Consider the following 56769-nt stretch of genomic DNA (forward strand, 5'->3'; position numbering starts at 1 on the left):
ATGTCGCTGTGGGACGAGCGGCACCCGTCGACGGTCGCCGACTGGGACGACGAACGGCGCAGGGCTCGGTTGCGGGAGACCCGCCTCGGGCATCGCTGGACGAGACTGCGCCGCACCAGGCTGGCGCTGGTGCGGGTCGCCGCCTTACTGACACTCCTGCTCACCCTGTTCGTGCAGTACTGGGTGCACGACGTGGCGCCGGAGCGGGCCAGGCTCGCACGCACCGAACCCGCGCTGCTTCCGGTCGCCACTCCGGTGGACGACCGGAACTGGGACACCGCGGTGGTGGACATGGTCGGTCTGGGCGGGCTCAACGCCACCGACACCGCGGCCGCCCTGCCCGCGCTGCGCCGCCTCGGGGTGGTGTGGGCGATCAGATACGACAACCAGGGCATCGACAGCAAGGTGATCGCGGATCTGGTGGTGCGCGCCGCGCAGATGTCCGGGGTGCGCAACATCGTGCTCGTCGGGCACAGCATGGGCGGGGTGATCGCGCTGGAGGTGGGCGAGCACATCCATCGCGGCAGCGACCGCAGGCTGGCCGGGGTGCTGCTGGACTGCACCCCGATGGACCTCGGCGCGGTGCGGCCGGAGAGCCGTGGCCGCGGCGAGGACATGCTGCGCTGGATGGGCTGGCTGCCCGGTGCGCGGGAGAGCCGCACGCTGCGCATGGCGGTGGAAACCTATGCCCGCCGGGACCGCTTCCTCGATCCGGCCGGTCGGCCGGTGCCCGGCATCCGGCTCGCCGCGCTGCGTGCGGTGCTGACCGAGGTGACCACCGAGAAGGTGCTCTCGCACAACGCCGCCAGCAACGGGTTGATCGAATCGCAGTTCCTGGCGATCGTCGGTGGCGGCGCGATCGACAACCTGCGGGCTCTGGCGCGGCCCGCCGAGGGCAAACCGCGTCCGGCGATCGTGTTCATCCGTCCCCGCGACGCCGCCCGCGACCGGGTGGTCGACGTCGAGTACTCCCACCGGGTGCTGGTCGAGCGGGTCGGCGGGGTGGACGGCAGCCTGCTGGTGGTGCTGCCGCGCGAGATCGGCCACGCCAACCCGCGGCAGGCGCCGGTGGCCTACAACACCGTCATCGAGCAGCAGGTGCTGCCGTTCGTGCAGCGCTATCTGGACCGGGCGCGCGGCGTGCGGACCGCCGCGGCGCCGTCGTGACACCTTTCGAATCAGGCTGCCGACAAAGGTGTTCGGGGACGCGGCCGGGTTGTTTCAATTCCCCGCATGTCTGGAACCCGAACCGTGCTCGCCGGCCGTCGTGGCCGTCGCCTGACCGCCGTTCTGCTCGCCGCGGCGACCGCCGCGACCCTCGGGCTGACCGGTTGCGCGAAGGACGACGACGCGACGGTGGCCGCCGCGAACACCCCGCTGCCCACCGAGGTGCCGCCCGGCACCAAGCTCGTGATCGCCGACCAGCAGGAGCGGTTGCAGACGGCGCTGCGGCTCTCCGGTGAGCTCGACACGCTGCCGTTCACCGTCGAATTCGCCAACTTCGTCGGCGGCCCGGCCATTCTGGAGGCGTTCCGCGCCGGCGCGGCCGACGTGGCGCCGGTGGGGGACGTGCCGCCGATCCACGCGCTGGCCGCCGGGCAGGACGTGCCGATCGTGGCCGCGTACCGCACCAGCGTGGACGCGCTGAAACTGGCGGTGGCGCCGGGTGTTCCGGTGACGACGCTGGCGGATCTGAAGGGCAGGAAGATCGCCTACGCCGAGGGCACCGCCCAGCAGGCGGCCGTGCTGCGCGCGCTGGACAAGGCGGGACTGGACACCGGCGACGTGGAACTGGTCCGGTTGCAGCTGGCGGAGTTTCTCGACGCGGTGCGCACCGGCCAGGTGGACGTGGCCCCGCTGATCGAACCGAACGTCACGCGGCTGCTGCGCACGCCCGGCGCCACCGTGCTGCCCGACAGCGAAACGCACGGCATCTACAGCGGATTGGCCTACCTCTACGCGCGCCGGGAGGTGACCAACGACCCGGCCCGGTCGGCGGCGGTGGCCGCGCTGGTGCGGGCGTATGTGCGCGCCTACCAGTGGACCAACACCCACCGCGCCGAGTGGGAGCAACGGTATTACGTGGAGAACCAGAAGGTCTCGCCGGAGGACGCGCGCCGGATCGTGGATTCGCTGGGCAGCTACGTCTTCCCGCATCTGGACCAGGACCTGATCGATCGGCAGCAGGCGACTATCGACCTCATCGATGCCGCCGGTGAGCTGCCGAGAAAGGTCGAGGCCGCCGACGGTTTCGACCTGCGGTACGACGCCGTGGTGACCGCGGCGGTCACCGAATCCGGCGCGGCGTTCGAGCCGAAGGAGCGATGATGGCGACAGTGGAAGCGGGCGTGCTGCGCCGGTTCGGCGCGGCGGGCACGTCGCAGGCCCGGCAGGCGCGCGGCGGGTTGTCGCGGCGCAGGCTCGGCCCGGGCACACCGATCCCGTTCGGGATCGCGCTCGGCCCGGCGCTGCTGGTCGGCGCCTGGGTGCTCGGCTCGGCCACCGGCTCGCTCGACCCCGACACCCTGCCCGCCCCCTGGACGGTGGCGCAGACCGCCGGCGAGCTGATCTCCGACGGCCGTCTGCAGTCGAATCTGCTGACCTCGCTGCAACGTGCCGGCATCGGGTTGGCGCTGGGCGTGGTGATCGGCGTGGTGCTCGCGCTCATCGCGGGCCTGAGCAGGGTGGGCGAGGCGCTGCTGGACGGGCCGATCCAGATCAAGCGCGCCATTCCGACGCTGGCGTTGATCCCGCTGTTCATCGTGTGGTTCGGCATCGGCGAGGAGATGAAACTGATCGTCATCACGCTGAGCGTCTTCGTGCCGGTCTACATCAACACCCACGCCTATCTGCGCAGCGTCGACTCCCGCTATGTGGAGCTGGCCGAGACCGTGCGGCTGTCGCGTGCGGCGTTCGTGCGCCGCGTCGCGCTGCCCGGTTCGCTGCCCGGCTTCTTCATCGGCCTGCGGTTGGCGGTGACGATCTCCTGGCTGGCGCTGGTCGTCGTCGAGCAGGTCAACGCCACCAGCGGCATCGGCTACCTGATGACGCAGGCGCGCACCTACGGCCAGATCGACGTGATCGTGGTCGGGTTGGTGATCTACGGACTGCTCGGCCTGTTCGGCGACATCGCGGTGCGCGCGGTGGAAAGGAAGGCACTGTCATGGCGACAGACACTGGGCGACTGAGCGTGGTCCGCACCCGCGAGCTGCGCCGCGGCTTCGGTGACCGCACGGTGCTGCGCGGCATCGATCTCGACATCGCGCGCGGTGAGTTCGTGGCGTTGCTCGGGCGCAGCGGCTCGGGCAAGAGCACGCTGCTGCGCGCACTCGCCGAACTCGACGACGCGGGTACCGGCTCGGGCGAGTTGCGGGTGCCGAGCGAACGCGCGGTGGTCTTCCAGGACTCCCGGCTGCTGCCCTGGGCCCGCGTGCTCGACAACGTGATCCTCGGCCTGTCCGGCGCCGATGCCGCCGCGCGCGGCCGGGCGGCGCTGGCCGAGGTGGGCCTGGCCGGGCGCGAGCGCGCCTGGCCGCGGGAGCTCTCCGGTGGTGAGCAGCAACGGGTGGCACTGGCCAGGTCGCTGGTCCGCGAGCCGGAACTGCTGCTGGCCGACGAGCCGTTCGGCGCGCTGGACGCGTTGACCAGGATCAGGATGCACGCCCTGCTGCAGGATCTGTGCGCCCGGCACAAGCCCGCCGTGCTGCTGGTCACCCACGACGTCGACGAGGCGGTGCTGCTCGCCGACCGGGTGCTGGTGTTGCAGGACGGCCGCCTCGCCACCGACCTGCGCATCGAGCTGCCCCGGCCCCGCCGCCACAGCGCCCCCGAGTTCATCCACGCCCGCGAGCTGCTGCTCGCCGCGCTCGGCGTCGACCTCGCCGCACCGGAGGAAGAGAAACAAGCCTCATGACCGACCGTCCCCGCCAGCTGAGCCTCAACGCCTTCATCTATCCCGCCGGGCACCACGAGGCCGCCTGGCGCCATCCCGCGAGCAGGCCCGACCGCATCTACGACGTGCGGTACTACCAGGAGATCGCCCGCACCGCCGAGGCCGCGACCTTGGACGCGGTGTTCTTCGCCGACGGTCCCGCGCTGCGCACCAATGTCGAATACAACGCCGCGCCCGGACTGGAACCGATCACGCTGCTCACCGCCATCGCGGCCGCCACCAGCCGGATCGGGCTGATCGCCACCGCCTCGACCACCTACTACGAGCCCTACAATCTGGCCAGGCTGTTCGCGAGCCTGGACCACCTCTCCGGCGGCCGGGCCGGGTGGAACATCGTCACCACCGGCACCGACTTGGCCGCGGCCAACTTCGGGCTGGACCGCCACCCCGACCACACCGAAAGGTACGCGCGGGCACGGGAATTCGTGGACGCTGTGGTCGCGCTGTGGGACAGCTGGGAGGACGACGCCATCCTGCTGGACACCGCGGCGGGCCGCTACGCCGATCCGGCCAAGATCCACCGCATCGATTTCGAGGGCGAATACCTGCGCGTGCGTGGACCGTTCAACGCCGCGCGCCCACCGCAGGGGCATCCGGTGCTGGTCCAGGCGGGCGCCTCCAACGAGGGCCGCGCGTTCGCGGGCCGCTACGCCGAGGCCATCTTCACCGCGCACCAGCAACTGTCGGACGCCCAGACGTTCTACGCCGACATCAAGGCCAAGGCCCGCGCGTTCGGCCGCGACCCCGAGCACGTGAAGATCCTGCCCGGCATCAGCCCGTTCATCGCCGACACCGAGGCCGCGGCCCGGAAACTGGAGCGGGAGTTCAACGAGCTGACCGTGCCGGAATACGGGCTGGCGCAGCTCGCCGGGATCGCCGGACGGGATCTGCGGCACCTGAAGCTCGACGAGCCGGTGCCGGTCGAGGAGTTCGACGACGCGGGTGAGGTCACCGACAACGCGCGCAGCCGGTTGCAGGTCGTCGCCGGGATCGTGCGCCGGGAACGGCCGACGCTGCGGCAGTTGCTGCATCGGCTGGCGGGCGCGCGCGGGCACCGGGTGTTCGCGGGCACGCCCGAACAGGTCGCCGACACCATCGAGGAGTGGTTCCGCCACGGTGCCGCCGACGGGTTCAACGTGATGCCGCCCTACTACCCGGGCGGGCTGGAGGTCTTCACCGACACCGTGGTGCCGATCCTGCGCGAGCGCGGGCTGTTCCGCACCGAATACTCGGGCACGACGTTGCGCGATCACTTCGGACTGCCGCGGCCGGAGAGCCGATTCGCCCGTCGACCGGTGGGGGTGCGGTGAGCCGGGCACCCGGGGAGTGTCCGGGCGGACGCGCGGCGGCCGGGCTCGCGCGCTGCGGTGCGCGGGCCGGGACACCACGCGGTCGCCACCGGGGGCGCGGGCGGTGAGCGTCGACCGAGCGACCGAAAGTGCCACCGGCACAGTCCGTTCCGTGCGGTTGCGGAGCCTGACGTGGTCGGTGTTCGTGCCGATGGCGCTGTACGGCACCGGGGCCGGTGCGGCGGCGCCGATGTACGCGCTACGTGCCCTGGATCTCGGTGCGAGTGCCGGGCTCGCCGGACTGGTCGTGTCGCTGAGCGGGCTGGGGATGGTGCTCACCGATCTGCCCGCCGGCCGGGTGGTGGCCCGGGTGGGGGAGCGCGGGGCGATCGGGCTGGGGTCGCTGCTCGGGCTGGCCGGGGTGCTCGCGGCGATCCTGGCGCCGAACCTGGCGGTGCTGGCGGCGGGGATGCTGCTCAACGGCGCGGCGGGGGCGGTGTGGGGCCTGGCCAGGCAGTCCTACCTCGTCGCGGTGGTGTCTCCCGGTGACCGGGGCCGCGCACTGTCGACCCTGGCGGGCGCGCACCGGCTCGGGTTCTTCTGCGGCCCGTTCCTCGGGGCCGGACTGGTGCACGTGATGGGCCCGAACGGCGGACTGTGGTTGCAGTGCGTCACCACCCTGCTCGCCGGTCTGGCGATGGTCGCGGTGCGCGACGTCGGCGGCGAGAGCGGCACGCACACGCTGTCCTCGGTGGTGGTGGAGAACCGTAGGCTGCTGGGCACGCTCGGCTCGGCGGCGCTGCTCACCGGCGCCGCCCGGGCCGCCCGCCAGGCGCTGTTGCCGTTGTGGGCCGCGCACATCGGGCTCAGCCCCGTCGCCACCAGCCTGATCTTCGGCATCGCGGGAGCGGTCGACGTGCTGATGTCCTATCCCGCGGGGATCTGGCTGGACCGCTACGGCCGCCGCGCCACCGGTATTCCGTCCATGCTGTGCTTCGCCCTCGGCTACGCCGCGCTGCCGTTCACCGGCTCGGCGCTCACCGCGGGCGCGGCGGCGGTGCTGCTCGGGCTGGCCAACGGCATCAGCAACGGGCTCATCATGACCGTCGGCGCCGACGTCGCCCCGCCGGACCGGCGCGCCGAATTCCTCGGCGCCTGGCGTCTCACCCACGACATCGGCATGTTCGCCGGACCGGTCGCGGTGGGCGCGATCAGCGCGCTCGCCGTTCTCGGCGCCGCCTCCTTCGCGCTCGCGCTCGCCGCGGGGGCGGGCGCGTGGACGATGTACCGGTGGTTTCCCGCCGGGCGGGCCGCGGTGGACCGACCACGGCCCGACAGCGGCCGAACGCGGCTGCTCAGCGGACGCGGCTGCCGAGCAGGTGCCGTACGCCCGCGATGAACAGTTGCAGGCCGAAGTCGAAACGCGCGGTGGCGTCGGGGGTTTCGTCGAGCGGGGTGTCGTCGGCGGGCAGCGCGCCCGCGGAGTCCATCTGCATGCGGGACTGCTCGTCGACGGTCTGGCCCAGCACGTAGTACAGCAACGTGTAGGCGGCCAGTTCGGCCTCCTGGCGCGGCATGCCCGCGCGGATCGCGACCCCGGCCAGGCGCTCGCGGCCCTTGCTGGTGGTCAGCCGGGAGGCGTAGGTGGCCGAGACGAGTTCGGCGCCGTCGCGGTAGGCCAGCAGGCAGTCCCGCAGCCGGTGCGCGAGTTCGGTGAGCTGACCGGCCCAGTCGGTCGCGGTGACCGGTGCCTCCATCGGGGCCAGGATGCGGTCGGCGACCGCGCCGAGCAGGGCCTGCTTGTTGGGGAAGTGCCAGTACAGGGCGCCCGGCTGCACCTGCAGTGAACTCGCCAGCCTGCGCATGGTCAGGTCGGCGAGGCCGTACTGGTCGAGGATGGCGATGGCGCCGTCGACCACGTCCGCCCTGTGCAGTTGCACCGTTGTCCCTTCCGATCGTGCTTTGACTCACTCTTGCCGCTACCCTAGCCTGAACACCGTTCAAGTTGCACGGCCACCTCGGGCGCGAGGGGCCGTCGCCCTACGAAGAAGCCCGCCCGAAGGGATTTCCGCAGTGACCCAGGCACCCGTTCAGACCGACATTCTCGAGATCGCGCGCGAGCAGGTGCTCGAGCGCGGCGAGGGCCTGACCCAGGACCAGACCCTAGCGGTGCTCCGGCTCGGTGACGACCGGCTCGAGGAGCTGCTCGGACTGGCCCACGAGGTCCGCATGAAGTGGTGCGGCCCCGAGGTCGAGGTCGAGGGCATCATCAGCCTCAAGACCGGCGGCTGCCCCGAGGACTGCCACTTCTGCTCGCAGTCGGGCCTGTTCCAGTCGCCGGTGCGCGCGGCCTGGCTCGACATCCCCAGCCTGGTGGAGGCCGCCAAGCAGACCGCCAAGACCGGCGCCACCGAGTTCTGCATCGTCGCCGCCGTGCGCGGCCCGGACGCCCGGCTGATGGCGCAGGTCGCCGCCGGTGTGGAGGCCATCCGCAACGAGGTCGACATCCAGGTGGCCTGCTCGCTGGGCATGCTCACCCAGGAACAGGTCGATCAGCTCGCCGCGATGGGTGTGCACCGCTACAACCACAACCTCGAGACCGCCAAGTCGCACTTCCCCAACGTGGTCACCACCCACACCTGGGAGGAGCGCTGGGACACGCTGCGCATGGTGCGCGAAGCGGGCATGGAGGTGTGCTGCGGCGGCATCCTCGGCATGGGCGAAACCCTGGAGCAGCGCGCCGAATTCGCCGCGCAGCTGGCCGAGCTCGAGCCCGACGAGGTGCCGCTGAACTTCCTCAACCCGCGCCCGGGCACGCCGTTCGGCGATCTCGAGGTGCTGCCCGCGGCCGAGGCGCTCAAGGCCGTCGCCGCCTTCCGCCTGGCGTTGCCGCGCACCATCCTGCGCTTCGCGGGCGGTCGCGAGATCACCCTCGGCGACCTCGGCGCCAAGCAGGGCATTCTCGGCGGCATCAACGCCGTCATCGTCGGCAACTACCTGACCACCCTCGGCCGGCCCGCCGAATCGGACCTGGATCTGCTGGGTGAGCTGAAGATGCCGATCAAGGCGCTCAACGAAACGCTGTAGGTCGCCCGCCGATGAGTAGTGTCGTGGACATGGACGAGCGCTACAACCCGTTCACCGGCAAGCGGATCGTGCCGGGCCTCGACGACGCGGTGCCCGCCGCGGCCGCGCTGGGCCTGGAGCCGCCGCGGTTCTGCGAGCAGTGCGGCAGGCGGATGATCGTGCAGGTGAGCCCGGACGGCTGGTGGGCCAAGTGCTCCCGGCACGGGGTGATCGACTCGAAGAGTCTGGAACACCGGTAGTGCGCGCCGAGGGTGTGCGCCGGGAGGCGGCCACGGCGTTGCTGGTGGTCGCGGGCGTGGTCGTGGTGAGCCTGCTGGTGGGTGCGCTGTGGGGTGTGCTCGCGCCCACCGAGCAGTTGCTGGTGACGCAGCCCGGTCGCGGAACGGGACTGACGGGGGAGAGCGCCCACCAGTTCGACGCGGTGGCGATCTTCGTGTGCTTCGGCGCGGTCACCGGACTGCTGAGCGCCGTCGCGGCGTGGCGGCTGCTGCGGCCGGTGCGCGGGCCGCTGCTGCAACTCGGCTTGCTCACGGGGTCGTTGATCGGCGCCTACGCCATGGCGTGGTGCGGGGAGACGGTGGCCGAGCTGCGGCATCCGCGCGCCGACGATCCGGCGGTCGGCAGCATCGTCACCCTGCCGACCGAGGTCGGCACCGATCTGGCGCTGCTGGTGCAGCCGTTGATCGCCTCGCTGGTGGTGCTGTTCCTCGCGGCGTTGAGCACGGCCGAGGATCTGGGCACCGGGTACCTCGGGCCGTTCGGGCACGCCCGGCCGACGCCGACGTGGGGCGCGGTCCCCGCCTACGACGATCCGGGTGCGCTCGATCCCGCCCGGCCCGTGCATCCGGAGGCGCGCCAAACCCGCTGAGCACGGTGGTCGGCCGTAGAATCGGGGCATGCCGTTCGTGGGCAGCGGTTCGACGGTCGAGGAGATCGACGGCACGTTCTGGCGGCTGGCGCAGCCGCTGGTGTATCGCGGTGCGAGCCAGGAGTTCACGGTGCCCGCCGGGTTCCGCACCGATTTCGCCTCGGTGCCGCGCGCCCTGGTCTGGTTGATCCCGCGCTACGGCGCCTATACCCGCGCGGCGATCCTGCACGACTATCTACGCGCCGGCGCGGTGGTGAGTGCCGCCGACGCCGACGGGATCTTCCGGCGCAGCCTGCGCGAGTTCGGCGTCTCGGTGCCGCGGCGCTGGATGATGTGGGCGGCGGTGCGGGTCGGCAGCGGCCTGGTCGGGGCGAGCGCGGGTGACCTGCTGCGCTTCGTGCTCGTCGCGGTGCCCGCGGTGCTGTTCCTGGCGATCCCCGTACTGGTGGTGAGCCTGGCGCTGTGGGTGTTCTGGGTGGTGGAGCTGCTGTTCTGGTCGGGAGCGCGGCTGACCCGGCGCACCGAGGGTCCGGCGCCCCGCCCGGAGATGAAGACCGCCTGATCGAGTAGCCCGGAGCCGCAGCGGATTTCGCGTGTCGGACGCTCAGGTCGGTGGGCGCAGCGCGGCGAACTCGTCGGTGACGCGCAGGCCGGAGTCGGTGAACCGGTGCACCGCGGCCGGGCGTCCGCCGGCACGTCCCGGTGCGGCGGTGGCGCCGGTCGGCGTGATCACCTTGCGGCGGTGCAGGACTCGCTGCAGGTTGGTCGTGTCGACATCGTATCCCAGTGCAGCGCAGTAGATTTCGCGCAGCACCGACATGGTGAAGGTGGCCGGCGCCAGGGCGAAGGCGATGTTGGTGTAGGACAGTTTCGCCGCCAGCCGGGTGCGGGCGTGTTCGACGACGATGCCGTGGTCGAACGACATCGTCGGCAGTGCGGAGACCGGGTGCCAGGCGGTGTCGTCGGGTAGTTCCGGTTCGGCGGTCAGCGGGACCAGCCCGAGGTAGGCCGAGGCGATCCGGCGCGGCCCTGGTACCCGGTGTGGGTCGCTGAACACCGACAGCTGCTCGAGGTGGGCCAGCTCGCGCACGTCGACCTTCTCGGCGAGCTGGCGCCGCGCCGAGGTGTCGAGGTCCTCGTCGTCGCGCAGCCGGCCGCCGGGCAGCGACCAGGTGCCCTTCTGCGGGTCGAGTGCGCGTTCCCACAACAGCACCGCCAGTTCGGTCCGCTGGTCGGGCGGGCACGGCCGCAACACCCCACTCGCGGGCACGGCAACACGCTGACCTGCGGTTTTCTCGACGGGGAAGCGGCGAACCTGGAACACCGCGGTGAGCGATTCGTGGATGGTGCTACTATGGGCCACGTTTTCGATTGTAAGTCGAAAACCTGGTTTGGTGCGAATCGCGGTGCCGCGTCGACGAAAGCGGTGGCGGCGGACGCACGAGGAAGGGAGCCATCATGGCGACGACAGGTGCGAAGCTGGCGCCTCCGCTGATGGGGCAGGTGTTCGACGGACCCGCCGGGTTCGCCGGTGTCGAGGCGACGCCCGAGTGGGCCCAGGAGATCAAGCGTCTGGCCAGGGAGCGCAACGCGACCATTCTCGCCCACAACTATCAGCTGCCCGAGATCCAGGACGTGGCCGACCACGTCGGTGATTCGCTGGCACTGTCGCGGATCGCGGCCGAGGCGCCCGAGGACACCATCGTGTTCTGCGGGGTGCACTTCATGGCCGAGACCGCGAAGATCCTCAGCCCCGACAAGACGGTGCTCATCCCCGATCAGCGCGCGGGCTGCTCGCTGGCGGACTCGATCAGCGCCGCCGAGCTGCGCGCCTGGAAGGCCGAGCACCCGGACGCGGTCGTGGTGTCGTATGTGAACACCACCGCCGAGGTGAAGGCGCTCACCGACATCTGCTGCACCTCCTCCAACGCCGTGGACGTGGTGGCCTCCATCGATTCCGAGCGGGAGGTGCTGTTCCTGCCCGACCAGTTCCTCGGCGCCCACGTCAAGCGGGTCACCGGCCGGGAGAACATGCACATCTGGGCCGGTGAATGCCACGTGCACGCGGGCATCAACGGTGACGAGCTCACCGAGCAGGCGCGCAGCCACCCCGACGCGGAGCTGTTCGTGCACCCCGAATGCGGGTGCGCCACCTCGGCGCTCTACCTGGCCGGCGAGGGCGCGTTCCCGGCCGAGCGGGTGCACATCCTGTCCACCGGCGGCATGATCGACGCCGCCAAGGCCGCCAAATCCACCCAGGTGCTGGTCGCGACCGAGGTCGGCATGCTGCACCAGCTGCGCAAGGCCGCGCCGGGCATCGACTTCCAGGCCGTCAACGACCGGGCCTCGTGCAAGTACATGAAGATGATCACCCCGGCCGCGCTGCTGCGCTGCCTGGTGGACGGCGCCGACGAGGTGCACGTCGATCCCGAGACCGCCGCGCTCGGTCGCAACTCGGTACAGCGCATGATCGCCATCGGCAATCCCGGCGGCGGTGAGTGAACCGCCGGTGACGGCGGCGGAAGGCGTGAACCGATGACGGCTGCGGTGACGATCGAGTGGGAGGCCACGGCCGACCTGGTGGTGATCGGCGGCGGGGTCGCGGGACTGACCGCGGCCCGCACCGCCTCGCTGCGCGGGCTGCGGGTGCTCGCGCTGAGCAAGGGCGGGCCGACCGACACCGCGACGCAATACGCACAGGGCGGCATCGCCGTCGTGGCCCCGCACGGCGACTCGGTGGAGTCCCACGTCCGCGACACCGTGGAGGCGGGCGCGGGGCTGTGCGACGAGGCGGCGGTGCGCTCCATCGTCGCGGGCGGGCAGGCGGCCGTGGCGGCGCTGACCGATCTCGGCGCGGTGTTCGACCTCGGCCGCGACGGGCAGGTCTCCCGGACCAGGGAGGGCGGGCACAGCACCCGCCGCATCATCCATGCCGGGGGTGACGCCACCGGCGCCGAGGTGCAGCGCGCGCTCAACGCCGCGGGCCTACCGGTGATCTTCGGCGCGGCCGCCTGCGAGGTGGTCACCGGACCGCACGGCGTGCAGGGGGTGATCGCGGTGTCGGAGAACGGTTTCGGTGTCGTGCACACCCCGTCGGTGCTGCTCGCCACCGGCGGGCTCGGCCAGCTGTACGCGTTGAGCACCAATCCGCCCGGCGCGACCGCCGACGGCGTCGCGCTGGCGCTGTGGGCCGGGGCGACGGTGGCGGACCTGGAGTTCGTGCAGTTCCATCCGACCGTGCTCTACACCCCCGGCGGCACCGGCCGTCGCCCGCTCATCAGCGAGGCGGTGCGCGGGGAGGGCGCGGTGCTGGTCGACGCGACCGGCCGCTCGGTCACCGCCGGGGTGCATCCGCGCGGCGATCTGGCGCCGCGCGACGTGGTGTCGCGGGCGATCGCGGCTCGGATGCGTGACCTGGGCACCGACCACGTGTATCTCGACGCCCGCGCGATCGAGGGATTCACCCGGCGCTTTCCCACGATCACCGCCTCCTGCCTGGCCGCGGGCATCGACCCGCGCGCCGACCTGATCCCCGTCGCCCCGGCCGCGCACTACCAGTGCGGTGGCGTGGTCACCGACACGCACGGGCGCACCGGGGTGCCGGGGCTGTTCGCGGCCGGTGAGGTCGCCCGCACCGGCCTGCACGGGGCGAACCGGCTGGCCTCCAACAGCCTCCTGGAGGGGCTCGTGGTGGGCGAGCGGGTCGGCGCGGCCGCCGCGGAACGGCTCGAACTGCCCGCCGAGGTGACCGAGATCCGCCCCCGCGCCATGCCCCGGGTGCCCCGGGCGGCGCTGCACCAGGTGATGACCGCGCACGCCTCGGTCGTCCGCGACGGCGACGGGCTGGCGGAGGCGGCGGCCCGGCTGGAACGGGCCGTGCTGCGCGGCATGTCCTCGCGGTACTCGCAGGCCAGGCAGTCGACGGCCGAATCCGTGCTGCCCGCACCGGAGCTCGCGGCGCGGCGGATCGCCGACCTCGAGGACGGCGCGCTCACCCTCACCGCCCGGGTGTTGTTGCTGGCGGCAGCCGCGCGGCGGGAGAGCCGCGGCTGCCACACCCGCTCCGATCACCCGGCCACCGACGACGCGCTGCGGCACAGCATCCCGATCCGGCTCGACCCCGACGGCCACCCCGATCTGCTCGGCACCCTCGACGTCGCCGCCGACCTGGCGGCCGACCCCGACGGTCCCGAACTCGCCGCCGTTCCGTGAGCGCGCACCGACAGAACAGGAGAACGACGATGGCTTTGGACGCCGCGCTGGATCGCGACGAGGTGCTCGCGCTCATCCGCACCGCGCTGGACGAGGACCTGCGCTACGGCCCCGACGTCACCACCGTGGCCACCGTGCCCGCCGACGCCGTGGTCAAGGCGTCGGTCGTGTCCCGGCAGCCCGGCACGGTCGCCGGAATCGACGTGGGTCTGCTGGTGCTCGACGAGGTGCTCGGTGCGGGCGAGTACGAGATCACCGGCCGGGTCGCCGACGGCACCCGGGTCGAGCCCGGTCAGGCGGTGCTCGGCGTGGTCGCTCCCACGCGCGGACTGCTCACCGCCGAACGCACCCTGCTCAACCTGATCTGTCACCTGTCCGGCATCGCCACCGCCACCGCCGCCTGGGTGGACGCGGTCGAGGGCACCGACTGCAAGATCCGCGACAGCCGCAAGACGCTGCCCGGCCTGCGCGCCCTGCAGAAGTACGCGGTGCGGGTCGGCGGCGGCGTCAATCACCGGATGGGCCTCGGAGACGCGGCGCTGATCAAGGACAACCACGTGGCCGCCGCCGGGTCGGTGGTCGAGGCGCTGCGGGCCGTGCGCGCCCTGGCCCCCGACATCGCGTGCGAAGTGGAGGTCGACAGCCTCGAACAGCTCGACGCCGTCCTCGCCGAAGACGTCGAACTCGTCCTGCTGGACAACTTCCCGCTCTGGCAGACCCAGGCCGCCGTGCAACGTCGCAACGCCACCGCCCCCACCACGAAACTGGAATCCTCCGGCGGCCTCACCCTCGACGTGGCCGCCGACTACGCCCGCACCGGCGTCGACTACCTCGCCGTCGGCGCCCTCACCCACTCCGTCACCGTCCTCGACCTCGGCCTGGACTTCTGACAGCGTCGTCGGCCACGACCAGGAGTACACCCGGCGGCGCAGGCGGTGGATCAAGGCCGCGAGTACCGGGCACCCCGAGGAGACCGACTGGCGATCACGCCGGTCAGGTGGTGAGTTCGCGTTCCAGGGGGGTGCGGAAGCGGGGGACGGGGCGGGTGTCGCCGAACCATTTCTCCAGGCGGGCGGCTTCGGTGGCGATGTGGGTGGCGGCCGCGGTGCCGGGGTCTTCGAGGAGGCGGTAGACGACCTCGCCGGATCGGTGCTGGGCCCAGCCGCCGACGATGCGGCCGTCCCACCAGACGGTGGGGCCGATGTTGCCGTTGCGGTCGAACAGGGCGGGGGCGTGCGGACCGAGGTACCAGTCGCGCGACTGCCAGCCCATCGGCGTGGGGTCGAGGGCGGGGAGCAGGGTGGCGGCCGGTGCGGGCGCGGGCACCGGCGCGAGATCGTCGGCCAGCACCAGGCCGGTGCCGCCGTCGAGGTCCACCTCGGCGACGTCGAGCCGGGCCAGCGCCGACCGCACCTCGGCCTGCGTCCACCCGGTCCACCACTTGAGGTCGGTGACCGGCGCGGGCCCGAAGGCACGCAGCCACCGCCGCACCACCTCGGCCCGGGCCTCCTCGACGGGCACCGCGGGGACACCACCGGGCAGCCAGGATTCGATCGGCGCCCAGGTGTACTGGCTGCTGCTCCACCCACCGTTCGGGCGTCCGCGCACGATCCGGCCCTCGGCCCCGAGGGTCAGCAGCACCCAGGTGGTGATGTTGGTCGGCCGCTCATACGCCTTGCCGGGGGCGGTCACGATCGAGGTGCGCAAGCGCGGCACCGCCTTGCTCAACTGTGCGCCGGTCGCCGCGCCGAGCGCCAGCAGCGCGTCGTGGGTCTCCCGCTCGACCTCGGCCCACCACGCCGCGACGTCGCCGTCCACCACCCCGGCCTGTTCCACCAGTTTGGTGTAGGTGCGGCGCTGCTTGACCGCGAGCGCGTCGGCGCAGGAGGCCTGCAGGGCGCCGACGACGTCGAGCGGCACCACGAACATCGTGCGCCGCATCGCCAGCATCCGCAGCAGTGTCCGCTCCTCGTACAGCGCGCGCTCCACGTCGGCGGGCACGAGCGTGTCCGAGCGGGCGGCCACCGACAGGAACACGGTCGCCGGGTCGGTCGCGTGCAGGGCCACCATCGACCGGGCGATCTCGGTGACGTCCGCCGACCGCGCGGTGGCCGCCAGATGGTGCCGCACCGCCAGCCGGGCCCGCCGCTCCGCCACACTGATCGAACGCATGTGCGGAGTGTAGCCGGGGCGGGTGACGGATTCCGCCGCTCGGTCAGCGGTTCACCGGTCCGCGGCGCGCACCCGGGTCGCCGACGCGGTCGCCGGCGCCAGGGCGACCGCGACCGCGGCCGCCACGAACGGACCGCGTTCGGCCGGCCCGGTACCCAGCGTGGCCGCCGCGGCGATCGGGCCGAGCGCCGCGCCGCGGTTGAGCGCCGCGGTGGCGTAGGCGCCGCCCATCGTCGGCGCCCCGTCGCCTCGCCCAGCACGCGGGCGACGAGGGTGCTGCCGACGGCGAAGGACAGTGCGCCCTGCCCGGTGACGAGGACCAGCAGGGTGGCCGGGTGGGTGGTCGCCGCGGTCGCGAGCCGGCCGAGGAGCGCCAGCGGGCCGCCGACCGCCACGACCTGCCCGGGCCACCGGTCGGCGAGGCGTCCGGCCGCGGTGACGCCGAGGCAGGAACCGAGGCCGAACAGCATGAGCGCCACCGGAATCCACCGTTGCGACAGGCCCACCGGACCGGTGATCAGCGGTGTGAGGAAGGTGAACGCGCCGCAGGTGCCCGCGTTCACCAGCGCGGCCGTCGTCATGAAGGCGGCGACGACCCGGGTCACCACCAGGACCCACAGGTGGTCGGCGAGCGCGCCGGCCACCTGGACCACCGCGAAGACCAGCACGAACGTCGGCAAGCCGCGGCGCGGGGGCCACCGGCGCGCGAAGGCGGCCGTCAGGGGCGCGCCGACGACCATCGCGACGGCGAATGCCGCGGTCCCGGAACAACGTCGCCCTGCCCGATGGTTGTCCCGGACGAGGTTCGACGACGAAACGAGGTGGCAGCATGAGCAAGCCCGACGACCCCGCCTACCACTGGAACGGCGCGGAGCTGGACCTGGACGCGTACCTGGCCAGGATCGGGTTCGCCGGCGAGCGCGCGCCCACCCTGGCCACGCTGCGTGAACTCGTGTACCGGCACACCACCGCGATCCCCTTCGAGAATCTCGAGGCCGTGCTCGGCCGGCCCGTGCGCCTCGACCTGGCGACCCTGCAAGACAAGCTCGTGCACAGCAGACGCGGCGGCTACTGCTACGAGAACGCCGGCCTGTTCGCCGCCGCGCTGGAACGTCTCGGGTTCGGGGTCACCGGCCACACCGGCCGGGTCACCATGGGGGCGGGCGGCCTACGCCCGGCCACGCACGCGCTGTTACGGGTCACCACCGCCGACGACGACCGGGTGTGGATGTGCGACGTCGGCTTCGGCCGCGGCCCGCTGCGCCCCTACGAGCTGCGCCCGCAACCGGACGAATTCACCCTGGGGGACTGGCGATTCCGGCTCGAGCGCCGCACCGGCGAACTCGGCACCGACCTGTGGGTGCTGCACCAGTTCGGCAGGGACGGCTGGGTCGACCGCTACACCTTCACCACCGCGCCGCAGTACCGGATCGACTTCGAGGTCGGCAACCACTTCGTGTCGACCTCGCCGCGCTCGCCGTTCACGACCCGTCCGTTCCTGCAGCGGTTCCATCCCGACCGCCACCACGTGCTCGACGGACTGACCCTGATCACCGAACGCCCCGACGGCAGCGCCGACATCCGTGCCCTGACACCGGGCGAGTTGCCCGAGGTCATGAACGACCTCTTCGACATCGAACTGCCCGGCCCGGACCTGGATGCGCTCACCACCGGCAGCTGGCTCGAGCGCGTCGCTGCGGGCACCCCGTAGGGGCTTTCCAGTACCGTCGGCCGGGTGGGTACCCAGCGGAACAAACTCTTCGTCCTGGTCGCCGCACCCGTGCTGGCGCTGGCCGCCTGCAGCTCCGGGCCCGAACAGCCACGCACGGTCGCCGAACAGTTCGCCGACGCACTCAACGCCGACGACGTGGCCGCGGCGGCCGCCCTCACCGACAACCCGGACCAGGCCACGGCGACCCTGAACCAGCTGTACGCGGGCCTGGGCAAGGAGGTCACCTACGAGGTGCGCGGCACCGAGGGCGACACCTTCACCCTCGCCGCCACCTGGAAGCTCGGCAGCGCGGGCCAGGAGTGGACCTACACCACCACCGGCACCGCCGCCGAGAACGGCGACTGGGCCATCCGGTGGGATCCGGCCACCCTCGCCCCCGGCCTGGACAAGGGGCCGCTCAGTTACGGACCCGCCTACGCCCGCCCGGCCCGCGTGCTCGACGCCGCGGGCGGTGAGCTGATGACCGAGCAGATCGTGACCCTGGTCAACCTGACCGCCGAAGCCGACACCGCCGCCGTGGCGGCGCTGCTGAACCCGCTCGCGCCCGGCATCACCGATGCCTCGCTGCGCGCGGATATCGCCGCGGCGCAAGGCAAACCGGTCACCGCGATCACGCTGCGCGCCGCCGACATCGCCCCCATCCGTGACGCGCTGGCGGCGCTGCCGGGCGTGACGCTGGCCCCGCAGACCCGGCTGCTCACCACCGACAAGGCCCTCACCTCCCCGACGCTGTCCGGGCTGGCCGAACTGTGGCAGCAGCAGGCCGACGAAGCCGCGGGGTGGGCCGTGCGGGCCCAGACCCCCAGCGGTACCGAACGGATCGCGGGCGCGGAACCGCGACCCACCGCCGACATCGTCACCACCCTCGACGTCGGCCTGCAACGGGCGGCCAAGGCCGCGCTCGCGCCGATGGACAAGCCCGCCGCGATCGTGGCGCTGCAACCCTCCACCGGCAATGTGCTGGCGGTGGCGCAGAATTCGACGGCCGACGCGCAGGGCCCGATCGCGCTGACCGGTCTCTACCCGCCGGGTTCGACGTTCAAGACGGTGACCGTCTCCGCGGCGTTGCAGGCGGGCGAGGTCACCCCCGACACCGTGGTGGCCTGCCCGGGCAGCGCGAACATCGAGGGCCGTCGCATCCCCAACGACGACAATTTCGATCTCGGCCAGGTGCCGCTGCACACCGCCTTCGCCCGCTCCTGCAACACCACCATGGGCATGCTCGGCGTCCGGCTGCCCGCCGACGGGCTCACCCACGCGGCCGCTCAGCTCGGCCTCGGCATCGACTATGTGACCCCCGGGCTGACGACGGTCACCGGGAAGGTCCCGGCCGCCGACAGCCCCGCCGCGCGGGTGGAGTCGAGCATCGGCCAGGGGCAGGTGACCGCGTCGCCGTTCGGGATGGCGCTGGTCGCCGCGTCGATCGCGCGGGGTTCGGTACCCGCCCCGGCGATCGTGGCGGGCAGGCCGGGTACCCCGGACCGGCAGCCCGATCCGTTGCCCGCGGGCGTGGCCGAGCAGCTGCGAACCATGATGCGGGAGACTGTGACCGGAGGCACAGCCACCGAACTCGCCGACATCCCCGGGCTGGTCGGCAAGACCGGCACCGCCGAGTACATCGATGACACCCACGCGCACGGCTGGTTCGTCGGAATAGCGGGTGATCTGGCGTTCGCCGTGTTCGCCGAGGACGCGGGCAGCTCCGCGCCCGCGGTGGCCGCGGCGGGTCGCATGCTGCGCGTGTCGCAGTAGCCGTCGGCTATGCTCCGATGTCGCCGCCGCGGGGTCCGTTCGGGCGGATGACGAACCCACGGCTGGCGCGTGCCGACCTTCCCCGGCCCGCTACACTCGTCGGGGGCCGCACCAGCGGTCAATATGCGGGATGTCACGATTTCGAGAAGGTTCGGAGTAGGCGCCATCGATACCGGTCAGTTGATCGCGGAGCATTACCGCCTGGTCGAGCGGATTGGTAGCGGCGGCACAGGCGTGGTCTGGCGTGCCACCGACGAGCGCCTCCGGCGGTCCGTGGCGATCAAGCAGATCCACATCCAGCCGAGCCTGCCCGAGGCCGAGCGCGACATCATGCGTCAGCGCGCGATCCGCGAGGCACGCAACGCCGCGCGCTTCCAGCACCCGAATGCCATTGTGGTGTTCGACATCACCGAACACGACGGTGATCCGTGCCTGGTGATGGAGTACCTGAAATCGCGCAGTCTGGCGGCGGTGCTGTCGGCGCAGGGCACGCTGCCGCTGACCCAGGTGGCCCGCATCGGCGAACAGGTCGCCTCCGCGCTGATCGCCGCCCACCAGGCCGGCATCGTGCACCGCGACGTGAAACCCGGCAACGTGCTGCTCGACGATCACGGCACGGTCAAGATCACCGATTTCGGTATCTCCCGGGCCACGGGCGACGCCACCCTCACCGAGACCGGACTGATCTGCGGCACCGCGGCCTACCTCGCGCCCGAGGTGGCCCGCGGCGCCGATCCGACCCCGGCCGCCGACGTGTTCTCCCTCGGCGCGACGCTGTTCCACGCGCTGGAGGGCGAGCCGCCCTACGGCGCCAGCGCCAACCCGCTCGCCGTGCTCTACGCCGCGGCCAACGGCCAGGTCAGTCAGCCGCGCAACGCCGGACCGGCCACCGACTTCCTGCTCGCGCTGCTCAGCCCCGACCCCGACGACCGGCCGACCATGCGCGTCGCGCGCGACACGCTGGCCGCCTTCGCCGACTCGGCGGCCAACCCCGTTCCGGCCGGATTCGTGCCCGCCAGTGAGGCTTTCGGCCGCAGGCAGGACGAACGCCAGGACGCGACGACCAAGGCGATCCGCTCGGCGGTGGCCGCGCCGCCGCAGCGGCCCGCCGAGCGACCGCTGCCGCCCCCGCAGCACGGCGCGGCCCATCCCGAGACGGCCGCGCATCCGAAAACCGTGGCGCAGCAACCACCCTCGACGCCGAGCGGGTCCGGTGGCAAGCGGCGCGCGGTGCTCATCGGCGGACTGGTCGGCGCGCTCGTGGCCGTGACCGCGCTGCTGCTCGGCTCGCTCAACCAATCCGACTCCAATGGCCCGGTGGCGCAGGCGAATCCGCCCGCATCATCGACCACCACCAGCGGTGGCGCGAGTTCGACCACCACCGTCGCCCTCGGCGGCACGCCGAGCGCGAGCACGGTGGACTGGGGCTCGGCGGGCCAGCTGATCGTCGACTTCTACAGCGACCCGAGCGGCTCCTGGTCGCTGCTCACCCCGGCGGCGCAGCGCGCCTACGGTGGCGAGCAGGCGTTCCGGCAGTACTGGGGCTCGCGCACCATCGAGACCTTCTCCAACATCAACGCCGCCAACGGCGCCAACAACGCCGACGGCTCGGTGGACATGCGCCTGGCGAACATCACCGTCAACGGTCAGTCCAAGCAGTTGATCCTGCGCGTGGTCGACAGCGGCGGCCGCCTGCTGATCGACAGCGACACCCGCTAGCCCGGCCACCGCCGCAGACCCCGGGGCGGGGATCGGCGGTGGCCGCGGCGATGGCAGGGCGCGGCGGCCATTAGGCTGGTAACGGCAACTTTCCTGTTGCGACCAGCCGACGACTAAGGATCGACACCGACATGACATCCCGCATCGAGCTCGCCCGCGTCGATTTGCGCGGTCGTACTCCTTCCGCTGCCGAGCTGCGCGCCGCGCTGCCGCGGGGAGGAGTCGACGTGGACTCGGTGCTGCATCATGTGCGGCCGGTCGTGGAGGCGGTGCGCGAGCGCGGGGCCGCGGCGGCACTGGAGTTCGGCGAGAAGTTCGACGGCGTCGTTCCGGCCACCGTGCGGGTGCCCGCCGCCGAACTCGCCCGCGCGCTCGACGAGCTCGACCCCGCGGTCCGCGCGGCGCTGGAGGAGTCCATCGCCCGGGCCCGCCGGGTGCACGCCGACCAGCGGCGCACCGACACCACCACCGAGGTGGTGCCCGGCGGCACCGTCACCGAGCGGTGGGTGCCCGTGGAACGGGTCGGGCTGTACGTGCCGGGCGGCAACGCCGTCTACCCGTCGAGCGTGGTGATGAACGTGGTGCCCGCGCAGACCGCGGGCGTGGGCTCGCTGGTGGTGGCCTCGCCGCCGCAGGCGAACTTCGGCGGACTGCCGCACCCGACCATCCTGGCCGCCGCGGCGCTGCTCGGCGTCGAGGAGGTGTGGGCCGTCGGCGGCGCGCAGGCGGTCGCCCTGCTCTCCTACGGCGGCACCGACACCGACGGCGCTCCGCTCGATCCGGTCGACCTGATCACCGGCCCCGGCAACATCTACGTGACCGCCGCCAAGCGGCTGTGCCGCGGCCTGGTCGGCATCGACGCCGAGGCGGGCCCCACCGAGATCGCGATCCTCGCCGACGCCACCGCCGATCCCGCGCACGTGGCCGCCGACCTGATCAGCCAGGCCGAACACGACGTACTCGCCGCGAGCGTGCTGGTCACCGACAGCGTGGCGCTGGCCGACGCGGTGGATGCCGCCCTCACCGCGCAACTCGCCGTGGTCAAGCACGCCGAACGGGTGCGCACGGCGCTCACCGGCAAACAGTCGGGCACCGTCCTGGTCGACGACATCACCCAGGGCCTGCGGGTGGTCGACGCCTACGCCGCCGAACACCTCGAGATCCAGACCGCCGACGCGTCCGCCGTCGCGGCCAGGGTGCGCAGCGCGGGCGCGGTGTTCGTCGGCCCGTACGCCCCGGTGAGCCTCGGCGACTACTGCGCGGGCTCCAACCACGTGCTGCCCACCGCGGGCTGCGCGCGGCACTCCTCGGGCCTGAGCGTGCAGACCTTCCTGCGCGGCATCCACGTGGTGGAGTACACCGAGGCCGCGCTGAAGGACGTCGCCGGGCACGTGGTCGCCCTGGCCGACGCCGAGGACCTGCCCGCCCACGGCCAGGCCGTGACCGTGCGATTCGAGGCGCTGTCGTGAGCGCGCCGACCGTGCCCGGCGCCGGTATCGGCCTCGACGACCTACCGCTGCGGGCCAACCTGCGCGGCAAGAAGCCGTACGGCGCACCGCAATTGACGGTGCCGGTGCAGCTCAACACCAACGAGAACCCGCACCCGCCGAGCAAGGCGCTCGTCGACGACGTCGCCGAATCCATCCGCGCCGTCGCGGCGGAACTGCACCGCTACCCCGACCGCGACGCCGTCGCGTTGCGCGCCGACCTGGCCGCCTACCTCACCCGCCAGACCGGCATCGCGGTGGACACGGCCAATGTCTGGGCGGCCAACGGCTCCAACGAGATCCTGCAACAACTGCTGCAGGCCTTCGGCGGTCCCGGCCGCCGCGCCCTGGGATTCGTGCCCTCCTATTCGATGCACCCGATCATCTCCGAGGGCATCGACACCGAGTGGGTGGAGGCCAGGCGCAACGCGGACTTCTCCCTCGACATCGACCACGCCGTCGCCACCATCGCCGAACGCCGCCCCGACGTGGTGTTCGTGACCAGCCCGAACAACCCCACCGGCCACAGCATCCCCGGCGCCGACCTGGCCAGGATCCTGGACGCCGCGCCCGGCATCGTGGTGGTCGACGAGGCCTACGCCGAGTTCTCCGCCCAGCCCAGCGCCATCGGGCTGATCGACCGGTACCCGGCCAAGCTGGTCGTGAGCCGCACCATGAGCAAGGCGTTCGCCTTCGCCGGCGGGCGACTCGGCTACCTGGTGGCCGCGCCCGCGGTGATCGACGCGCTGCTGCTGGTGCGCCTGCCCTACCACCTGTCGGTGGTCACCCAGGCCGCGGCGCGCGCGGCGCTGCGGCACGCGGACGAGACGCTGGCGAGCGTGGCCGAACTCGCCGCCCAGCGCGACCGGGTGGCCGCGGAACTGGCCGCGAGCGGCTTCCGCGTGGTGCCGAGCGACGCCAACTTCCTGCTGTTCGGCCGGTTCGCCGACGCACCGCGGGCCTGGCAGCGCTACCTCGACCACGGGGTGCTCATCCGCGATGTCGGTATCCCCGGGCACCTGCGCGCCACCATCGGCCTCGCCGCGGAGAACGACGAGTTCCTGCGGGTGAGCCGCCTGCTGGCCGCCGACGAACTGATCAACGACGAGAGCGACGAGAGCACGGGCACGCCATGACCGACACCACCCTGCGCCACCGGACCGCGCGCGTCGAGCGCGTCACCAAGGAGTCCAGCATCGTCGTCGAACTCGACCTCGACGGCACCGGGCGCACCGACATCAGCACCGGTGTGCCGTTCTACGACCACATGCTCACCGCGCTCGGCGCGCACGCCAGCTTCGACCTGAGCGTGCGGGCCGAGGGCGACATCCAGATCGAGGCACACCACACCGTCGAGGACACCGCGATCGTGTTCGGCCAGGCACTGGGCAAGGCCCTGGGCGACAAGGCGGGAATCCGGCGCTTCGGCGACGCGTTCATTCCCATGGACGAGACGCTCGCGCACGCCGCGGTCGACGTGTCCGGCCGCCCCTACTGCGTGCACACCGGGGAGCCGGAGCACCTGCTGCACGCGGTGATCCCCGGTTCGCCGGTGCGCGGCACCGGCGAGCCCGGTGCGCCGTACTCGACGGTGCTCAACCGGCACGTGTTCGAGTCGATCGCCCTCAACGCCCGCATCGCCCTGCACGTGCGGGTGCTCTACGGACGCGACCAGCACCACGTCACCGAGGCCGAGTTCAAGGCGGTGGCCCGCGCGCTGCGCGCCGCCGTCGAGTTCGACCCGCGGGTCAGCGGTGTGCCGTCGACGAAGGGAACGCTGTGACGAGGAAATCCGTCGCCCTGCTGGACTACGGATCGGGCAACCTGCACTCCGCCGAACGCGCCCTGGTGCGCGCGGGCGCCGACGTGCGGGTCACCGCCGACCCCGACGCCGCGCTGGCCGCCGACGGCCTCGTGGTGCCCGGCGTCGGCGCGTTCGCGGCGTGCATGGCGGGGCTGCGCGCGGTGCGCGGGGAGAAGATCATCGGCCAGCGTCTCGCCGGCGGCCGGCCGGTGCTCGGCATCTGCGTCGGCATGCAGATCCTGTTCGAGCGCGGGGTGGAATTCGGCGTGGAGACCGAGGGCTGCGCGGAGTGGCCGGGCGTGGTCGAGCGCCTCGACGCGCCGGTGCTGCCGCACATGGGATGGAACACCGTCAGCGCGCCCGCGGACAGCGTGCTCTTCGCCGGGATGGACGCCGACACCCGCTTCTACTTCGTGCACTCCTACGCCGCGCAGCGGTGGGAGCTGCCGCCGAACGAGCACTTCGCCGCACCCAAGCTGACCTGGGCCGAGCACGGCGTGCGGTTCCTGGCCGCCGTGGAGAACGGGCCGCTGTCGGCCACCCAGTTCCATCCGGAGAAGTCCGGCGACGCAGGCGCGCAGCTGCTGCGCAACTGGGTCGACTCGCTCTGACCGCGGCCGCGGATCCGGGCTTACCCTGAGGGCGCCGCGCCCGAAATCGGGGTGGGCGCCGGATCCGCCGGGGGTGGTCGCGGGGTCAGACTCGGGGCGAGGAGGTAGCCATGAGGCCCGTCACCCTGCCCACCATCGTGATCGGATGCTATGCGGTGCTCGCGAGTTTCGCGTTCGCGGCCACCCTCACCGAGACGATCCTGTTCTACCCCAACGTCTTCCACGACGTCCCACGCTCGCTCGAACTCACCGAGGAGTTCATGAGCGCGGTCGGCGTCGGCGACGTGCTGCGCCCGCTCGGCGCGGTGCTCACCCTCACCGCCCTGGTGGCCGCGGCCGTGGCGACCCGGTACCGGGTGGCGCGCGGGTGGCTGGTGGCGTCGCTGGCGTCGCTGATCACCGGCCAGTTCCTGCTGTCGGTCGGTTACCAGTGGCCGCGGGTGGAGATCCTGTTCGACGACCGCGCCGCACACACGACCGCCGAACTCGAGCGAGCCGCGTCGGAATTCCTGGTCGGGCAGGTGCTGCGCGTCGGCGCCGCCGGCCTCACCGCCACCTTCGCCGTGCTCGCCGCGCTGGCCTGCCACCGCGCGTACGTGCTCGCCGCGGCCCGCCGCGACCTGGAGACCGCGCTGGCGTGACCGGTCACGCCGCGCTGCCGCCTCCGGCCGCTGACCCGCTCGGGCTGTACCGGATTGCGCCCGAGCGGGGCGGCCTGCGTGGTGATGCTGCGCTGCCGCCTCTGGCCGCTGACCCGCTCGGGCGGTGCTCGATTTTGCCCGAGCGGGGCGGCCTGCGTGGTGACGCTGCGCTGCCGCCTCCGGCCGCTGACCCGCCCAAGCGGTGCTCGCGGCCCGGCCGGGCGTGGGCGACCGGGGAGCACCGACTAAGCTGCTCGAAGTGAGTCTTGTGCTGTTACCCGCGGTCGATGTCGCCAATGGAGAGGCCGTGCGCCTGGTGCAGGGGGAGGCCGGCAGTGAGACGAGCTACGGCTCGCCGCGTGACGCCGCCCTGGCCTGGCAGGAAGCGGGCGCCGAGTGGGTGCATCTGGTCGACCTCGACGCCGCCTTCGGCCGCGGCTCCAACCGTGAGCTGCTGGCGAAGGTCGTCGGCGAACTGGATGTGAAGGTCGAACTCTCCGGCGGCATCCGCGACGACGACTCGCTCGAGGCCGCCCTGGCCACCGGCTGCGCCCGGGTCAACCTCGGCACCGCCGCGCTGGAGGACCCGCAGTGGTGCGCCCGGGCCATCGCCAAGCACGGCGAGCGCATCGCCGTCGGGCTCGACGTGCGCATCATCGACGGCGACTACCGGCTGCGCGGGCGCGGCTGGGTCAGCGACGGCGGCGACCTGTGGGAGGTGCTCGAGCGGCTGGAACGCGACGGCTGCTCGCGCTACGTCGTCACCGACGTCACCAAGGACGGCACCCTCACCGGCCCGAATCTCGAACTGCTGAGCGAGGTCTGCGCGGCCACCGAGGCGCCGGTCATCGCCTCCGGCGGCGTGTCGGCCATCGAGGATCTGGTGGCCATCGCCGGGCTGGTGCCCGAAGGTGTCGAAGGCGCGATCGTCGGCAAGGCGCTGTACGCGGGCCGGTTCACCCTGCCCGAGGCGCTGGCCGCGGTGCGCTGACCCGACCATGGCTGCCGACCCGATCGCCGACCTGCCCGAACTGCTCACCGTCGCCGGCGAGATCCTCGACGGCGCGGCGGCGCGGTTCGTCGCGGGCATCGGCGCGCCCAGCGCGGTGAGCAAGGGCCGCAACGACTTCGCCACCGAACTCGACCTCGAGCTGGAACGCACCGTCTCCGCCGCGCTGCGCGAGCGCACCGGCTTCCCGGTGCACGGCGAGGAATTCGGCGGCCCGCAGCTGACCTCCGGCACCGCCTGGGTGCTCGACCCGATCGACGGCACCTTCAACTACTCCGCCGGACACCCGCTGTCGGGCATGCTGCTGGCGCTCGTGCACGACGGCGAACCGGTGCTCGGGCTCACCTGGCTGCCGCTGCTCGGCCGCCGCTACGCCGCGATGCGCGGTGGCCCGCTGCTGCTCGACGGTGCTCCGCTGCCGCCGCTGCCCACCGGCAAGCTCGCCGAGTCGATGATCGGGTTCGGCACCTTCAACGTGGACTCCGACGGCCGCATCCCCGGCCGCTTCCGCTTCGATCTGCTCGGCCCGCTCAGCAGGCTGTCCTCCCGCGTGCGCATGCACGGTTCCACCGGCATCGACCTGGCCTTCACCGCCTCCGGCGTGCTCGGCGGCGCCATCGTGTTCGGCCATCACCCGTGGGACAACGCCGCGGGGGTCGCGCTGGTGCGCGCGGCGGGCGGCGTGGTGACCGACCTGGCGGGCGAACCGTGGACGATCACCTCCGGCTCGGTGCTCGCCGCCGCGCCCGGCGTGCACGCCGAACTGCTCGAGATGATCTGCGCCGTCGCCGACCCGGCCGGCGCCGAAGAAGGGGTGAACCGATGACGGTGGCGGTACGCGTGATCCCGTGCCTGGACGTGGACGCGGGCCGGGTGGTCAAGGGCGTCAACTTCCAGAACCTGCGGGACGCGGGCGACCCGGTCGAGCTGGCCGCCACCTACGACGCGCAGGGCGCCGACGAGCTGACCTTCCTCGACGTCACCGCCTCCACCGGCGACCGCGGCACCATGATCGACGTGGTGACCCGCACCGCCGAACAGATCTTCATCCCGCTCACCGTCGGCGGTGGCGTGCGCACCGTCGAGGACGTCGACCGGCTGCTGCGCGCCGGCGCGGACAAGGTGTCGGTCAACACCGCCGCCATCGCCCGGCCCGAGGTGCTGCGCGAGATGTCGGAGCGGTTCGGCTCGCAGTGCATCGTGCTGTCGGTGGACGCGCGCACGGTGCCCGACGGCCAGCCCGACACGCCGTCCGGCTGGGAGGTGACCACGCACGGTGGCAAGCGCGGCACCGGCATCGACGCCGTGGAGTGGGCCGAGCGCGGCGCCGAACTCGGCGTCGGCGAGATCCTGCTCAACTCGATGGACGCCGACGGCACCAAGACCGGGTTCGACCTGCCGATGATCCGCGCGGTGCGGGCCGCGGTGTCGATCCCGGTGATCGCCAGCGGCGGCGCGGGCGCCGTCGAACACTTCGCCCCCGCCGTCCAGGCCGGTGCCGACGCGGTGCTCGCCGCCAGCGTCTTCCACTTCGGCGACCTGACCATCGGCCAGGTCAAGGACTCACTGCGCGACGCCCACCTCGTCGTGCGCTGACCGGCCGGGGAATCGTCGGCGGGCGGACCGGGTTGTCGGGCAGACGAGCATCGGAATCGCCCTGTCGCCCACACCCCTCGACCACAGCGCCAACGCCGTGGACGCCGCCGTCGAATTCGGTCGCGTCCCGGCCGGATTCGGCCTGCGTTCGCTGTGGTTCGGCCAGACCGTCACCCACGACACCATCACGCCGGCCGCCCTGGTGGGGCGCGCCGTGCCGGAGCTCGAGGTCGGCACCTCGGTGGTGCCGGTGCCGGGCAGACATCCGCTGCTCGTCGCAGGCCAGGCGCAGACCGCCCAGGCGGCCACCGCCGCTGCTATAACTGAGCCATGAGCCTCGATCCCGCCATCGCCGCCCGACTCAAGCGCAACGAGGCCGGTCTGGTCGCCGCCGTCGCGCAGGAACGCGCGACCGGGGACGTGCTGATGATGGCCTGGATGGACGACGAGGCGCTGGCGCGCACGCTGGCCACCAGGAAGGCGACCTACTACTCCCGGTCCCGGCAGCAGTACTGGGTGAAGGGGGAGACCTCCGGGCACACCCAGTACGTGCACGAGGTCCGGCTGGACTGTGACGGGGACACCGTGCTGCTGATCGTCGACCAGGAGGGCGCGGCCTGTCACACCGGCACGCACACCTGCTGGGACGGCGACGTGCTGCTCGCCGAGCCCGCCTGAGCCGCCGCTGATCAGGCGGGATCGCCCGGTGCGTCGAGCCGCCCCGGCTCGCCGTCGGGGCGGCTCAGCTCGGCGCCGAGCCGGTCGGACATGGCCTGGGTGAGGGCGGCGAGTTCGGCCTTCTGCCGCTCGTCGAGGCCGTCGAAGACCAGCCTGCGCACCGCGGTGAGATAGCCCGGCGCGGCTTCCACCACCTTGAGATAGCCACGGTCGGTGAGCACCGCCTGCACGCCCCGCTTGCCCGCGGTCACCGAGCGTTCCGCCCAGCCGAGCCGCTCCAGCTTGGACACCACGTGCGACAGCCGCGATAGCGAGGAGTTTGCCTTGTGCGCGAGCTCACTCATCTGCAGCCGGTGTCCTGGCTCCTCGGACAGCAGCGTCATCACCCAGTACTCGAAATGCGTGATGCCCGACTCGCGCTGCAATCGGGTGTCGAGAGCACTCGGAAGCCGGGTCATCAGTGCGACGATCGCACGCCATGCCTGGTGTTCGACGGGATCCAGCCACTTCGTCATCGGTGCCCCCTTCCGGAGCCGAGTGACGTGTTCGACGGGCTCGGTCACCGGCGACACCGAGTTTGCCACGGCGTCGCTCGCGAGTCACAGCGATCGCAGCAGCGGTGAGTTCATTCACATGTCGCGGCGGGGCGCGGGCTCGCCCGCCTCGGTGGTCTGCGGCGTCACCGGCGGCGGCGTGCCGGGCAGCCGCTGCTGCTTGGCCAGTTGCCTGCGCCGCCACTGCCGCCGCGTGACGAGGAAGAGCAGCCCGCAGAACAGCAGGGCGGCGATGATCGCGCCGACCAGGGTGGCGCCGCGGAACGCGGGCGCCTCCACGTCGAGGATGCGCTCACCGGCGTGTGCGGCGTTGTTGCCGCCCCACACGATCGTCAGCGTCATCAGGTTCGGCACCGCGACCAGCACCGCGAGCACCGCCGCGACACCGGCCAGGAACCGGCCGCCCCGTTTGCGCCAGATCCCGACGGCGAACAGCAGCAGCAACAGCGGCACCAGCGTGCAGACCAGGCCTAATGTCAGACCCCAGCCGATGCCCTTGGCGAAACTGCCGTCCACCATGTGCCCGAGTCGCTGCGCCCACGCCCGTGGCACGTAGGCCGCGAGGATGAAATAGGCGATCACCAGGACCGCGAGCAGGATCAGGCCACCGATGACCCGGACCCGCCAGCGCGAGCCGGGGGCGGTGCGGGCTTCCGGGCGAACTTCGCGCGAAGTCATGGCTCCAGGGTAGGCCGCCGCGCGGATGCCCAAGGGTTGCCGACGCGGCGTTTCGGCTACTTCACCCGGGTGCGCAGGAACGCGAGGGCCTCGTCGGCGTGTGTGTCGGCCTTCAGTTCGCTGCTGATCACCGTGAGCACCGTGCGATCGGTGTCGATGACGAAGGTGCGCCGCTTGACCGGCGCGATCCGGCCGAGCAGCCCGCGCTTGACGCCGAACTGGGCGGCCACGGCGCCGTCGGCGTCCGACAGCAGCGGGTAGTCCAGCCGCCGGCCCGTCGCGAACTCGGCCTGGGTGGCCACCGAGTCGGTGCTGATGCCCGCGCACGAGGCGCCCAGCGCGGCGAACTGGCCGCTGACGTCGCGGAAGTGGCAGGCCTCCGCCGTGCAGATCGGGGTGTTGGCGGCCGGGTAGAAGAACAGCACCAGCGGCCCGGCGCCGAGCAGCTCGTCGAGTGTCCGGGTGGTCCCGGTCTGATCGGGGAGGGCGAAGTTCGGGGCGAGCGAGCCTGTCTGCATGACCCGGACAGTACCGGCGAATCGGACCCCGGGGTACCGGCCGCGTCCGGACCGGACCCGGCCTGGGATGATGGGGCCATGTCAGGCGCGACCGCTCCCACCACCACGACCCGCGAGCAGTTCCGGCAACTGGCCGCGGAACACCGGGTGGTGCCCGTGACCCGAAAGGTGTTGGCGGACTCCGAGACTCCGCTCTCGGCCTATCGCAAGCTGGCCGCCGACCGGGCGGGCACCTTCCTGTTCGAGTCCGCGGAGAACGGGCGGTCCTGGTCGCGCTGGTCGTTCATCGGGGCGGGCGCGCCCTCGGCGCTCACGGTCGTCGACGGCGCCGCCGCCTGGCTCGGCAACATCCCCGCCGACGCCCCCTCCGGCGGTGACCCGCTCGACGCGCTGCACGCCACCCTGGAACTGCTGCGCACCGAACGGTTGCCCGGCCTGCCGCCGCTCACCGGCGGCATGGTCGGCTATCTCGGCTACGACGCGGTGCGCCGGATGGAACGGCTGCCCAGCCTCGCCACCGACGACCTGCAGCTGCCGGAGATGGTGTTGTTGCTGGCGACCGACCTGGCCGCCTTCGATCACCACGAGGGCGCGATCACGCTGATCGCCAACGCCGTCAACTGGAACGGCACCGCCGAGCACGTCGACGAGGCCTACGACGACGCCGTCGCCCGGCTGGACCGGATGACCGAGGCGTTGGCCGCGCCTGCGCCCTCCACCGTCTCGGTGTTCGACCGGCCCGACCCCGAGTTCCGCCGGTCGCTGACCTCCGACGAGTTCGGCGCGGGGGTGCGGCGGCTGGTCAAGGAGATCGAGGCGGGCGAGGCGTTCCAGGTGGTGCTCTCGCAGCGGTTCGAGATGGATTACCACGGCGCGCCGATCGATCTGTACCGGATGCTGCGCGCCTCGAATCCGAGCCCGTACATGTACCTGATGCACATCCCGGACGGCTCGGGCGGCACCGCGTTCTCCATCGTCGGGTCCAGCCCGGAATCCCTGGTGACCGTGGTCGACGGGGTGGCCACCACGCACCCGATCGCGGGCACCCGCTGGCGCGGCGCCACCGAGGAGGACGACCTGCTGCTGGAGAAGGGGCTGCTGGCCGACGAGAAGGAGAACGCCGAGCACCTGATGCTCGTCGACCTCGGCCGCAACGATCTGGGACGGGTGTGCCAGCCGGGCACGGTGCGCGTCACCGAGTACCGGCACATCGAGCGCTACAGCCACGTCATGCACCTGGTCTCCACGGTCTCGGGACGTCTGGCGCCGGGCCGGATCGCCCTGGACGCGGTGCGGGCCTGCTTCCCGGCGGGCACGCTCTCCGGTGCGCCGAAGGTGCGGGCGATGGAACTGATCGAGGAGATCGAACCCACCCGGCGCGGCGTCTACGGCGGCGTGGTGGGCTACCTCGACTTCGCGGGCGACGCCGACACCGCCATCGCCATCCGCACCGCCCTGCTCAAGGACGGCGTGGCCTACGTGCAGGCGGGTGCGGGCGTGGTCGCCGACTCCGACCCCGACTACGAGGACGTGGAGTCGCGCAACAAGGCGATGGCGGTGCTCAAGGCGATCGCGGCCGCCGAGACCGTCCGCCCCTGTCCCACGGGTGCCGACGGCGGTTCCCGGTGACCGCGCCGGACCCGGACCGCGCGCCCGCCGAGGGCGGGTCGCGCGCGCTCCGGGCACGGCGGGGCGGCCGCCCGATCGCACCGGTGGTGCTGTTGGCCGTGGCGGCCGCGCTGATGTGGGGCGCCTCGCGGTTGACCTGGGTGCGGGTCACCTCCGCCGACGGGCTCACCGAACCGCGCACCGACGACCTGGTCGGCGCCACCTGGTTCGGTGCGCTCACCCCGCTGGCGCTGGTGCTGCTGGCGGCCGTCGCGGCGGTGCTGGCGACCCGGGGCTGGCTGCGCCGGGTGGTGGGCGTACTGGTCGCGTTGGTCGCCGCGGTCACCGCCGTGCCGGCCTTCGCGCTGCTCACCGGCTCCGGTGCGACCGCGGAGCGGGCGGGCGCGCTGGCCGAGCTGCCCGGCCGGGCCACCGTGACCGAGGTGCAGACCTCGATCTTCCCGGCGGTGGTGACGATGACCGCCGCGCTGTGCGCGTTCGCGGCGGGCCTGCTGCTGGCGCGGATGCCGCGCGAGTCGGCGGGCCTGTCCGGCCGCTACGACAACCCCGGCGCCCGCCGCGCCGCCGCGGCCGAGGAGGTCGCCAAGCAGCGGAACCAGGAGGGTGGCGCGCTCTCCGAACGGGTGCTGTGGGACGCGCTGGACGCGGGGGAGGACCCCACCGAGGACGACCACCGCGCCGACGACGACCGACCCGACACCGACCGTAAGGCCCCCTGACGTGAGAGTGCCCATACCACCCTCCCGACGGCATGGCGCACCCGACCTGCCCCCGGCGACCGAGGACAACCCCGCCGCCGCGGCGCAAGGTACGCCCATTTATTCTTTGTCGACATCGGTGAGACAGCGCCTAAGGGGATTCCTGGGCAGCAAGAGGCGTCTCCCCAGAAAGGATTCGAGCCAGATGACGGTACTCGACTCGATTCTCGACGGGGTCCGCGCGGACGTGGCCGCTCGTGAAGCCCTCCTGGACTTCCAGTCCATCAAGGCCGCCGCGGCGAAAGCGCCCGCCCCCCTCGACGCTCGGGCCGCTCTTCTGGAAGACGGCATCGGCGTGATCGCCGAGGTCAAACGTGCGAGCCCGTCCAAGGGCGCGCTGGCCGACATCCCGGACCCGGCGAGCCTGGCCAAGGCCTACGAGGACGGCGGCGCCCGCGTCATCAGCGTGCTCACCGAGGGCCGCCGCTTCGGCGGTTCGCTCGACGACCTCGACGCCGTGCGGGCCACGGTGAACATCCCGATCCTGCGCAAGGACTTCGTCGTCGGGCCCTACCAGATCCACGAGGCACGCGCGCACGGCGCCGACGTCATCCTGCTGATCGTCGCCGCGCTGGAACAGGACGTGCTGGCCTCGCTGATCGACCGCACCGAATCGCTCGGCATGACCGCGTTGGTGGAGGTGCACACCGAGGAGGAGGCCGACCGCGCGCTGGAGGCGGGCGCCTCCGTCATCGGCGTCAACGCCCGCAACCTGAAGACCCTGGAGGTGGATCGCGACGTGTTCGCCCGCATCGCCCCCGGCCTGCCCACCGAGGTGATCCGGGTGGCCGAGTCCGGTATCCGCGGCACCGCCGACCTGCTCGCCTACGCGGGCGCGGGCGCGGACGCCGTGCTCGTCGGCGAGGGCCTGGTGACCAGCGGTGACCCGCGTGCGGCGGTCTCGGAACTGGTGACCGCGGGCACCCACCCGTCCTGCCCGAAGCCGGCGCGGCGGGGGCGGTGATGCGGGTGAGCGAGCTGCCCAAGGCCAGCGCAGGCGTCGCCCAGCCGAGCCCGCACGAGCCGGACCTCGGCGGCCACTTCGGCGTCTATGGCGGCAGGCACGTGCCCGAGGCGCTGATGGCCGTGATCGAGGAGGTCACCGCCGAGTACGAGAAGTGCCGCGCCGACCACACCTTCCTCGACGAGCTCGACCGGCTGCAGCGGGACTACACCGGGCGCCCCTCGCCGGTGTTCGAGTGCACCCGGCTGGCCGAGCACGCGGGCGGTGCGCGCATCCTGCTCAAGCGCGAGGACCTCAACCACACCGGCTCGCACAAGATCAACAACGTGCTCGGGCAGGCGCTGTTGGCCAAGCGGATGGGCAAGACCCGGGTCATCGCCGAGACCGGCGCGGGCCAGCACGGCGTCGCCACCGCCACCGCGTGCGCGCTGCTCGGCCTGGAGTGCGTGATCTACATGGGCGCGGTCGACACCGCCCGCCAGGCGCTCAACGTGGCGCGGATGCGGCTGCTCGGTGCGGAGGTGGTCTCGGTGACCACCGGCTCGCAGACGCTCAAGGACGCCATCAACGAGGCGCTGCGCGACTGGGTCACCAACGCCGACCGCACCTACTACTGCTTCGGCACCGCCGCGGGGCCGCACCCGTTCCCGCTGATGGTGCGCGACTTCCAGCGCATCGTCGGGCTCGAGGCGCGTGCCCAGGTGCGCGACCTGACCGGGCGGCTGCCCGACGCGGTGGTCGCCTGCGTGGGCGGCGGATCCAACGCGATCGGCATCTTCCACCCCTTCATCGACGACGCGGGCGTGCGGCTGATCGGCTACGAGGCCGCGGGCGACGGCGTCGACACCGGCCGGCACGCCGCCACCTTCGCCGGTGGCTCGCCCGGCGCGTTCCAGGGCGCCTACTCCTACCTGCTGCAGGACGAGGACGGGCAGACCATCGAATCCCATTCCATCTCCGCGGGATTGGACTACCCGGGCGTCGGTCCCGAGCACGCCTTTCTCAAGGACATCGGGCGCGCCGAATACCAGCCGATCACCGACACCGAGGCGATGGACGCGCTGCTGCTGCTCAGCCGCAGCGAGGGCATCATCCCGGCCATCGAGTCCGCGCACGCCGTCGCGGGCGCGCTGAAGCTCGGCAAGGAACTCGGCGAGGGCGCGATCATCCTGGTCAACCTGTCCGGCCGCGGCGACAAGGACATGGACACCGCGGCGCGCTGGTTCGGGCTGTTCGACGAACCCGCCGCCGACAAGGAGAACCAGCAGTGAGCCAGCAGTCCCGCCTCGCCAACACCTTCGCCACCGCGCGCGCCGAGCACCGGGCCGCGCTGATCGGCTACCTGCCCGCGGGCTACCCCGACCTGGCCGGCTCCATCGCGACCTGCCGGGCGATGGTCGAATCCGGTTGCGACATCGTGGAAGTCGGCGTCGCCTACTCCGATCCGGTGATGGACGGCCCGACCATCCAGGCCGCGGCCGAGCAGGCGCTGCGCGGCGGCGTGCGGGTGTGCGACGTGTTCTCCGTCGTCGAGGCGATCACCGCCGCGGGCGGCCAAGCCGTGGTGATGAGCTACTGGAATCCGGTGTTGCGCTACGGCGTGGAGCGGTTCGCCCGCGATCTGGCCGCGGCGGGCGGGGCGGGCATCATCACGCCCAACCTGATCCCCGAGGAGGCCGACGACTGGTTCATCGCCTCGGCCACCCACAATCTCGATCGCATCTTCCTGGTCGCGCCGTCGTCCACCGAGGAACGGCTGGTCAAGACGCTCGAAGCCAGCCGCGGCTTCATCTACGCGGCCTCGACGATGGGTGTCACCGGCGCGCGCGACGCGGTCTCCTCGGCCGCGCCCGCGCTGTGCGCGCGCATCCGGGCGCATTCCGACATCCCGATCGGCGTCGGCCTCGGCGTGCGCAACGGTGCGCAGGCAGCCGAGATCGCCTCCTACGCCGACGGCGTGATCGTCGGTTCCGCGCTGGTCAGCGCCGCGGGCGAGGGGCTGGACGCGGTGCGCGCGCTCACCTCGGAGCTCGCCGAGGGCGTGCGTTCGGCGACCGTCGCCTCCTGAGCCGGGCGGCGCACGCGCGATGACCCGGCCGGTCGCGTACCGGCCGGATCGCTGGCCGTGCCCCGGCTCGACTACGGTGGCCCCGTGACCTTACGAAGCGATGTGCTGGCCTACATTCCCAGCCCCCCGCAGGGCGTGTGGCATATCGGGCCGATCCCGTTGCGGGCCTACGCCCTGTGCATCATCCTCGGCATCGTCGTCGCCATCTGGTGGGGTGAGCGGCGCTGGCAGCAGCGCGGCGGCCGCGAGGGCACGGTGCTCGACGTCGCGATGTTCGCCGTGCCGTTCGGCCTGATCGGCGGCCGCGCCTACCACGTGGCCACGGACTGGCGAAAGTACTTCGGGGAGGGCGGCAATCCGGTCGAGGCGCTCTACATCTGGCAGGGCGGACTCGGCATCTGGGGCGCGGTGTTCCTCGGCGGTATCGGCGCCTGGATCGCCTGCCGGATCTACCGGATCCCGTTGCCCGCCTTCGGCGATGCCATCGCCCCGCCGATCCTGCTCGCGCAGGCCATCGGACGGCTGGGCAACTGGTTCAACCAGGAACTCTACGGCCGCGAGACCACCCTGCCGTGGGGCCTGGAGATCTACCCGCGCTTCGACGCCGCGGGCGACCCCGACCCGATGAACGGCATCTCCAACGGCGTCGTGGAGAAGATCGTGCACCCCACGTTCCTCTACGAACTGCTGTGGAACGTGCTCGTGGTGATCGCGCTCGTGCAGCTGGACAAGCGCTTCCGTATCGGCCACGGCAGGCTGTTCGCGCTCTACGTCGCCGGGTACAGCTTCGGCCGCTTCTTCGTCGAGCTGATGCGCGACGACGAGGCGACCCTCGTCGCGGGCATCCGGATCAACAACTTCACCTCCGCCCTGGTGTTCCTGGCCGCGATCGCCTACTTCGTCTTCGCCACCAAGGGCCGGGAGGCGCCGGAACGGCTGCAACCCGGCGGCACGACGCGCCCGTGGCCCTGGCAGCTCGCGGCGCTGCGCGCGGCCGGGGTCGCGGCGAACGGACCGGCCCAACCGGGCGCGACGGCATCGACCGCGACGGACACCGACGGCGATGCGAAGGACACGCCGCCCAGCGACGCCGCCGCGACGGGTGGACCGGGCAGCGCCGCGAAGGGGGACCGGGGTACGGCCGATGCCGCCGACACCGCGAAGGATGCTTCCGCCACCGACTCCGCCTCCGCCACCGACTCCGCCGCCACCGACTCCGACTCCGACTCCGACTCCGGCGAGGCGGCGGGTTCGTCGGACGACGCGGACCGGGCCGCCGCCGTGAAGGCCGCGTCGGGCGCGACCGCCGCGGAGAAGTCCGCCGCGGACAAGGAGTCGGCCGCAGGCGAGTCCGCGGCAGACACCTCCGCCGCCGACCAGCCCGCTGCCGACAAGTCCGGCTCCGCGAAGTCCGCTGCCGACAAGTCCGCCGGGAAGTCCGGTGCGGGGCGTGGCAACGAATCCGAATCCACCCGCGATAACGAGTCGACGTCCGCGGGCACCGCGGCGTCGGCCACCGGATCGGCGGGTGCCGGGGCGACAGATCGGGTCGACTCCGGCGAGAATGACGCGTGATCGTCGCGGGCGTGCCCGTCAGCTGATCGCGATTCCGGGGGCCAGCAGGAGGTGCCCGCACGAATGAGGAGGACATGAGTGACCGACCCCTACCAGCAGAATCCGGGCTACGGCGGCCCGCAGTACGGCCCGCCCGGCACCGGCCCGGATCTGAGCAAGGGCGCGGGCCAGCAGCAGCCGTACGGCCAGCAGAGTGACCCGTACGCGCAGCAGCCGCAGCAGCCCTACGGGCAGCAGAGCGATCCGTACGCGCAGCAGGCGGCCTACGGCCAGCAGCCCTACGGCCAGCAGCCGTACGGGCAGCCCGGCTACGGTCAGCCCGGCGGCTACCCGCCCGCGCCGTACCCGCAGGGGTACAACCCGAACGATCCCGAGGCGCCCTACGGCCGCGACCCGTTCGGTGTCCCGTTCTCCGACAAGCAGAAGCTGACCGCCGGTCTGTTGCAGATCTTCCTCGGCGGCTTCGGCGTCGGCCGCTTCTACACCGGTTACACCGGCATCGCCATCGCGCAGATCGCCGTCACCTGGCTGACCTGCGGTATCGGCGCCATCTGGCCGCTGGTCGACGGCATCATGATGCTCACCGGCAAGGTGCCCGACGCGCAGGGACGTCCGCTGCGCGACTGATCGCGACCGGTCGGCAGGCATCCGGGCACCCTCCCCCTCCGGGGCGGGTGCCCGTCGCGTTCCGGGCCCGGCCCAGTTCACCAATTCTTCATCGAGGCCGGGACGGGCCCCACGCCGGTGACAGGACTACGCTCTACCCGTGATGCGACGGACGAAGATTGTGTGCACGCTCGGACCGGCCACTGCCACCGAGGACCGTATCCGCGAACTCGTCGAGAGCGGCATGGACGTCGCGCGGCTGAATTTCAGCCACGGCGAGCACAGCGACCATGCCGAGAACTACAAGAAGGTCCGCCAGGCCTCCGACCATCTCGGCCGTGCGGTCGGCATTCTCGCCGACCTACAGGGCCCCAAGATCCGCCTCGGCCGCTTCGCCGAGGGCCGCACGGTGTGGGCGACCGGGGAGGAGGTCCGCATCACGGTCGACGACATCGACGGCTCCCACGATCGGGTCTCCACCACCTACAAGCAGCTGGCCCAGGACGCCAAGCCCGGCGACCGGCTGCTCGTCGACGACGGCAAGGTCGGACTCACCGTCACCCGCGTCGAGGGCAATGACGTGGTGTGCCGGGTGACCGAGGGCGGCCCGGTGTCCAACAACAAGGGCGTGTCGCTGCCCGGCATGGACGTCTCGGTGCCCGCGCTGTCGGACAAGGACATCGAGGATCTGGAATTCGCGCTCGACCTGGGCGTCGACTTCATCGCGCTGTCGTTCGTGCGCTCGCCCGCCGACGTCGAGCTGGTGCACGACGTGATGGACAAGGTCGGCCGGCGGGTGCCGGTGATCGGCAAGCTGGAGAAGCCCGAGGCCATCGACAACCTGGAGGCCATCGTGCTGGCCTTCGACGCCATCATGGTCGCCCGCGGCGATCTGGGCGTGGAGCTGCCGCTCGAGCAGGTGCCGCTGGTGCAGAAGCGCGCGATCCAGATGGCGCGCGAGAACGCCAAGCCGGTCATCGTCGCCACCCAGATGCTGGAATCGATGATCGAGAACAGCCGCCCGACCCGCGCCGAGGCCTCCGACGTGGCCAACGCGGTGCTCGACGGCGCCGACGCGGTGATGCTGTCCGGTGAGACCTCGGTGGGCGCGTTCCCGATCGAGACCGTCCGCACCATGGCCCGCATCGTGCACGCGGTGGAGGCCGAATCCTCGACCCGGGTGCCGCCGCTGACCCACGTGCCGCGCACCAAGCGCGGCGTCATCTCCTACGCCGCCCGTGACATCGGCGAACGGCTCAACGCCAAGGCGCTGGTGGCGTTCACGCAATCCGGTGACACGGTGCGCCGGCTGGCCCGGCTGCACACGCCGCTGCCGCTGCTGGCGTTCACCCCGCTGCCCGAGGTGCGCAGCCAGCTGGCGCTGACCTGGGGTACCGAGACCTTCATCGTGCCGACCGTGGACAGCACCGACGCGATGATCCACCAGGTCGACCAGGCGCTGCTGTCGATGGGGCGCTACAGCAAGGGTGATCTCGTGGTGATCGTGGCGGGCTCCCCGCCCGGTACTGTCGGTTCCACCAACCTGATCCACGTGCACCGCATCGGTGAGGAGGACCATTAGTGAGCATATCGCTGAGCGATTCCGTCGGCGCCGAGCAGGCGCCGGCGGAGCGCTCCGACCTGGATGTGCTGCTCGGGCTGCTCGAACTCGACGAGGTGGAGCCCGACGTCTTCATCGGCCACCACCCGGAGAAGGTGTGGAGCCGGACCTTCGGCGGCCAGCTCGTCGCGCAGGCGATCATGGCCGCGGGCCGCACCGTCGGCGACCGGCCGGTGCACGCGGTGAACGCGCATTTCGTGCGCGGCGGTGACCCGAAGAAGCCGATCGAGTACCGGGTGGTGCGCCACCGCGACGGGCGCGCCTTCGCCAACCGCACCGTCACCGCCGTGCAGGACGACCAGGAGCTGTTCGTCATGCTGGCCGCCTTCCAGGACTGGGGCAAGGGCCTCGAGCACGCGCACGCCTTGCCCGAGGTGCCCGACCCGGAGACGCTGCCCCGGGTGGAGGAGAGCTTCCAGGGCCTCGAGGACAAGCTCGAGATGTTCGTCAAGGCGCCGCGGCCGATCGACATGCGCTATACGAACGATCCGGCCTGGATTCTCAAGGGCACCGGCGAGCGGCTCAATCACAACCGGGTGTGGATGCGCGCCGACGGCGCGCTGCCCGACGATCCGCTGGTGCACGTGGCCACGCTCGGCTACTCCTCCGACACCACCGTGCTCGACTCGATCCTCACCACGCACGGTCTGTCGTGGGGGCTGGACCGGATCGTGGCGGCGACGGTGAACCACTCGATCTGGTTCCACCGCCCGTTCCGCTTCGACGACTGGGCACTGTACGCCACCGAATCGCCGGTGGCGGCGGGCTCGCGGGGCCTGGCGACCGGCCGGTTCTACTCCCGCACGGGTGACCTGCTGGCCACCACCGTGCAGGAGGGACTGATCCGGCATTTCCCGTCGCGCCGGTGAACGCGGCGGCGGTGCCCGCCGGTCAGAGGATCTCGCGCTCGAATTCGTAGTCGTAGCTGTCCCGCCGCTGCGTGGTGATGGTGCGCGGCACGTCGAGATCGAAACAGCCGCAGGAGGTTTCGAGCATCAGCCGGTCCTCCAGCGCCGCCAGCCCCGCCGCCGTGAGGTCGGTGGGCGCGCCGACCAGGCTCAGCGCGATCTCGTAGGTGCCGCGCCCGTCGGGCTGCTCACCGGGATGGTCGAGCAGCCACTGGGTCTCCAGCAGCCGGTGGGCCGGGTCGTCGGTGTCGACCGGCAGGGTGAAGCGCCAGGCGAAGACATCGCGCTCCTGGAGGTGGTCGTCCACCACCGCCCGGACGGTGTCGACGACCTGATCGAGGATTTCGGGAGTCGCATACACATGGAGCGAAACATCCGAAATGCGTTTCGGCATGTCTGATTCCTGTCCCGTGTCGAACCGTCAACGGCGGAAGGTGTTCGCGGGCAGTGTAATCCCTGGGTGCGCGACAGCGACATAGGCCGGGGGTGAGATTTTCGGTCCCGCTCAGCGGGTCCGCTGGGCGGCGAGGAAGGTGGACGGGGGTGCGGCGGGGATCCGCGGGGCGAGAACCAGCCCGGGACGCCGGTGCTCCGCGGCGCGCAGGCGGTGTTCGTGCGGCGCCAGGGCCAGCAGCAGCGGCACCAGCGCCTCGGCGATCCGGTCGCCGACCTCGCAGAAGGCGGCCTCGGACAGGCCGACCGGGTCGGCGATGTTCTCCCGTCCCACCAGCGACAGATCGTTGCGGGCGGCGTGCAGATCGGCGATCGAGCGCGCGCCGGTGACCTTGGCGATGCGGTGCGCCTCGAGCAGGGTGAAGGTGCGGGAACCGGCGCCGAAGGCCATCTCGGCCACCTGGTCGCGGATCTGCTCGGTCATGGTCAGCACCAGATCGGCGCGGTCGATGTACTCCGGCTTCAGCTTGCGGGCGCGGAATCCCTCGGGGTCGCCGCCCAGGCCGAGCAGGGTCTGCGCGGCCAGCGGTTCGATGGGGAAGCCGACCAGCGCGCGGGTGCCTGCGCTCTCGGCGGTCAGGCCGGGCAGCCGGTGTTCGACCGCGATGGCTCGGGTGAGCCGTTCGGCGATCGCCGACCGGCAGACATTGCCGTTGCAGACGAACAGGACGTGCATGAGCATACGGTAAAGCCGACTTCGGACCCGTAGAAGGCAAGAAAGTCCTTATCACAGGTCCGCATCGACATATTCATCTGGACTTTGCGTGCCGTACACACTGCGCGCCCGGATATTCGACCGGAGAATGCGCGACGGTCATGATTCCGCGCTCGTTCCACCGGCAACTTACCCCGTGCGTATCGGGTTCGATCCCCCGAGGTCCTCGTCGATGATTGTGGCGTCGCTCACTCGGATTCGCCCGGGTAATAGCGGGATTCGGGGACGACGGGCGGCGGCGCGACCTCCCCGAGGACCCGCCCGCGGGTGGAGAACATCGGCCCGCGCGCCGGAATCACCGGGGCGAATCGGGCCAGCCCCGCAGCCGGATGCATGTCGTCGTACATCGCGTCGATACCGCCGCGCCGGAAATACGCCTCGTGCCAGAATCCGGTGCCGCCGGAATCGCGCAGGAATTCCTGCCACCACTGCCGGTGCGGCGCGCTCCTGGTCCACCGCTCCAGGCTCTCCAGATCGCGCCAGTACTGCCGCGCGCCCCAGTGCGGCGGGACGAGGCCCCAGACGACGTCCTCGTGCAGCAGCAGCCCGTCGGGCCGGTCCCGGTGCGAGCGGTACAGCTTCGGCCCCACCCCGAGCAACCGCAGCAGCCCCCGCGGGCGGCGCACCCGCATGCCGAGCAGGATCACCACCAGGTCCGGATACGCGGCCAGATCCACCGTGGTGCGGTCCACGCGCATGGGGAGCCTCCCGAGCTCGACGTCTCGGAGGTGACACGGTGGAGGCGGTGGAATGGTTCGACCCGAACGGGAGAGATGGTGCCGAGTGTGGGACTCGAACCCACACGTCCTTTCGGACAACGGTTTTTGAGACCGTCGCGTCTGCCAGTTCCGCCAACTCGGCGCACCGGGTGTGAACTATAGCCGGTGCACGGGCCGATCACCGAAACGGGCGGGCGACGCCGCGGGGCGACCGGCCTTTGCCCAGGGTATATGCGTTGTTCGGGTGGCCGAACGGTACTCTTTACATCACTCGGCGGCCGTGTCGGGCAGGCGAGACCGGTTCGTCGGTGTCGCGTCGCCGCGCGGTGCGCCGGGGACAGGGCATCGGAACCAGAGGGGTCTACCTATGAGCACTACAGCTGGGGGCGCCGGCACGACGAATGCCGGGGCGAAGCGGGTCGTCGTCGCCGAAGACGAGGCGCTCATCCGGATGGATCTGGTGGAGATGCTGACCGAGGAGGGGTATCAGGTCGTCGGTGAGGCGGGCGACGGCCAGCAGGCGGTGGATCTGGCGGTCGAGCACCGGCCCGATCTGGTGATCATGGACGTGAAGATGCCGCGCCGCGACGGTATCGACGCCGCTGCCGAGATCGCCTCGAAACGTGTTGCGCCCGTGGTGATCCTGACCGCGTTCAGCCAGCGCGACCTGGTCGAGCGAGCCAGGGACGCGGGTGCGATGGCGTATCTGGTCAAGCCCTTCACGAAATCCGATCTGGTGCCCGCGATCGAATTGGCGGCCAGCCGCTTCCACGAGATCACCGCGCTGGAGAGCGAGGTCGCGAACCTGGCCGATCGGCTGGAGACCCGCAAGCTGGTCGAGCGCGCCAAGGGCGTGCTGATGCAGACCCAGGGGCTGTCCGAGCCGCAGGCGTTCAAGTGGATCCAGCGCACCGCGATGGATCGCCGTACCACCATGAAGGCCGTCGCCGAGGTCGTGCTGGAGAACCTCGCGCCCAAGTGAGGGCGCGCGTGCGCGCCGGGGCGAGAATTTACTCGCTCGAAACATGATGGCCGTAAACAATTCGACACGGCGTCATTTCGGTGCTCCCAATGTCATGCGGATCGAACGTCGCGACGCTATGTTTCTGACCGGGCTGACGTGGTCGGCCCCCTCGGGCAGCCGGGGGAGCACAGGACGTAGAGGTGAGACGTGCTTAGTTCGACTTGGCGCGGTCGTACGACGCGAGGTGTGTTGGCCATCGGTGCCGCCGCCGCACTCGCACTGACCGGATGCAGTGACAAATCCACCGACAGCGGTTCCGATACCACCGGCACCGGAACCGGCGGCCTGTCCATCCAGCCCGTGACACAGGTGGACCTCGAGGGCCGGGAAGTGCCCAAGACCGACCCGGCCCAGGCCGCCGACCCGGCGGGCACCGGCTCGGCCACCTGCCCGCCCGGGACGGCGATCGCGATGGCGGGTGCGCTGACCGGCCCCGACGCGGCGCTGGGCATCAACATCGTCAACGGCGTGAAACTCGCCCTCGACAAGCACAACCAGGCCAACCCCGGCTGCCGGATCGAGCTGAAGCAGTTCGACACCGAGGGCGACCCGCAGAAGGCCACCCAGGTGATCCCGCAGATCGTCAACGATCGCTCGATCATCGGCCTGGTCGGCCCCGCCTTCTCCGGCGAGACCAAGGCCACCGGCCAGATCCTCAGCGACGCCGGCCTGGCCGCGCTGACCTCCTCGGCCACCAACGCCACCCTCACCCAGAACGGCTGGACCAGCTTCTTCCGCGGCCTGGCCAACGACGACGTGCAGGGCCCCTCGGTCGCCAAGTACCTGGTGAACACCGCCAACTACAAGAAGGTCTGCGTGGTGCAGGACAACACCGATTACGGTGTCGGCCTGGCCAACAGCGTCACCGCGGGGCTGGGCGCGGCCGCCGATCCGGGGTGCGCGGCCAGCATCAAGAAGGGCGACAAGGACTTCTCGGCCACCGTCACCAAGATCGCGGCGGCCAAGCCGGACGCGGTGTTCTTCGCCGGCTACTACGCCGAGGGCGCACCGCTGGCCCAGCAGCTGAAGTCCGGTGGCGTGGACGCGGTGTTCGTCGGTCCCGACGGTGTCAACGATCCGCAGTTCATCGCGCAGGCGGGCAGCGCCGCCAAGGGCGCCACGCTGACCTGCCCGTGCGGTCCGGCGCCGGAGCAGTTCGCCAAGGACTACGAGGCGCTCAACGGCCAGGCGCCCGGCGTCTACTCGGTGGAGGCCTACGACCTGGCCACGATCCTGGCCAAGGGTATCGACAGCGGTAAGGTCACCCGGCCCGACCTGCTGGAATTCGTCCGCTCCTACGACGGCCCCGGCCTGGCCCGGCAATACAAGTGGAGCCCCGACGGCGAACTCGCCAACGCGCAGATCTGGATCTACGAGGTCGAGTAGGCGCGAGACAGTGCAGCACGCACGGAGGTGCACCGCCTCCGTGCGTGCTGTTTCCTGAGGGATACGGGTGAGGGCGCTATTCCAATGACATCATCGACATCGAGCGACATGGTCTCCCTTGTCGCGAGCTCGATCGACTTCAATTACCAGGACGTCTTCGATCAATTCTGGCGCCTGACCGTCGACGGGGTCACCTACGGTTCCATCTACGCGTTGGTCGCGGTGGGCTACACGCTGGTCTACGGCGTGCTGCGACTGATCAATTTCGCCCATTCGGAAATATTCATGCTGGGCATGTTCGGGCAGCTGGTCGGCCTGATGATATTCGGCTTCTCGGCCGGGCCCGACGTCTACGACCAGGGTGTGGTGCTGACCGTCGTCTATCTGGGCTTGGCGATGGTGGTCGGCATGGTGGTGTCCGGCGGCGCCGCCGTCGGCCTGGAACGGGTGGCGTATCGGCCGTTGCGCCGCCGCGGGGCCAAACCGCTGGCGTTCCTGATCACCGCGATCGGCATGTCGTTCGTGCTCCAGGAGTTCGTGCACTTCATCCTGCCCAAGATCGATCCCGACCTCGGCGGCACCAACGCCCAGCAGCCGATCCAGCTGGTGGAGCCGACCGTGCAGTTCAGCTTCGGCGGCGCCGACGTCACCAACATCGCGATCCTGATCGTGGTGGCCGCGGTGGTGCTCGCGCTGGCGACCGAGATGCTCATCAACCGAACGAAATTCGGCCGCGGCATCCGCGCGGTGGCGCAGGACCCGGACACCGCGACGCTGATGGGTGTCTCGCGCGAGCGGGTGATCATGCTGACCTTCCTCATCGGCGGCCTGCTCGCCGGTGCGGCGGCCACCCTGTACGCGATCAAGATCCCGCCCGCGATCATCTACTCGGGCGGATTCATCCTCGGCATCAAGGCCTTCGCCGCCGCGGTGCTCGGCGGCATCGGCAACCTGCGCGGCGCGCTGCTCGGCGGCCTGCTGCTCGGCATCGTCGAGCAGTACGGCCAGATCCTGCTCGGCATCGAATGGCGCGACGTGGTCGCGTTCGTGGTGCTGGTAGCGGTGCTGATGGTGCGGCCGACGGGCATCCTCGGCGAGAGTCTCGGGAAGGCACGGGCATGAGCACGACCACGACTCCGGCGCGGGCCGGTCTCGGCGACGCGCTGCGCACCTGGTGGGACGGCCTGTCGCGGCCCGCGCAGTGGGCGGTCGGTGTGCCCGCGATCATCGCGTTGGCGCTGCTGCCGCTGTTCCCGCCGCCCGTCCTGGACACCCCGGCCTACAACTTCGGACTGGTGATGGCCGAGTTCGCGATGTTCGCGCTCATCGCCATCGGCCTGAATGTGGTTGTCGGCCAAGCGGGTCTGCTGGACCTGGGCTATGTCGGCTTCTACGCCATCGGCGCGTACACCGTCGGCCTGCTCACCAGCCCGAACAGCCCGTGGAACCAGACCGACGGCGGCTGGCTCGACCCGCAGTGGGCGTGGCTGGCCTGCCTGCCCATCGCGGTGGCCGTGACGGCGCTGTCCGGGCTGATCCTGGGCTCGCCGACGCTGCGGCTGCGCGGTGACTACCTGGCCATCGTGACCCTCGGCTTCGGTGAGATCGTCCGCCTGCTCGCCGACAACCTGCACGAACTGACCAACGGCAGCCTCGGCCTGTCCGAGGTGGCCTACCCGCACGTCGGCGAATCCGAGAGCAAACCCAACGGGGTGTTCTCCGCGGGCAACACCGGCGACCCGGCCAGCGCCAACCTGCTCGACCGCGCGAGTTACGGCACCTACTGGTACTGGCTCGGGCTCGCGCTGGTGATCGTGGTGCTGCTGATCGTGGGCAACCTCGAGCGCAGCCGGGTGGGCCGGGCCTGGGTGGCGATCCGCGAGGACGAGGACGCCGCCGAGATCATGGGCGTGCCGACCTTCAAGTTCAAGCTGTGGGCCTTCCTCATCGGTGCGGCCGTGGGCGGACTGTCCGGCGCGATGTACGCCGGCCAGGTGCAGTTCATCAATCCGACCGGATTCAACATCATCAATTCGATGCTGTTCCTGTGCGCGGTGGTGATCGGCGGCCAGGGCAACAAGCTCGGCGTCATCTTCGGCGCGTTCATCATCGCCTACCTGCCCAAGCGGCTGACCTCGGTGAACCTGGTGGACAGCGAGTCGACCGGCTATGTGCTGCTGATCGTGGACGTGGTGCTGTTCGTCGGGCTGCTCGTGCTGTGGCGCTACAAGGGCCGTGATCTCGGCGCCTGGGTGCGGCGGGGGGTGATCGCCGGGATGGTCTTCACCGGCGTGATGGCGGCGTTGCTGCTGGGCAGTGTGCTGCTGTTCCGCCCGGGCGGCGCGCAATCGCTGGGCGACCTCAAGTATCTGTATTTCGGTATCGCGTTGGTGGTGATGATGATTCTGCGGCCGCAGGGCCTGTTCCCGGTGCGGCAGAAGCTGCTCAGCTACGGCAGGCAGGTGTATCAGGCGGTGCGCAAACCCACCGTCGGCGAGCCGATCGGAGCGGGCAAGTGACCGGGCCGGGCGCGGGTGACGCGCTGTTCGACAACGAGGACATCGCCGCCGGGTACGCCGCGCCGCCGGAAGCCGAGAGCGCCGGTGAGGTCGACGTGACCGCGGTGGCACCCGAACTCGCCGACGCGGACGCGGTGGCCGAGGTCGTCGCACCGCACCGGACGATCGAGACCGCGGTCGGCGAGCCGCTGCTGCGCACCGACGGGCTCACCGTGAAGTTCGGCGGCCTCACCGCGCTCGACGACGTCAGCTTCGAGATCCGCCGCGGCGAGATCCTCGGCCTGATCGGCCCCAACGGCGCGGGCAAGACCACCTGCTTCAACGCGATCACCGGCGTGTACCGACCCGCCGCCGGGCTGGTGTATTTCGACGGCAAGCCGCTGACCAAGACCAAGCGCAACGCCATCACCCGCCTCGGCATAGCGCGCACCTTCCAGAACGTGCGGTTGTTCGGGGAGATGACGGCCCTGGAGAACGTGGTGGTGGGCACCGACGCCCGGCACAAGACCTCGGTGCCGGGCGCGGTGTTCCGCACGCCCCGGCATCGCCGGGAGGAACGCGACGCCATCGAGCGCGGCATGGCGCTGCTGGAGTTCGTGGGTATCGCGCCGCGAGCGGTGGAGAAGGCGCGCAACCTCTCCTACGGTGACCAGCGCCGGTTGGAGATCGCCCGCGCGCTGGCCACCGAGCCGAAGTTGCTGTGCCTGGACGAGCCCGCCGCGGGGTTCAATCCCAGCGAGAAGTCGGCGCTGATGGACCTGATCCGCAAGATCCGCGACGACGGCTTCACCGTACTGCTCATCGAGCACGACATGCGCCTGGTGATGGGCGTGACCGACCGGATCGTGGTGCTCGAGTTCGGCCGCAAGATCGCCGACGGGCTGCCCGCCGAGATCCGCGACGACCCGGCGGTGATCGCGGCCTACCTGGGCGTGCCCGACGACCAGGTCGGCGCGGAGCAGGCGGGGGACGCCGGGCGGGATGGAGTCGAGTCGGGCGGCGAGCGGGCCGGGGCCGAGCCGGACGCGGGGCAGGCCGGGGCCGGGCGGGCGGCCGGGCAGGGCGGGGCCGAGCCGGAGGGCGGGCAGACCGGGGCCGAGCGGGAGGCCGGGCAGGCCGGCGGGGAGTATCCGACGCAGAAGCTGCCGATTCCGAAGCCCGGCGCGGGACCCGCCGTGCGGGTGGGCGAGCCGGCCCGTCCGGAAATCGACCCGGCGACGACGGACCCGGCGGACGCGCACCGGTCCGGAACCGGTGCGGCACCGGATCTTTCGACGCGCACCTCCGACGCCCCGGCACTGCTCGAGGTCGAGGACATGGTGGTCAACTACGGCCGCATCCAGGCGCTGCACGGGGTCTCGCTGCGGGTGGCCGAGGGCGAGCTGGTGACCCTGCTCGGCGCCAACGGGGCGGGCAAGACCACCACCATGCGCGCCCTGTCGGGGCTGCTACCGCTGACCCGCGGCCGCATCCGGTTCGAGGGCCGCGACATCACCACGGTGAAGGCGCACGACCGGGTGGTCGGCGGGCTCATCCAAGCACCCGAGGGCCGGGGCGTGTTCCCCGGCATGACGGTGCAGGAGAACCTCGACATGGGTTGCTACGGGCGGGTGTTCAAGCAGAAGGCGGAGTACACCCGGACCCTCGAGTGGGTGTTCGAACTGTTCCCGCGCCTGCGCGAGCGGCGCAAACAGGTCGGCGGCACGCTGTCGGGCGGCGAGCAGCAGATGCTGGCGATCGGGCGCGCCCTGATGGCCCGGCCGCGGCTGCTGCTGCTCGACGAGCCGTCGATGGGTCTGGCGCCGATGGTGATCCAGCAGATCTTCCGGATCATCAGCGAGATCAACCAGCAGGGCACCACGGTGTTGTTGGTGGAGCAGAACGCCCAGCAGGCGCTGGCCCGCAGCGACCGCGCCTACATCCTGGAGACCGGGGCGGTCACCAAGACCGGCAGCGGTGCGGACCTGCTCACCGATCCGGCGGTGAAATCGGCCTATCTCGGGGTCGGCTAGCGGCGCGGCGGGCGTTGCGGGCCCGGCGGTGCGGTGGGGATGTCGCATCGCCGGGCGCGCGGCGGACCGGAGATCGGGGTGGTGTCGGCGTATCGGCCTGTCGGTGCCGGTCCCTAGACTCTGGGTGGTGAGCTCACCGACGACTGCCTCGCGTTCCACTCCCGCTCCCGGCGCCGAGGGCGGGCGGCCGACCCTGCTGTTGCTGGACGGGCACTCGCTCGCCTACCGCGCGTTCTTCGCCCTACCGGCGGAGAACTTCAAGACGGTCACCGGGCAGACCACCAACGCCGTCTACGGCTTCACCGCCATGCTCATCAACCTCCTGCGCGACGAGAAGCCCACGCACATCGCCGCGGCCTTCGACGTCTCCCGCAAGACCTTCCGCACCGAGGCCTACCCCGAGTACAAGGCCAACCGCAGCCAGACGCCGGACGAGTTCCGCGGGCAGGTCGAGCTCACCAAGGACGTGCTCGGCGCGCTCGGCATCCCGGTCATGGCGATCGACGGTTTCGAGGCCGACGACGTGATCGCCACGCTCACCACCCAGGCCAAGGCCGAGGGTTTCCGCATCCTCATCGTCACCGGCGACCGCGACTCGATCCAGTTGGTCGACGACGACGTCACCGTGCTCTACCCGCGCAAGGGCGTCTCGGACCTCACGCGGTTCACTCCCGAGGAGGTGATGACCAAATACGGTCTCACCCCCAACCAGTACCCGGACTACGCGGCGCTGCGCGGCGACCCCAGCGACAACCTGCCCGGCATTCCCGGCGTGGGGGAGAAGACCGCGGCGAAGTGGATCCGCGAGTACGGCGACCTGGCCACGCTGGTGGACAAGGTGGACACCGTCAAGGGCAAGGTCGGCGACGCGCTGCGCGCCAATCTGAGCAGCGTGGTGCTCAACCGGCAGCTCACCGAGATGGTCAAGGACGTGCCGCTGCCCTACACGCCGGATCAGCTGGCGCAGGGGCCGTGGGACCGCGAGAAGATCCACCGTCTCTTCGACGACCTCGAGTTCCGGGTGCTGCGCGACCGCCTGTTCGAGACGCTGGCGCCGCCGCAGCAGGAGGCCGAGTCCGGGTTCGAGATCAGCGGCGGCGCGCTGGCCGTCGGCGCGGTCGCCGACTGGCTCGCCGAACACGCGAAAGCCGATGTGCGCCACGGTGTCTCGGTGGTCGGTAGCGGCGCGCCCGCGCGCGGTGACGTGCAGGCGCTGGCCATCGCCGCCGCCGACGGCGAGAGCGGCTACATCGACGTCACCGTGCTCACCCCCGAGGACGAGGCGGCGCTGGCCGCCTGGCTGGCCGACCCGGCGGTGCCCAAGGCGCTGCACGAGGCCAAGTCGGCCATGCACGCGCTGCGCGGGCGCGGCTGGACGCTGGGTGGGCTCACCAGCGACACCGCCCTCGCGGCCTATCTGGTGCGCCCCGGGCAGCGCAGCTTCAACCTCGACGACCTCTCGCTGCGCTATCTGCACCGCGAGTTGCGCGCCGAGACCGACGACAACGCCCAGCTCTCGCTGCTCGACGACGAGGACGCCGTCGACGCCGAGACCGCGCGCGCGGAGATGCTGCGCGCCCGCGCCGTGCTCGACCTGGCCGCCGCGCTGGACGCCGAACTCGAGCAGATCGAGTCCACCGCGCTGCTCACCGACATGGAACTGCCGCTGCTCGGCGTGCTCGCCACGCTGGAGGAGGCGGGCATCGCGGTGGACTGCGAGCAGCTGGAGGCGCTGCAACGACAATTCGCCGACAAGGTGGCCCAGGCCGCCGAGGCCGCCTACGGGGTGATCGGCAAGCAGATCAACCTCGGCTCGCCCAAGCAGCTGCAGGTGGTGCTGTTCGACGAGCTCGACATGCCCAAGACCAAGCGCACCAAGACCGGCTACACCACCGACGCCGACGCGCTGGAATCGCTGTTCGAGAAGACCCAGCACCCCTTCCTGGAACATCTGCTCGCCCACCGCGACGCCACCCGGCTGAAGGTGACCGTCGACGGCCTGCTCAAGTCGGTGGCCGACGACGGACGCATCCACACCACGTTCAACCAGACCATCGCCGCGACCGGCCGGTTGTCCTCCACCGAGCCGAACCTGCAGAACATCCCCATCCGCACCGACACCGGCCGGATGATCCGCGACACCTTCGTGGTGGGCCCGGGCTACGCGGAGCTGATGACCGCCGACTACAGCCAGATCGAGATGCGCATCATGGCGCACCTGTCCGGCGACGAGGGCCTGATCGAGGCCTTCAACTCGGGGGAGGACCTGCACAGTTTCGTCGCGTCCAAGGCCTTCGACATCCCGATCGCGGAGGTGAGCCCGGAGCTGCGCCGCCGGATCAAGGCCATGTCCTACGGGCTGGCCTACGGGCTGAGTTCCTACGGGCTGTCCGCCCAGCTCAAGATCAGCACCGCCGAGGCCAAGGAGCAGATGGACATCTACTTCTCCCGCTTCGGCCGCATCCGCGACTACCTGTACGAGGTGGTCGAGCAGGCTCGCAAGGTCGGCTACACCGAGACCTTGTTCGGTCGCCGCCGCTACCTGCCCGACCTGGACTCGAGCAACCGGCAGCGCCGCGAGGCCGCCGAGCGGATGGCGCTCAACGCGCCGATCCAGGGCACCGCGGCCGACATCATCAAGGTGGCGATGATCGACGTGCACCGCGGCATCCGGGAGGCCGGGCTGCGCTCGCGGATGCTGCTGCAGATCCACGACGAACTCGTCTTCGAGGTGGCCGAGGGCGAGCGGGACGCGCTCGAGCAGCTGGCGCGGGAGAAGATGTCCGCGGCCATCGCGCTGTCGGTGCCGCTGGACGTGTCGGTGGGCACCGGGCGCAGCTGGGACGCCGCCGCGCACTGACGGGCCACCCCCGCCGGTCCGGCTATCGGGTGGGATCGGCGGGCGGATGGCGGTCGAACCAGGGCGCGGCCGTCTCGAGCTGCGCCGCCAGCCGCAGCAGCAGCGCTTCGCTGCCGCTCGGCCCGGTGAAATGGACGCCGAGCGGCAACCCGTCCGCGGTGGTGTGCAGGGGCACGCTCATCGCCGGGCGGCCGGTGACGTTGGCCAGCTGGGTGAACGGTGTCGCGGCCAGATGGCTGGTCACCATGCCCCGGTACATGCTGCTGCGGGAGATCAGGTGCCCCGCGCCCGCGCGCAGGATCGGCGGCAGGATGGTTTCGAGTGCCGCGGGCAGGCGGTTGGTGCCGATGGGTTGCGGCGGCTCGGCCAGGGTGGGGGTGAGCAGCAGGTCGTAGCGGCCGTGGAAATCGGCCAGCGCGCGGGTGTACTCGTTCCAGCGGTCGCCCGCGGTCACCAGCGCGGGCGCGGGGACGGTCCGCCCGACCGCCGCCATCGTCTGGGTGTCGACGTCGAAGTCGGTGGGCTTGGCGCCGGTGCGCTCGCAGGTGTCGGCGACCGAGGCGGCCAGGTGGGTGGTCCAGACGGTCATGAAATCGCGGGCCAGCCGCACGCCGTCGATCGCCGGTTCCGCGGATTCCACGGTGTGGCCGAGGGATTCGAGCAGGCGGGCGGTCTCGGTGACCGCGCGGACCGCCTCCGGATGCACCGGGGTGTCCAAGGGCGAGCGGTGCGTGAAGCCGATGCGCAGCGCGGGCGGCGGGGTGTCCAGCGCCGCGCGGTAGGACGTCTCGGGCCGGGCGACGGTGTAGGGCGCGCCCGGGTCGGGCGGGGAGAGGATGTCGAGCATCACCGCGGTGTCGCGCACGCTGCGCGAGATCACGCCCTGCACGCCCGCGCCGAGGATGGCGTCACCGGCGAGTGGACCGTTGGGGACCAGGCCGCGGCCGGGTTTGAGCCCGAACAGCCCGGTGCACGCGGCGGGGATCCGGATCGAACCGCCGCCGTCGTTGGCGCCCGCGACCGGCACCACGCCCGCGGCGACCGCCGCGGCCGAACCGCCGGAGGAGCCACCCGGTGTACGCGTGAGATCCCAAGGGTTGCGGGTGATTCCGAAGGTGCGCGACTCGGTGACCGCCTTGCAACCGTACTCCGGGGTGGTGGTCTTGCCGAAGATCACCAGCCCGGCGGCCAGCCACCGCCGCACCACGATGCTGTGCTCGACCGCGGGCACGGTCCGCAACGGACCGGTGCCGCCGGAGGTGGGCAGCCCGGCGTAGTCCTGCATCAGATCCTTGACGAGAAACGGCACACCGGCGAGTGGGCCGTCGAGGGCGCCGCCCACGCGCTCGCGGGCCTCGCCCTCCATCAGCCGGGTGAGCACGTTCAGTACCGGGTCCACCTCCGCGCAGCGGGCCAGCGCCACCTCGAGCAGGTCCGCGGCGCGCACCTCCCCGCGCGCGACCAATTCGGCCAGGCCCACCGCGTCGTGGGCGCGGTACTCGTCGAAACGCATCACTTCTCCTCTCACCGTGCACCCGTGCCGCCCGGGGAGACACACACCACGGCGACACGCCGATTGTGCGCCCGGGCGGATCGGCGCGAGGAGGCGGGAGTCGAGCTTGACCACGGCGGTCGCCCCGCTCAGGCCGGGACTGCGCAGCTGAGCTGCGGTGATGATACTCACCGGTAGGCGAATCGGGCGCGAAATGAGGTTGCCATCGGGCGTGTGGGTGCCTATCCTCGGACGCGTGCCGAATCCCGCCCACAGCCTCCGTGCAGTGCACCGTGCCGCAGACCGCGACGCGGCGCTCGCGCGGGCCCTTGCCGGGCTGACCGTGGTTACGCAGGCTACCGCCTTCGAGCCGGCGCAGGCACTACCCGTCGTCGTAGTAACCCGCCGTAGCGGGGTCTGATTCGGACCGGCCCCCTCGCTGCGGGCTGTTTTTCTCTTTTGTTGATGCTGGTCCCCTCCGCCGACTTCTTCGGGAAGACCTACTTCAATGACTTTTCTCGCCCTTGATCCGCATGCCTTCGTCTCCGCCGCCCCCAGAACCCTGCGCGCCGAGAGCGCCGGGATGAGCCCGGCGGAGTTCTACGACCGCTACTGCCAGGATTCCGGACCCGTCCGGCTCAGCGACTGGGTCGCCGTCGGCGGCCGCGCCGCCGCGTACACCGCGACGCTGGAGTTCGCCGACCGGTTGCGCACCGTCGCCACCATCGGCAGCCCCGTCGCCGCGCTCACCTCGGCCCTCTACGAGGAGGGCTTCCCGGTCGAGATCCTGCAGTTCCACCAGCGCCGCACCAGCGAGGGCACCGCGACCTTCGTGCAGTGCGAGGTCAACGGAAAGCGTGGCTGGGGCGCCGCGCTCGCCGACGACAGCGCCGAATCCTCCGCGCGCGCAATGATTTCCGGGATCAACCGACTCGGCTCCTGACCCCGGCCGCACACGACGAACGGGTCGTCCACCGCGCGGTGGACGACCCGTTTCGTTCTCTCCGGGGCACTGCCGTCTCGTCCGGGCGTGCCCGGGTGGACTACTCGGCCGCGCCCTGCTGCTGCTCGGCGAGCTGCTTGCGCACCTCGTCCATGTCGAGCGCCTTGACCTGGGTGACCAGATCCTCGAGCGCGGCGGGCGGCAGGGCACCGGGCTGCGCGAACACCAGCACGCCTTCGCGGAAGGCCATGATGGTCGGAATCGAGCGGATGTTGGCGGCCGCCGCCAGCGCCTGCTCGGCCTCGGTGTCGACCTTGCCGTGCACGACATCGGGGTGCTTGTCGGAGGAGGCCTCGTAGGTGGGCGCGAAGCTGCGGCACGGACCGCACCATTCGGCCCAGAAATCGACGAGTACCACGTCGTTCCCGGTGACTACCTCATCGAAATTCTGCTGGGTCAGCGTCTGGGTGGCCATGACGTCCTCTCGTGTCGTGTTTCGCCTGCTGTAACGCCCGGCGCGGTGCCTATCTTCCCGGCTCGTCCTCCGGGACCGGAGGGTCGGGCGTCGCCACTTCTCGGGCGAGTACCCGCTCGCGGCGGCGAAATCACCTCGTTCGGGCAGGTCGTCGTCGGCACCGGGCGGGTCGGAGCGAGCACGGCGGGGGCCGGGCGCGAAGATGGCTCGGTGAGCGATGCGAAGGCGGTCCGGCTCGGGCTGATCGACGGTGACGGTATCGGACCGGAGGTGGTGCGCGCGACCCGGGCGGTGGTCGACGAGGCGCTGGCGGCGGCGGGCGGCGCGGCGGTGGCGTGGGTGCCGCTGCTGATCGGCCACCGCGCGATCGAGGAATACGGCACACCGCTGCCGCAGCAGACCCTCGACGGGTTGGCCGCGGTGGACGCCTGGATCCTCGGGCCGCACGACAACGCCTCCTATCCCGGCGAGCATCGCGGCGCGGTGCCGCCGGGCGGGGCGATCCGCAAACACTTCGACCTCTACGCCAACATCCGCCCCGCCCGCGCGCTGCCCGGCGTGCGGGCCGCGGCGCCCGACATCGATCTGGTGATCGTGCGGGAGAACAGCGAAGGCTTCTACGCCGACCGGAACATGGTCGCGGGCTCGGGCGAGTTCCAGCCGAGCATCGATCTGGCGATGGCGGTCGCGGTGGTGAGCAGGCAGGCGACCGAGCGCATCGCGCACGAGGCGTTCCGGCTGGCGCAGACGCGGCGCAAGAAGGTGACCATCGTGCACAAGGCCAACGTGCTGCCGCGCACGATGGGGCTGTTCCGCGACGTCTGCTACGAGGTGGCGGCGTCGTATCCGGGGGTGGTGGTCGACGACGAGCACGTCGACGCCGCGGCCGCGCATCTGGTGCGCGCCCCGGGCGACTACGACGTAGTGGTCACCGAGAATCTGTTCGGCGACATCCTCTCCGATCTGGCGGGACAGCTGAGCGGATCGCTCGGCACGGCGGCGTCGCTGAACTGCTCGGCGACGCGCGCGATGGCCCAGGCCGTGCACGGGGCCGCGCCCGACATCGCCGGGCACAATCGCGCCAACCCGGTGGCGCTGCAGTGCTCGGCGGCGATGTTGTTGCGGTGGTTGGCGATCCGGCGCGGCGAGTCGGTGCTGAGCCGCGCCGCCGAACGGATCGAGCGCGCGGTGGCGGCGACCTTCGCCGCCGGGATCGCCACCGCGGATCTGGGCGGGCAGGCCTCGACCGCCGAGTTCACCGAGCAGGTGTGCGCCCGGGTGCATCGGCGGTAGCGCGGCAAGGGTGGTCAGCGCGGCAAGGGTGGAAGCGCGGCCAGGGTGGTAGCGCGGCGAGCCGGATGGGCGTGGAGCCCGGGGTCGCCGGGCTCCACGGTGCGGGCGGGGCTCAGCGCTGGTCGCGCGGCCCCGGACGGCGCTGCTCGGTCGGTACGCCCTCGGTGTCGATGTACTCCTTGCGGACGTTCTCCGACACCGTCTGCTGGTCCTCGACATCGTCGACAGCCAGGCGCACCCGCTCGACCGGCACCGCTTCCTTGTCCACGGTGACCCGGTCGGCGTGCAGGGTCACCTCGCGCTCGTCCTCACCCAGGTCGGTGCGGCCGACCCGGCCGGGATCGGTGATCGGCTCCCGTTCGACGCGGACCTCCTCGTGCCGGGTGGGGA

At 71.6% G+C, this 56769-nt stretch carries 56 protein-coding genes, 1 tRNA gene and 1 pseudogene (1 of these 58 only partly in view); 44 read left to right on the top strand and 14 right to left on the bottom strand.

The genetic code is table 11. The features are described 5' to 3' along the window. The 6 genes from CRM89_RS02280 (at nt 1) to CRM89_RS02305 (ending at nt 6640) form a co-directional block, all read left to right on the top strand. Nucleotides 1-1167: an alpha/beta hydrolase gene (locus tag CRM89_RS02280; RefSeq protein ID WP_098083112.1), complete on the top strand. Its 1167-nt coding sequence runs from the start codon at nt 1-3 to the stop codon at nt 1165-1167. A gap of 66 nt (nt 1168-1233) precedes the next feature. Further along, nucleotides 1234-2328: an ABC transporter substrate-binding protein gene (locus CRM89_RS02285; RefSeq protein WP_011208357.1), complete on the top strand. Its 1095-nt coding sequence runs from the start codon at nt 1234-1236 to the stop codon at nt 2326-2328. Further along, a complete protein-coding gene (locus tag CRM89_RS02290; protein ID WP_098083113.1) occupies nt 2328-3188 on the top strand; it encodes an ABC transporter permease in 861 nt (286 codons plus the stop codon). Before CRM89_RS02285 ends, CRM89_RS02290 begins: the two co-directional genes overlap by 1 nt. Next, nucleotides 3164-3913 carry an ABC transporter ATP-binding protein gene (locus CRM89_RS02295; protein ID WP_170916131.1) on the top strand — a complete coding sequence of 250 codons (750 nt, stop codon included), beginning with the start codon at nt 3164-3166 and terminating at the stop codon, nt 3911-3913. The genes CRM89_RS02290 and CRM89_RS02295 overlap by 25 nt, the downstream gene beginning before the upstream one ends. Next, complete coding sequence (locus CRM89_RS02300; protein WP_098083114.1) at nt 3910-5262, top strand: LLM class flavin-dependent oxidoreductase; 1353 nt, start codon at nt 3910-3912, stop codon at nt 5260-5262. Before CRM89_RS02295 ends, CRM89_RS02300 begins: the two co-directional genes overlap by 4 nt. Nucleotides 5263-5365: 103 nt before the next feature. After that, complete coding sequence (locus CRM89_RS02305; protein WP_060592466.1) at nt 5366-6640, top strand: MFS transporter; 1275 nt, start codon at nt 5366-5368, stop codon at nt 6638-6640. Here CRM89_RS02305 and CRM89_RS02310 read toward each other — a convergent pair. Beyond that, complete coding sequence (locus tag CRM89_RS02310) at nt 6597-7181, bottom strand: TetR/AcrR family transcriptional regulator C-terminal domain-containing protein (protein ID WP_011208362.1); 585 nt, start codon at nt 7179-7181, stop codon at nt 6597-6599. The genes CRM89_RS02305 and CRM89_RS02310 overlap by 44 nt on opposite strands. A gap of 133 nt (nt 7182-7314) precedes the next feature. On the opposite strand from CRM89_RS02310, the gene bioB reads away from it, so the two are divergent. From bioB to CRM89_RS02330, 4 genes are read left to right on the top strand one after another with little or no spacing between them, the layout of a single operon-like run. Continuing rightward, nucleotides 7315-8328 (top strand): biotin synthase BioB, encoded by a 1014-nt coding sequence (gene bioB, locus CRM89_RS02315; RefSeq protein WP_060592462.1) that lies wholly within the window; start codon nt 7315-7317, stop codon nt 8326-8328. 11 nt (nt 8329-8339) lie between these two features. Further along, complete coding sequence (locus tag CRM89_RS02320) at nt 8340-8567, top strand: hypothetical protein (RefSeq protein WP_060592460.1); 228 nt, start codon at nt 8340-8342, stop codon at nt 8565-8567. Continuing rightward, a complete protein-coding gene (locus tag CRM89_RS02325; RefSeq protein ID WP_011208365.1) occupies nt 8567-9196 on the top strand; it encodes a DUF2567 domain-containing protein in 630 nt (209 codons plus the stop codon). The genes CRM89_RS02320 and CRM89_RS02325 overlap by 1 nt, the downstream gene beginning before the upstream one ends. Before the next feature lie 28 nt (nt 9197-9224). Continuing rightward, nucleotides 9225-9758, top strand: a complete 534-nt coding sequence (locus CRM89_RS02330; protein ID WP_098083115.1) for a DUF1353 domain-containing protein — start codon at nt 9225-9227, stop codon at nt 9756-9758. Between the two features lie 42 nt (nt 9759-9800). Here the strand turns inward: CRM89_RS02330 and CRM89_RS02335 are convergent, their stop codons facing one another. Beyond that, entirely contained in the window at nt 9801-10559 is a 759-nt protein-coding gene (locus CRM89_RS02335; RefSeq protein ID WP_060592456.1) for an NUDIX domain-containing protein, read from the bottom strand. A 95-nt stretch (nt 10560-10654) separates the two neighbouring features. On the opposite strand from CRM89_RS02335, the gene nadA reads away from it, so the two are divergent. Genes nadA through nadC form a run of 3 tightly spaced genes read left to right on the top strand, consistent with a single transcriptional unit; the run spans nt 10655 to nt 14298 of the window. Next, the gene (gene nadA, locus CRM89_RS02340) at nt 10655-11698 is read left to right on the top strand and encodes a quinolinate synthase NadA (RefSeq protein WP_098083116.1); all 1044 of its coding nucleotides are present in this window, start codon (nt 10655-10657) and stop codon (nt 11696-11698) included. A 33-nt stretch (nt 11699-11731) separates the two neighbouring features. Next, a complete protein-coding gene (locus CRM89_RS02345; protein ID WP_098083117.1) occupies nt 11732-13408 on the top strand; it encodes an L-aspartate oxidase in 1677 nt (558 codons plus the stop codon). 29 nt (nt 13409-13437) lie between these two features. After that, nucleotides 13438-14298, top strand: coding sequence for a carboxylating nicotinate-nucleotide diphosphorylase (nadC, locus tag CRM89_RS02350; protein ID WP_098083118.1), 861 nt, complete (start codon nt 13438-13440; stop codon nt 14296-14298). Nucleotides 14299-14401: 103 nt separating this feature from the next. On the opposite strand, the gene CRM89_RS02355 is transcribed toward nadC, so the two are convergent. Both CRM89_RS02355 and CRM89_RS31270 read right to left on the bottom strand, forming a co-directional pair. Next, complete coding sequence (locus CRM89_RS02355; protein WP_098083119.1) at nt 14402-15580, bottom strand: winged helix DNA-binding domain-containing protein; 1179 nt, start codon at nt 15578-15580, stop codon at nt 14402-14404. 51 nt (nt 15581-15631) lie between these two features. Next, entirely contained in the window at nt 15632-15811 is a 180-nt protein-coding gene (locus CRM89_RS31270; RefSeq protein ID WP_195039668.1) for a hypothetical protein, read from the bottom strand. A 598-nt stretch (nt 15812-16409) separates the two neighbouring features. On the opposite strand from CRM89_RS31270, the gene CRM89_RS02365 reads away from it, so the two are divergent. From CRM89_RS02365 to hisI, 13 genes are all read left to right on the top strand, one after another. Next, nucleotides 16410-17291, top strand: coding sequence for an arylamine N-acetyltransferase (locus CRM89_RS02365; RefSeq protein WP_098083120.1), 882 nt, complete (start codon nt 16410-16412; stop codon nt 17289-17291). A 24-nt stretch (nt 17292-17315) separates the two neighbouring features. After that, on the top strand, nt 17316-19064 hold the full coding sequence (locus CRM89_RS02370) for a penicillin-binding transpeptidase domain-containing protein (RefSeq protein WP_098083121.1): 1749 nt from the start codon (nt 17316-17318) through the stop codon (nt 19062-19064). 123 nt (nt 19065-19187) lie between these two features. Then, complete coding sequence (locus tag CRM89_RS02375) at nt 19188-20783, top strand: serine/threonine-protein kinase (RefSeq protein ID WP_060592443.1); 1596 nt, start codon at nt 19188-19190, stop codon at nt 20781-20783. 131 nt (nt 20784-20914) lie between these two features. After that, complete coding sequence (gene hisD, locus CRM89_RS02380) at nt 20915-22252, top strand: histidinol dehydrogenase (RefSeq protein ID WP_060592441.1); 1338 nt, start codon at nt 20915-20917, stop codon at nt 22250-22252. Beyond that, nucleotides 22249-23406 (top strand): histidinol-phosphate transaminase, encoded by a 1158-nt coding sequence (locus CRM89_RS02385; RefSeq protein ID WP_011208377.1) that lies wholly within the window; start codon nt 22249-22251, stop codon nt 23404-23406. Before hisD ends, CRM89_RS02385 begins: the two co-directional genes overlap by 4 nt. A gap of 11 nt (nt 23407-23417) precedes the next feature. Next, complete coding sequence (hisB, locus tag CRM89_RS02390) at nt 23418-24053, top strand: imidazoleglycerol-phosphate dehydratase HisB (protein WP_371392047.1); 636 nt, start codon at nt 23418-23420, stop codon at nt 24051-24053. Continuing rightward, on the top strand, nt 24050-24685 hold the full coding sequence (gene hisH, locus CRM89_RS02395) for an imidazole glycerol phosphate synthase subunit HisH (protein WP_098083122.1): 636 nt from the start codon (nt 24050-24052) through the stop codon (nt 24683-24685). The genes hisB and hisH overlap by 4 nt, the downstream gene beginning before the upstream one ends. A 110-nt stretch (nt 24686-24795) precedes the next feature. After that, nucleotides 24796-25326: a hypothetical protein gene (locus CRM89_RS02400; RefSeq protein ID WP_011208380.1), complete on the top strand. Its 531-nt coding sequence runs from the start codon at nt 24796-24798 to the stop codon at nt 25324-25326. 259 nt (nt 25327-25585) lie between these two features. Then, complete coding sequence (priA, locus tag CRM89_RS02405) at nt 25586-26317, top strand: bifunctional 1-(5-phosphoribosyl)-5-((5-phosphoribosylamino)methylideneamino)imidazole-4-carboxamide isomerase/phosphoribosylanthranilate isomerase PriA (protein WP_011208381.1); 732 nt, start codon at nt 25586-25588, stop codon at nt 26315-26317. Nucleotides 26318-26324: 7 nt separating this feature from the next. Next, nucleotides 26325-27161 (top strand): inositol monophosphatase family protein, encoded by an 837-nt coding sequence (locus CRM89_RS02410; protein ID WP_086841858.1) that lies wholly within the window; start codon nt 26325-26327, stop codon nt 27159-27161. After that, on the top strand, nt 27158-27931 hold the full coding sequence (hisF, locus tag CRM89_RS02415) for an imidazole glycerol phosphate synthase subunit HisF (protein ID WP_011208383.1): 774 nt from the start codon (nt 27158-27160) through the stop codon (nt 27929-27931). Before CRM89_RS02410 ends, hisF begins: the two co-directional genes overlap by 4 nt. Nucleotides 27932-27992: 61 nt before the next feature. Further along, a complete protein-coding gene (locus CRM89_RS02420) occupies nt 27993-28265 on the top strand; it encodes an LLM class flavin-dependent oxidoreductase (protein WP_228822076.1) in 273 nt (90 codons plus the stop codon). Beyond that, on the top strand, nt 28262-28609 hold the full coding sequence (hisI, locus tag CRM89_RS02425) for a phosphoribosyl-AMP cyclohydrolase (protein ID WP_011208385.1): 348 nt from the start codon (nt 28262-28264) through the stop codon (nt 28607-28609). Before CRM89_RS02420 ends, hisI begins: the two co-directional genes overlap by 4 nt. 11 nt (nt 28610-28620) lie before the next feature. Here the strand turns inward: hisI and CRM89_RS02430 are convergent, their stop codons facing one another. The 3 genes from CRM89_RS02430 to CRM89_RS02440 all read right to left on the bottom strand — a co-directional run bounded on the left by CRM89_RS02430 (nt 28621) and on the right by CRM89_RS02440 (nt 30359). Next, nucleotides 28621-29124 carry a MarR family winged helix-turn-helix transcriptional regulator gene (locus tag CRM89_RS02430; RefSeq protein ID WP_011208386.1) on the bottom strand — a complete coding sequence of 168 codons (504 nt, stop codon included), beginning with the start codon at nt 29122-29124 and terminating at the stop codon, nt 28621-28623. A gap of 114 nt (nt 29125-29238) precedes the next feature. Further along, the gene (locus CRM89_RS02435; protein WP_098086859.1) at nt 29239-29841 is read right to left on the bottom strand and encodes a permease; all 603 of its coding nucleotides are present in this window, start codon (nt 29839-29841) and stop codon (nt 29239-29241) included. 56 nt (nt 29842-29897) lie between these two features. Next, nucleotides 29898-30359, bottom strand: a complete 462-nt coding sequence (locus tag CRM89_RS02440; protein ID WP_098083123.1) for a peroxiredoxin — start codon at nt 30357-30359, stop codon at nt 29898-29900. 78 nt (nt 30360-30437) lie between these two features. Between CRM89_RS02440 and CRM89_RS02445 the strand changes: the two genes are divergently transcribed. The 9 genes from CRM89_RS02445 (at nt 30438) to CRM89_RS02485 (ending at nt 40449) form a co-directional block, all read left to right on the top strand. Next, nucleotides 30438-31988 (top strand): anthranilate synthase component I, encoded by a 1551-nt coding sequence (locus CRM89_RS02445; RefSeq protein ID WP_011208389.1) that lies wholly within the window; start codon nt 30438-30440, stop codon nt 31986-31988. After that, on the top strand, nt 31985-32707 hold the full coding sequence (locus tag CRM89_RS02450; protein WP_098083124.1) for a TIGR02234 family membrane protein: 723 nt from the start codon (nt 31985-31987) through the stop codon (nt 32705-32707). The genes CRM89_RS02445 and CRM89_RS02450 overlap by 4 nt, the downstream gene beginning before the upstream one ends. Before the next feature lie 184 nt (nt 32708-32891). Then, entirely contained in the window at nt 32892-33710 is an 819-nt protein-coding gene (gene trpC / locus CRM89_RS02455; RefSeq protein WP_011208391.1) for an indole-3-glycerol phosphate synthase TrpC, read from the top strand. Then, on the top strand, nt 33710-34981 hold the full coding sequence (trpB, locus tag CRM89_RS02460) for a tryptophan synthase subunit beta (RefSeq protein ID WP_098083125.1): 1272 nt from the start codon (nt 33710-33712) through the stop codon (nt 34979-34981). Before trpC ends, trpB begins: the two co-directional genes overlap by 1 nt. Continuing rightward, nucleotides 34978-35778 carry a tryptophan synthase subunit alpha gene (gene trpA, locus CRM89_RS02465; RefSeq protein ID WP_098083126.1) on the top strand — a complete coding sequence of 267 codons (801 nt, stop codon included), beginning with the start codon at nt 34978-34980 and terminating at the stop codon, nt 35776-35778. Before trpB ends, trpA begins: the two co-directional genes overlap by 4 nt. 84 nt (nt 35779-35862) lie before the next feature. Next, nucleotides 35863-37353 carry a prolipoprotein diacylglyceryl transferase gene (locus CRM89_RS02470; RefSeq protein WP_098086860.1) on the top strand — a complete coding sequence of 497 codons (1491 nt, stop codon included), beginning with the start codon at nt 35863-35865 and terminating at the stop codon, nt 37351-37353. Between the two features lie 78 nt (nt 37354-37431). Beyond that, nucleotides 37432-37980, top strand: a complete 549-nt coding sequence (locus CRM89_RS02475; RefSeq protein ID WP_060592425.1) for a TM2 domain-containing protein — start codon at nt 37432-37434, stop codon at nt 37978-37980. Nucleotides 37981-38119: 139 nt separating this feature from the next. Then, nucleotides 38120-39541 carry a pyruvate kinase gene (pyk, locus tag CRM89_RS02480; protein WP_011208396.1) on the top strand — a complete coding sequence of 474 codons (1422 nt, stop codon included), beginning with the start codon at nt 38120-38122 and terminating at the stop codon, nt 39539-39541. Continuing rightward, nucleotides 39541-40449 (top strand): acyl-CoA thioesterase II, encoded by a 909-nt coding sequence (locus tag CRM89_RS02485; RefSeq protein ID WP_011208397.1) that lies wholly within the window; start codon nt 39541-39543, stop codon nt 40447-40449. Before pyk ends, CRM89_RS02485 begins: the two co-directional genes overlap by 1 nt. Before the next feature lie 22 nt (nt 40450-40471). On the opposite strand, the gene CRM89_RS02490 is transcribed toward CRM89_RS02485, so the two are convergent. From CRM89_RS02490 to CRM89_RS02505, 4 genes are all read right to left on the bottom strand, one after another. After that, nucleotides 40472-40882 (bottom strand): hypothetical protein, encoded by a 411-nt coding sequence (locus CRM89_RS02490; protein ID WP_011208398.1) that lies wholly within the window; start codon nt 40880-40882, stop codon nt 40472-40474. Nucleotides 40883-40993: 111 nt separating this feature from the next. After that, complete coding sequence (locus tag CRM89_RS02495; RefSeq protein ID WP_041560837.1) at nt 40994-41617, bottom strand: protein-tyrosine-phosphatase; 624 nt, start codon at nt 41615-41617, stop codon at nt 40994-40996. Nucleotides 41618-41844: 227 nt separating this feature from the next. Further along, nucleotides 41845-42354 carry a monooxygenase family protein gene (locus CRM89_RS02500; protein ID WP_098083127.1) on the bottom strand — a complete coding sequence of 170 codons (510 nt, stop codon included), beginning with the start codon at nt 42352-42354 and terminating at the stop codon, nt 41845-41847. Nucleotides 42355-42430: 76 nt separating this feature from the next. After that, nucleotides 42431-42517, bottom strand: a tRNA-Leu gene (locus CRM89_RS02505). A gap of 225 nt (nt 42518-42742) precedes the next feature. Between CRM89_RS02505 and CRM89_RS02510 the strand changes: the two genes are divergently transcribed. The 7 genes and pseudogenes from CRM89_RS02510 to polA all read left to right on the top strand — a co-directional run bounded on the left by CRM89_RS02510 (nt 42743) and on the right by polA (nt 52176). Next, complete coding sequence (locus CRM89_RS02510) at nt 42743-43357, top strand: ANTAR domain-containing response regulator (RefSeq protein ID WP_011208401.1); 615 nt, start codon at nt 42743-42745, stop codon at nt 43355-43357. Nucleotides 43358-43585: 228 nt separating this feature from the next. Further along, nucleotides 43586-44785, top strand: coding sequence for a branched-chain amino acid ABC transporter substrate-binding protein (locus tag CRM89_RS02515; RefSeq protein WP_041560025.1), 1200 nt, complete (start codon nt 43586-43588; stop codon nt 44783-44785). A gap of 108 nt (nt 44786-44893) precedes the next feature. Further along, a complete protein-coding gene (locus CRM89_RS02520) occupies nt 44894-45907 on the top strand; it encodes a branched-chain amino acid ABC transporter permease (RefSeq protein WP_011208403.1) in 1014 nt (337 codons plus the stop codon). Then, nucleotides 45904-47304, top strand: coding sequence for a branched-chain amino acid ABC transporter permease (locus CRM89_RS02525; protein WP_060592422.1), 1401 nt, complete (start codon nt 45904-45906; stop codon nt 47302-47304). The genes CRM89_RS02520 and CRM89_RS02525 overlap by 4 nt, the downstream gene beginning before the upstream one ends. Next, nucleotides 47301-48254 (top strand): annotated as a pseudogene (locus tag CRM89_RS31515) (ABC transporter ATP-binding protein); the annotation flags it as partial. The gene CRM89_RS02525 and the pseudogene CRM89_RS31515, both read left to right, overlap by 4 nt. 366 nt (nt 48255-48620) lie before the next feature. Beyond that, on the top strand, nt 48621-49316 hold the full coding sequence (locus CRM89_RS31520; RefSeq protein ID WP_060593426.1) for an ABC transporter ATP-binding protein: 696 nt from the start codon (nt 48621-48623) through the stop codon (nt 49314-49316). Nucleotides 49317-49443: 127 nt separating this feature from the next. Next, nucleotides 49444-52176 (top strand): DNA polymerase I, encoded by a 2733-nt coding sequence (polA, locus tag CRM89_RS02535; RefSeq protein ID WP_098083129.1) that lies wholly within the window; start codon nt 49444-49446, stop codon nt 52174-52176. A 22-nt stretch (nt 52177-52198) separates the two neighbouring features. On the opposite strand, the gene CRM89_RS02540 is transcribed toward polA, so the two are convergent. Next, nucleotides 52199-53689, bottom strand: coding sequence for an amidase (locus CRM89_RS02540; RefSeq protein ID WP_098083130.1), 1491 nt, complete (start codon nt 53687-53689; stop codon nt 52199-52201). Between the two features lie 487 nt (nt 53690-54176). Here CRM89_RS02540 and CRM89_RS02545 point away from each other — a divergent pair, with 487 nt between their 5' ends. After that, the gene (locus tag CRM89_RS02545; RefSeq protein WP_011208408.1) at nt 54177-54611 is read left to right on the top strand and encodes an alpha-isopropylmalate synthase regulatory domain-containing protein; all 435 of its coding nucleotides are present in this window, start codon (nt 54177-54179) and stop codon (nt 54609-54611) included. Between the two features lie 100 nt (nt 54612-54711). Here the strand turns inward: CRM89_RS02545 and trxA are convergent, their stop codons facing one another. Next, a complete protein-coding gene (gene trxA / locus CRM89_RS02550; protein WP_011208409.1) occupies nt 54712-55086 on the bottom strand; it encodes a thioredoxin in 375 nt (124 codons plus the stop codon). Nucleotides 55087-55296: 210 nt separating this feature from the next. Here trxA and CRM89_RS02555 point away from each other — a divergent pair, with 210 nt between their 5' ends. Continuing rightward, complete coding sequence (locus CRM89_RS02555; RefSeq protein WP_098083131.1) at nt 55297-56379, top strand: isocitrate/isopropylmalate dehydrogenase family protein; 1083 nt, start codon at nt 55297-55299, stop codon at nt 56377-56379. Nucleotides 56380-56491: 112 nt separating this feature from the next. On the opposite strand, the gene CRM89_RS02560 is transcribed toward CRM89_RS02555, so the two are convergent. Next, nucleotides 56492-56769, bottom strand: the final stretch of a protein-coding gene (locus CRM89_RS02560) for a PRC and DUF2382 domain-containing protein (protein WP_060593424.1). It continues 499 nt past the right edge of the window; only the last 278 of its 777 coding nucleotides appear in the window; its start codon lies beyond the right edge, outside the window; the stop codon is at nt 56492-56494.

The sequence above is a fragment of the Nocardia sp. FDAARGOS_372 genome (genome assembly GCF_002554515.1).
In the GTDB taxonomy this organism is placed as follows: Bacteria; Actinomycetota; Actinomycetes; order Mycobacteriales; family Mycobacteriaceae; genus Nocardia; species Nocardia farcinica.

Coding starts and splice junctions, on each gene's coding strand:
- CRM89_RS02280 (WP_098083112.1), top strand. CDS start 1: ATGTCGCTGTGGGACGAGCGGCACCCGTCGACGGTCGCCGACTGGGAC.
- CRM89_RS02285 (WP_011208357.1), top strand. CDS start 1,234: ATGTCTGGAACCCGAACCGTGCTCGCCGGCCGTCGTGGCCGTCGCCTG.
- CRM89_RS02290 (WP_098083113.1), top strand. CDS start 2,328: ATGGCGACAGTGGAAGCGGGCGTGCTGCGCCGGTTCGGCGCGGCGGGC.
- CRM89_RS02295 (WP_170916131.1), top strand. CDS start 3,164: ATGGCGACAGACACTGGGCGACTGAGCGTGGTCCGCACCCGCGAGCTG.
- CRM89_RS02300 (WP_098083114.1), top strand. CDS start 3,910: ATGACCGACCGTCCCCGCCAGCTGAGCCTCAACGCCTTCATCTATCCC.
- CRM89_RS02320 (WP_060592460.1), top strand. CDS start 8,340: ATGAGTAGTGTCGTGGACATGGACGAGCGCTACAACCCGTTCACCGGC.
- CRM89_RS02330 (WP_098083115.1), top strand. CDS start 9,225: ATGCCGTTCGTGGGCAGCGGTTCGACGGTCGAGGAGATCGACGGCACG.
- nadA (WP_098083116.1), top strand. CDS start 10,655: ATGGCGACGACAGGTGCGAAGCTGGCGCCTCCGCTGATGGGGCAGGTG.
- CRM89_RS02345 (WP_098083117.1), top strand. CDS start 11,732: ATGACGGCTGCGGTGACGATCGAGTGGGAGGCCACGGCCGACCTGGTG.
- nadC (WP_098083118.1), top strand. CDS start 13,438: ATGGCTTTGGACGCCGCGCTGGATCGCGACGAGGTGCTCGCGCTCATC.
- CRM89_RS02355 (WP_098083119.1), bottom strand. CDS start 15,580: ATGCGTTCGATCAGTGTGGCGGAGCGGCGGGCCCGGCTGGCGGTGCGG.
- CRM89_RS31270 (WP_195039668.1), bottom strand. CDS start 15,811: ATGGGCGGCGCCTACGCCACCGCGGCGCTCAACCGCGGCGCGGCGCTC.
- CRM89_RS02365 (WP_098083120.1), top strand. CDS start 16,410: ATGAGCAAGCCCGACGACCCCGCCTACCACTGGAACGGCGCGGAGCTG.
- CRM89_RS02375 (WP_060592443.1), top strand. CDS start 19,188: ATGCGGGATGTCACGATTTCGAGAAGGTTCGGAGTAGGCGCCATCGAT.
- hisD (WP_060592441.1), top strand. CDS start 20,915: ATGACATCCCGCATCGAGCTCGCCCGCGTCGATTTGCGCGGTCGTACT.
- CRM89_RS02400 (WP_011208380.1), top strand. CDS start 24,796: ATGAGGCCCGTCACCCTGCCCACCATCGTGATCGGATGCTATGCGGTG.
- CRM89_RS02410 (WP_086841858.1), top strand. CDS start 26,325: ATGGCTGCCGACCCGATCGCCGACCTGCCCGAACTGCTCACCGTCGCC.
- hisF (WP_011208383.1), top strand. CDS start 27,158: ATGACGGTGGCGGTACGCGTGATCCCGTGCCTGGACGTGGACGCGGGC.
- hisI (WP_011208385.1), top strand. CDS start 28,262: ATGAGCCTCGATCCCGCCATCGCCGCCCGACTCAAGCGCAACGAGGCC.
- CRM89_RS02430 (WP_011208386.1), bottom strand. CDS start 29,124: ATGACGAAGTGGCTGGATCCCGTCGAACACCAGGCATGGCGTGCGATC.
- CRM89_RS02435 (WP_098086859.1), bottom strand. CDS start 29,841: ATGACTTCGCGCGAAGTTCGCCCGGAAGCCCGCACCGCCCCCGGCTCG.
- CRM89_RS02440 (WP_098083123.1), bottom strand. CDS start 30,359: ATGCAGACAGGCTCGCTCGCCCCGAACTTCGCCCTCCCCGATCAGACC.
- CRM89_RS02445 (WP_011208389.1), top strand. CDS start 30,438: ATGTCAGGCGCGACCGCTCCCACCACCACGACCCGCGAGCAGTTCCGG.
- trpC (WP_011208391.1), top strand. CDS start 32,892: ATGACGGTACTCGACTCGATTCTCGACGGGGTCCGCGCGGACGTGGCC.
- trpB (WP_098083125.1), top strand. CDS start 33,710: ATGCGGGTGAGCGAGCTGCCCAAGGCCAGCGCAGGCGTCGCCCAGCCG.
- CRM89_RS02490 (WP_011208398.1), bottom strand. CDS start 40,882: ATGCCGAAACGCATTTCGGATGTTTCGCTCCATGTGTATGCGACTCCC.
- CRM89_RS02495 (WP_041560837.1), bottom strand. CDS start 41,617: ATGCACGTCCTGTTCGTCTGCAACGGCAATGTCTGCCGGTCGGCGATC.
- CRM89_RS02500 (WP_098083127.1), bottom strand. CDS start 42,354: ATGCGCGTGGACCGCACCACGGTGGATCTGGCCGCGTATCCGGACCTG.
- CRM89_RS02510 (WP_011208401.1), top strand. CDS start 42,743: ATGAGCACTACAGCTGGGGGCGCCGGCACGACGAATGCCGGGGCGAAG.
- CRM89_RS02520 (WP_011208403.1), top strand. CDS start 44,894: ATGGTCTCCCTTGTCGCGAGCTCGATCGACTTCAATTACCAGGACGTC.
- CRM89_RS02525 (WP_060592422.1), top strand. CDS start 45,904: ATGAGCACGACCACGACTCCGGCGCGGGCCGGTCTCGGCGACGCGCTG.
- CRM89_RS31520 (WP_060593426.1), top strand. CDS start 48,621: ATGGTGGTCAACTACGGCCGCATCCAGGCGCTGCACGGGGTCTCGCTG.
- CRM89_RS02540 (WP_098083130.1), bottom strand. CDS start 53,689: ATGCGTTTCGACGAGTACCGCGCCCACGACGCGGTGGGCCTGGCCGAA.
- CRM89_RS02545 (WP_011208408.1), top strand. CDS start 54,177: ATGACTTTTCTCGCCCTTGATCCGCATGCCTTCGTCTCCGCCGCCCCC.
- trxA (WP_011208409.1), bottom strand. CDS start 55,086: ATGGCCACCCAGACGCTGACCCAGCAGAATTTCGATGAGGTAGTCACC.